The following is a 55,133-nucleotide window of genomic DNA, read 5'->3' on the forward strand; positions in this document are numbered from 1 at the left end:
CGGGAGGGGCGTGCCAAGGATCAGCCTCGCGGATGGATCGAATCCTCTGTTCTTGCCGCTCCCCTCCCGCCTGCGGGACGGGATGGGGGAGGGCAGGCCGCAGCCGACGCACCCGCCGAACCGCCTCAACCCACGAAAAAGGGCGGCCACCGAAGTGACCGCCCCCTTCCTGTCCCGTGAAGGACCCCGTCAGCGAATTACGCGACGGTCTTCATCTTCTCGGCGGCGACCGCGAAGCGGTTGCTCAGCGGCTGGGCGACTTCGCCGGCCAGCTTCATCAGATGCTCGGTCGAGCGCGAGGTCTCGGCGACCATCGAGTCGAAGGCCGAGCGGGCGAAGTCCGACTGGAGCTTCAGGAATTCGGTCGGCGACTTGACCGACGACAGCGTCTGCAGCGTCTGGGTCGCGGTCTCGAACGAGCGCTTGGCATAGTCCGCCGCACCCTGGCCCAGCGTCTCGGCGCCCTTGGCGGCGATCTTCGACGATTCGACGACGGCTTCCAGATTGCCCTTGTTGAAGGCGATCATGTCTTCGAACAGCTTGGCGCTCTTCTCCATGGTGGCCTGGGTGCGGGCCTGGGCGTCGCCGAAAAAGGCCTGGGTCTTGGCGGCGGTATCCTGGGCGGCGTTCTCGATGGTGCTCGTGGCTTCCATGATGATATCCTTGGGCTTTGAGTCCGCCGAAACCGCGGCGGTCGGGGAAGAAATTTTCGGGGCCTCGGCCACCGGCGCTGGGGCCGGAGCGGGCTCGGGCGCCTCGATCGGTTCGGCTTGCGGCGCGGGCGTTGCGGCCACCGGTTTCGGTACGGGCGGCTTCGGTGCGGCGGCCTTTACGGGCTTGGGCACCGCCGGGGCGGGCTGCGCGACCTTCGCCACCACCTGCGCGGCGGGCTTTTCGGCCACCGGCTCGACCTTGGTCGGCTGGCTCAGCGGCAGGCCCGGGCTGGCGGAAGCGGGTGCTTCGACAGCCAGCGGCTTGGCGGCCAGAGTGGGATCGGAGGGGAGGCCGGGCAGCGTCTTGGCGGCGACCGGCTTGGTCGCGCGACGCGGTTTGGCCGCCGGCTTGCCAGCGGTAACGGTCGGCTTGGTCTTATCCAACGGCGCTCTCCCGATTTGTTGCGCTGCACAATAGCGATTCGGGGCCTTCAAATCAAGTCCATTGTGCAGTGCAGCATATCAGCCATCAGCGTTGTCGGACATAGCGTCCCGGGGCGTCGTCCAGGGCGGGCAATACGCCTTGGCCGGGTATGCGCGCGCCCGTGACGGCGACCGTGGCGGCATCGCGTTCGCGCAGCCAGTTCGCCCAGTCGGGCCACCAGCTGCCCTTCGTCTCCTTCGCGCCCGCGACGAAGTCGGCCAGCGTCGCGGCGGGCGTGTCGTTGGTCCAATATTGATATTTGCCCGCAGCAGGCGGATTCACCACGCCCGCGATATGGCCCGATCCCGCCAGCACGAAGCGGAGCGGTCCGGCAAAGGCCTCGGTGATCTTCCACACGCTTTCGGGCGGGGCGATATGATCCTCGCGCCCCGCCTGGACATAGGCGGGAGTGGCGACCTTCGTCAGGTCGAGCGGCACGCCCGCCACCGCCATCGCGCCCGGCGTCATCAACCGATTGTCGCGGTACAGGTCGGTCAGATAGCTGAGGTGCCATTTGGCGGGCAGGTTGGTGACGTCGCTATTCCAGTGGAGCAGGTCGAACGGCACATAATCGCGCCCCAACAGATAGTTGTTGGTGACGTAGTTCCAGATCAGGTCGCGCCCGCGCAACAGGTTGAAGGTCATCGCCAGATAGCGCCCGTCGAGATATCCCTCGGGCGACAGCGCGGCGATCATCTTGAGCTGTTCGTCATCGACGAAGTGGAGCAGCTCGCCCGCCTTCGAGAAATCGACCTGCGCGGTGAAGAAGGTGGCGCTGGCGACCTTGGCGGCGTCTCCCTTGGCGGACAACAGGGCGAGCGTGGCGGCCAGCGTCGTCCCCGCGACGCAGTAACCGACGGTGTGGACCGACTCGACCGACAGCAGATCACGCACCGTGTCGACCGCATCGACCTGCGCGGTGACATAATCGTCCCAGATCACGTCCTTCATCGTCGCGTCGGCGGACTTCCACGACACCATGAAGACGCTGAATCCCTGATCGACCAGCCATTTGATCAGGCTCTTCTCGGGCGCGAGGTCGAGGATGTAGAAGCGGTTGATCCAGGGCGGAAAGATGACGATCGGCACCGCTGCCACCCGTTCGGTGGTGGGGGTGTAGTGGATCAGCTCGTAAAGGTCGGTCCGCTTCACCACCTTGCCGGGCGTCGCGGCGAGGTTGCGCCCGACCTCGAACGCACGCGAATCGCTGTGCGTCAGCTGCCCGCGCCCCAGATCGGCGAGCATGTTCTGAAGGCCCTTGAGCAGATTCTCGCCGCGCGTCTCGACGATCTTGTCGAGCACCTCCGGGTTGGTCGCGGGAAAGTTGGTCGGGCTCATCGCATCGACAAAGGCCTGCGCGGCGAAGCGGATCTGCTCCTTCTGCTTGGGGTCCACCCCCTCCAGCGCATCGACGCCGCGCAGCATATGGTCGGAGATGACCTGATAGCTCTGCCGGATCCAGTCGAAGAGCGGTGATTGCCATTGCTCGGCCTTGAACCGGCGATCGGGCCTGGGGGGCGCGCTCGGCTCGGCGGCGGGGTCGACGAAGCGCTGCCACAGCTTCATCGAATCGGACCAGAAATCGCGGACCCGCTCCATCGTGGCGGGATCGTTGAAGCCCGGCACCACCGGCACCCCTTCGGGCGGGGGCGACAGCGCGGCCTCCATCATCATCTGCTGCGCCCGGCCCATCACCCAGGTCCAGTGTTGCAACTCCTCCAGCGTGGGCAGGGTCGGGGCGGTCGCGGGGCGGGCCGTCATAACATCCTCTCGTGCTTTTCAGGCCATGTTAGCGTCAGGATATTGCGCCGTCATGTCGGGTCGCGTTGGCAAACGAAAGACGCTAAGGTCCGGGTCCCATATCGTTACACAGAGGGACCCATGTCCGAAGAGTTCTACCGCATCAAGCGCCTGCCGCCCTATGTCATCGCCGAAGTCAACGCGATGCGGGCAGCGGCGCGCGCGGGCGGCGAGGACATCATCGATCTGGGCATGGGCAATCCCGACCTGCCTCCGCCGCCCCACGTCCTCGAAAAGCTGATCGAGGTGATCCAGAAGCCCGACGCGCACGGCTATTCCCAGTCCAAGGGGATTCCGGGCCTGCGCCGCGCTCAGGCGAACTATTATGGCCGCCGCTTCGGTGTCGATCTCGATCCCGAGACCGAGGTGGTCGTGACCATGGGGTCGAAGGAAGGGCTGGCGTCGCTGGCGACCGCGATCACTGCGCCCGGCGACGTGATCCTGGCGCCGAACCCCTCCTATCCGATCCACACCTTCGGCTTCATCATCGCGGGCGCGACCATCCGCGCGGTGCCGACCACGCCGGACGAGGCCTATTTCGAGAGCCTGGAGCGGGCGATGCACTTCACCGTGCCGCGTCCCTCGGTGCTGGTGGTCAACTATCCGTCCAACCCGACCGCCGAGACGGTGGACCTGGCGTTCTACGAGCGACTCGTGGCGTTCGCGAAGAAGCATGAGCTGTGGGTGCTGAGCGACCTGGCTTATTCCGAGCTTTATTATGACGGCAACCCGACGCCCTCGATCCTCCAGGTCAAGGGCGGCAAGGACGTCGCGGTCGAGTTCACCTCGCTGTCCAAGACCTATTCGATGGCGGGCTGGCGGATCGGCTTCGCGGTGGGCAACCGGAAGCTGATCGCGGCGATGACGCGGGTGAAGTCCTATCTCGACTACGGCGCCTTCACCCCGATCCAGGCGGCGGCCTGTGCGGCTCTCAACGGGCCGCAGGACATCGTCGAGAAGAACCGCCAACTCTATCACAAGCGCCGCGACGTGCTGGTCGAGAGCTTCGGCCGGGCGGGGTGGGATATTCCCAGCCCCAAGGCCTCGATGTTCGCCTGGGCTCCGCTGCCCCCCGCTCTGGCGCATCTGGGGAGCCTGGAGTTTTCCAAGCAGTTGCTGACCGAGGCCAAGGTCGCGGTCGCGCCGGGCGTCGGTTACGGCGAGAATGGCGAGGGCTTCGTCCGCATCGCGCTGGTCGAGAACGAACAGCGGCTTCGCCAGGCGGCGCGCAACATCAAGCGTTACCTCCAGTCGATGGGCGTCAACACGCCGGGCTCGGCCAAGGCGGTATAAGCCACGCGGCGGCGGCAGGGCGAGGCTCCGCCGCCGTCACCGGCCCGGTCACGCCGCATGGGCGGCCGGGCGGCCCGCATGGCGAACGCGCTTGATCGCGTACATCGCCGCGTCGGCCTGTTCGATCAACGCGCCGAGATCGCCATGGACGCGCCCGTGCGACAGGCCGATGCTGAGTGACGGATGGCCGGGCCCCGTGGTCAGGGCGACCATCGCCTGATCGAAACGATGCGCCAGCCGGGTCGCGATCGAGCGCGCCGTCGCCTCATCCTGATCGGGCAGGATGCAGAGGAATTCGTCGCCCCCGATCCGCACCAAAGTCCCGCCCGTTCCCATTTCGCGCTGCGCCAGATCGGCCAGCATCCGCAGCGCCGCGTCGCCCGCCGCATGACCCTGTCCATCGTTCAGCGCCTTGAACCGGTCGATATCGATCAGCAGCAGCGTCACCATGCCGCGAAGCTCCGACTCGATCCGTCCCATCCCGAACCGGTTGAGCGCCCCGGTCAGGTGATCCCGCCCGGCCTGCTCGCCCAGCGAGCGCTGTACCCGCTCCGCATCGATCAGCAGCAGCGCGAAATGGCTGAGCGAAACCAGGATGATCGCGATTCCGACGCTCCAGTCGGCGGTCCACTGCGCGGTCGCTCCCCAGCTCGGGTCGCTCCACGACACCAGCAGCAAAGCGGTTCGCGCCAGGAACAGCGGCACCGATCCGGCGAACAACAGGCCCATGACCCAGGCGGTGCGCAGTCTTTCGGTGCGTGCGATGCCGATCAGCAGCCAGGCGGCGGCGAAATTGAACACCGTGCGCGTGCCGCCCAGGACGACCAGCGGCAATCGCAGGTCGCGATCGCCGAGCAGCAACAGCAACACGCTGAACGTCAACATGCCCGCCAAGAGAACCATCAGAGCCGATGGCAAACGCCGTCGCGCAAAGATCGACAGGCTGGTCACGCACAGGCACAGGCCGACCAGCAGGAAGAGATCGGTGATCCGCTCGGGCATGGAAAGCCGGGTGCCGTCGAAGCACAGGCCGGCGGCATTGGTCACGCCGATCAGGATCTTGCCCGATCCCCACCAATAGGGCCAGCGCCCCGGATCACGGCTGACCATGCCCGGAAAGAAATGGATCAGTCCGGACAGGATGCTGCCCAGTGCCGCCACCACCTGAAGGCTGGCGATATCCAAAATGATCATTCCGGCCCCCGCTCGTGTCCAAGCCCCCCGGCCGACACGCGCTCGCCCTAATAGACGATAGGTTACCCTTTTGTTTCGCTAGAGGTATGATTTTTTACCGCGACCGCGACGGTTTCGTCATCCGTCCGGCATGGGCGACCGTCAGAAGGATTGATCCCGGCCGCTCCTAACCGCTACGGCGGGGGCAATCCCGCAAACCGGCCCGGTTCACCCCCATTGGGGCGGATCACGCGGCCGACGGAGTGAAGAGTGAGCAACGAACTAGACCATATGCGCGAGCATCTGCTGACCGCCATCGCCGCCGCGCCCGCGCTGGACGCGCTGGAGACGGTGCGCGTCGATGCGCTGGGCAAGCAGGGCCGCATCACCCAGCTATTGAAGACGCTGGGCAAGATGAGCCCCGAGGAACGCCAGGTCGAGGGGCCGCGCATCCATGGTCTGCGCGAGGCGGTGACCGAGGCGCTGGCCACCCGCAAGGCTGCACTGGAACAGGCGGCGCTCGACGCCCGGCTCGCCTCCGAGCGGCTGGACATGACCCTGCCGGTCGAGACCAGTGGCTTCGGCACCGTCCACCCCGTCAGCCAGGTGATGGACGAGCTGGCCGAGATCTTCGCCGATCTGGGCTTCGCGGTCGCGACAGGGCCGGAGGTCGAGACCGACTGGCACAACTTCACCGCGCTCAACATCCCGGAGACGCATCCGGCGCGGGCGATGCACGACACCTTCTATCTGGCGGGGGTCGAGCCGGGCGGCGAGCGTACCGTGCGCCGCGTGCTGCGTACCCACACCTCGCCGGTGCAGATCCGCACGATGCTGGACCAGAAGCCGCCGATCCGCATCATCGCGCCGGGCCGCACCTATCGCTCCGACTCGGATGCGACCCACACGCCGATGTTCCATCAGGTCGAGGGGCTGGTGATCGACAAGGGCATCACGCTCGGCCATCTGAAATGGACGCTGGAGACCTTTCTGAAGGCGTTCTTCGAGCGCGACGACATCGTGCTGCGCCTGCGCCCCAGCTATTTCCCCTTCACCGAACCCTCGGCGGAGGTCGATGTCGGTTACACTATCGAGAAGGGCAAGCGCGTCATCGGCGGCTCGGGTGGCGGCTGGATGGAGGTTCTCGGCTCCGGCATGGTCCACCCCAAGGTCATCGAGGCCTGCGGGCTCGACCCCAATGAGTGGCAGGGCTTTGCCTTCGGCTGCGGCATCGACCGCCTCGCCATGCTGAAATATGGGATGGACGATCTGCGCGCCTTTTTCGACGGCGATATCCGCTGGTTGAAGCATTACGGGTTCGCGAGCCTCGACGTACCCACCTTGTCGGGAGGAGTCGGCGCATGAAGTTCACCCTGGGCTGGCTGAAGAGCCATCTGGACACCGACGCTTCGCTCGACGCCATTGTCGAGGGGCTGACCCGCATCGGCCTGGAGGTCGAGGGCGTGCACAATCCGGGCGAGGCGCTGTCCTCGTTCCGCGTCGCGCGCATCCTGTCGGCGGAGCGGCATCCGCAGGCCGACAAGCTCCAGGTCCTCAGCGTCGATGCCGGTGACGGCCCGATGCAGGTCGTGTGCGGCGCACCCAATGCCCGCGCCGGGCTGGTCGGCGTGTTCGGCGCGCCGGGGGCCTATGTCCCCGGCCTCGACGTGACGTTGAAGGTCGCCGCCATTCGCGGCGTCGAGTCGAACGGCATGATGTGCTCGGCGCGCGAGTTGCAGATCGGCGAGGGCCATGACGGCATCATCGAACTGCCCGAGGATGCGGTCGTCGGCACCTCTTTCCCGGACTATGCCGGGCTCAACGATCCGGTCATCGACGTGTCGATCACGCCGAACCGGCAGGACTGCATGGGCGTCCACGGCATCGCGCGCGATCTGGCCGCCGCTGGCCTGGGGACGCTGATCGCGCCGACCGTGCCGCAGGTGGCGGGCGAGGGGCCCGGCCCCGATGTGCGGATCGAGGATGCGGAGGGTTGTCCGGCCTTCTACGCGCAAGCCGTGTCGGGTCTGACCAATGGCGAGGCACCGGAATGGATGCGCCGGCGGCTGACCGCGATCGGGCAGAAGCCGATTTCGGCGCTGGTCGACATCACCAATTACATGACGGTCGATCTCGGCCGACCCTTGCACGTCTATGACAAGGCCAAGCTGTCGGGCGGCCTGGTCGCTCGCAAGGCGCGCGAAGGCGAGACGGTCGAGGCGCTCAACGGCAAGACCTATACCCTGTCGGAGGGCATGACCGTCATCGCCGACGAGGCGGGCGTGCAAGATATCGGCGGCATCATGGGCGGCGAGCATTCGGGCGTGTCGGAGACGACCACCGACGTCATCATCGAATGCGCCTATTTCGCGCCCGAAGCGATTGCGCGGACCGGCCAGAAGCTTGGACTGACCTCCGACGCGCGCACCCGGTTCGAGCGCGGGGTGGACCCGGCCTTCCTCGACGACGGCCTCGCCATCGCGACCTTCCTGGTCCTCGAATATTGCGGCGGCACGGCCAGCGGCGTGACCCGCGCGGGCCAGCCGCCGGTGGTGGCGAAGACCATCGCCTATGATCCCAACCTTGCCGAGACGCTGGGCGGCCTCGCCATCGCACCCGAGCGACAGAAGGCGATCCTCGAGTCGCTCGGCTTCACCGTCACCGCCGACTGGCAGGTGACGGCCCCCAGCTGGCGGCGCGACATCGACGGCCCCGCCGATCTGGTCGAGGAAGTGATCCGTATCGAGGGGATCGACCATGTCCCCCCGGTCGCGCTGCCCCGCGCCCCCGGCGTCGCGCGTCCCACCGCCACGCCGCAGCAGAAGCTGGAGCGTCGCGCCCGCCGCGCCGCCGCCGCGCGCGGTCTGGACGAAGCGGTGACGTGGAGCTTCATCAGCGAGGCACAGGCCGCGCCCTTCGGTGGCGGGGCCTTCACCCTGGCCAACCCGATCAGCGAGGATCTGAAGGTCATGCGGCCCTCGCTCCTCCCCGGCCTGCTCGCCGCGACCGAGCGCAACATCAAGCGTGGCGCGACCTCGGTCCGCCTGTTCGAGATCGGCCGTCGCTATCTGGAAGAGGCCGAGCGGCCGACCCTGGGCGTGGTGCTGGCGGGCGACAAGCTCCAACGCAACTGGCGCTCGGGCAAGGCGCAAGGCTTTGACGCATACGACGCCAAGGCCGAGGCGATCGCACTGCTCGCGCAAGCGGGAGCACCTGTGGATAACTTGCAGGTGATGGGCGAGGCGGGCGACGCCTGGCATCCCGGCCAGTCGGGGACGCTGCGGCTGGGGCCGAAGACGGTGCTGGCGGCGTTCGGCATGGTCCACCCCTCGGTCCTCAAGGCATTTGACTTGGATGGCGCGGTGGCGGCGGTCGAACTGTATCTCGACGCCATCCCGCCCAAGCGGGCGACGGGCTTCATGCGCCCGGCCTATACGCCGCCCGCGCTGCAATCGGTGCGCCGCGACTTCGCCTTCCTGGTGCCCGACAGCTTGGCGGCCGACCAACTGATCCGTGCGGTGCGCGGTGCCGACAAGGCCGCGATCACCGCCGCGCGCGTGTTCGACGTGTTCGCCGGGCAGGGCGTGCCCGACGGGCACAAGTCGGTCGCGGTCGAAATCCTGCTGCAACCGGCGCAGAAGAGCTTCACCGACGAGGAACTCAAGGCCATCGCCGACAGAATCGTCGCGGCGGCCGCCAAGCAGGGAGCGCAACTTCGTGGCTAACGAAGAGAATTGGGTCCACATCGCCAACGACCATCTGTCGGCGGCGATCAACCCGTTCGGCGCGGAGCTGTCCTCGTTGAAGGACGCAGCTGGCCGGGAGTTGATGACGAACGCGGACCCGGCCTTCTGGACCGGCCGCGCGCCCTTGCTCTTCCCGGTGATCGGCGTGACCCGCGACGGCATCCGCCTGAACGGCCAGCATTATCCGATGGCCAAGCACGGCTTTGCCCGCCACTCGACCTTCGAGCTGGTGACGCACGAAGCCACCCGCGCCGTCTTTTCGCTGGGCGATAGCGAGAAGACCCGGACCTCCTATCCCTTCGCCTTCCGGCTGGAGGCGGAGTTCCGGCTGGAAGAGGCGACGCTGGTGATGGAAATCCGCGTCCTCAACCGGGGCGAGGTGCCGATGCCTGCCAGCTTCGGCTTCCACCCTGCCTTTGCCTGGCCGCTGCCTTACGGCGAGCGCCGCGCCGACCATCGCATCGTCTTCGAGAAGGACGAGCCCACCCGGCTGCGCAAGATCACGCCCGATGGCCTGATCGCCGAGGCGCGCCGCGACAGCCCGCTCGACGGGCGGGTGCTCCATCTGGCGGACGATTTGTTCACCGAGGACGCGCTGGTCTGGGACCCGGTCGAGAGTCAGGCGCTGACTTATGGTGCCGAGGGTGCACCGCAATTGCGCATCGCCTTCCCCGACACGCCCAAGCTCGGCATCTGGACCAAGCCCGGCGCGGCCTATGTCTGTGTCGAGCCCTGGCACGGCATCGCCGATCCGGAAGGCTTTGACGGCGAGTTTGTCGACAAGCCCGGCGTGTTCGTCGTGCCGGTCGGGGGCGAGAAGGTGATGCAGATGACGGTGACGTTGGCGGGGTAACCTTCTAAAAGCCCCTCCCCTTCAGGGGAGGGGTTGGGGTGGGGCCTATCCATCAGCGTCCCGTTTGCGGTGATGCCCCACCCCCGGCCCCTCCCCTGAAGGGAAGGGGAGCGGTCTGGCCCGAATGGCGCGTGCAAAGCGGGGCCTGTCTTGTGCCACAATTTGCTGTAACAGGCTACGCATCTCGGGCGCCCGGACGCCCCATTTCCCTATTCGACAGAGCCGCCCATGACTTCCCCCCGCCGTACCTTCGCGATCATCTCGCACCCTGACGCCGGCAAGACGACGCTGACCGAAAAGCTGTTGTACTTCGGCGGCGCGATTCACCTGGCGGGCGAGGTCAAGGCGCGGGGCCAGAACCGGCGCGCCCGGTCGGACTGGATGAAGATCGAGCAGCAGCGCGGCATCTCGGTCACCTCCTCGGTGATGACCTTCGAAAAGGACGGCGTGACCTTCAACCTGCTCGACACGCCGGGCCACGAGGATTTCTCGGAAGATACCTATCGCACCCTGACCGCGGTCGACTCGGCCGTCATGGTCATCGACGCGGCGCGTGGTATCGAGGCGCAGACGCGCAAGCTGTTCGAAGTGTGCCGCCTGCGCTCGGTGCCGATCATCACCTTCGTCAACAAGGTGGATCGCGAGGGGCGGCCACCCTTCGAGTTGCTCGACGAGATCGCCGACATATTGGCGCTCGACGTCGCTCCGATGAGCTGGCCGGTCGGCATGGGCGGGCTGTTCGAGGGGATTCTCGACCTGACTACCGGCAAGGTCAGCCGTCCCGAAGGCGACAGCCGCGCCTTTCTGGGCAAGGTCGACGCCGATCCGACGCTGCCCGCCGAGATCGCCGAAGAGGTCGAACTGGCCCAGGCGGGGTACGCCGCGTTCGATGGCGAGGCCTATCGCAACGGCGATTTGACGCCGGTCTATTTCGGCTCCGCGCTGAAGGATTTCGGGGTCGCCGAGCTGATCGACGCGCTCAGCCGCCATGCGCCGCCGCCCCGGCCCCAGCCCGCCGAGCCCGCGCCGGTGTCGCCGGAGAACAAGGAAGTCACCGGCTTCGTCTTCAAGGTGCAGGCGAATATGGACCCGCAGCATCGCGACCGGATCGCGTTCATGCGGCTGTGCTCGGGCACCTTCAAGCGCGGCATGAAGCTGACCCCCACGGGCCATGGCAAGCCGATCGCGGTCCACTCGCCGATCCTGTTCTTCGCGCAGAATCGCGAAGTCGCGGACGAGGCGTTTCCGGGCGACATCATCGGCATCCCCAATCACGGCACGCTCCGGGTCGGCGATACGCTGTCGGAGCGGGCGGATGTCCGCTTCACCGGCCTGCCCAATTTCGCGCCCGAAATCCTGCGCCGCGTCGCGCTGAAGGACCCGACCAAGACCAAGCAGCTTCGGAAAGCCTTGGACGACATGGCCGAGGAGGGGGTGACCCAGGTCTTCTATCCGGAGATCGGGTCGAACTGGATCATCGGCGTTGTCGGGCAACTCCAGCTCGACGTGCTGCTGTCGCGGCTGGATGCCGAGTATAAGGTTGCGGCGGGGCTGGAGCCCGCGCCGTTCGACACCGCGCGCTGGATCGCGGCGGACGATCCCGCCGACCTGAAGGCGTTCATGGACCTGAACCGCTCGGCCATGGCCAAGGACCGCGACGACAACCCCGTCTTCCTCGCCAAGAGCGCCTGGGAAGTCGGCTATGTCGCCGATCGCTATCCCAAGGTCCGCTTCCTCGCCACGCGCGAGCGATAAGGCGGAACCCGAGGGCCGTTTCGGGGCTTCAACGGTCATGACCGAACAGGGACTGACCATGGACCGCCCCGCGATCGAAGCCATTTTTGATGCCAATGAGAAGCTGATTCGCCGGCGCGCGCTGAAGGCCGGGGCGAAGGCGCTGACCATCGGCACCGAAAGCCTGGCCGAAACGATCGACCAGATCGCCGATGCTTACGGCCTGACCGGCGCGCAGCGGCGCCAGCTGGAGCCCGGTGCGGCCATCGAGGCGCAGGAGATCGCGGCCAAGCTGAAGGGCTTTGTCGGCCCGGCCGCGATCCTGGGCGATCTGCGTGGCGGATCGGGCCTGTTGTCGCAGGCGCGCGCGGCGGGAAAGCTGGCCAAGACCGCACGGCGGATCGGCAAGGGCGGGCTGGCCGCCGGTCGGATCGCCGCGCGCGGTGGCCGGGCGGCACGCGGGGTGCCCTGGGCGGCGCTGGGCGTCGCGGCCTGGGGCGTCGGCAATGGCGGTTGGTTCTGGTGGCGCGCCCATGCCTATAACCGGGCTTGCCGGGATCTGCTGCTGGGCGCGCAGGGCGGGGTGATTCAGCACCCTTGAGGCGGGATTGCAGCCTAGCTTTCGACTGAACGGGGTTTGAGGCCCGGACCCGCTCCACACAGCCGTTCCGCCTGAGCGAAGTCGAAGGCCACGCGCCGCCCTATCGCCGTTCCGCCCGATCGTCCCAGGCCAGCGCCTCGACCAGCGAATCGCGGATGTTGCGCAACATGGTCGCAGGATCGTCTTTCGCCCGCGCCTCGTTGTCCAACAGTTGTTGGACGCCGCGTATGGTATAGGCCTGCTGGTTGAGCAGGTGATCGATGCGGCGAATCAGGGTCAGGTCTTCGGCGCGGTAATAGCGCCGGTTGCCCGCCCGCTGCACCGGACGAAGCTGCGGGAAACGGCTTTCCCAATAGCGTAGCACATGCTGCGCCACGCCGGTTTCCCGCGCAACCTCGCCGATGGTGCGCAGGGCACCATCGGACTTGCCGCCTTCGATGGGACGCTCTGGCCTATCCCGCCGCGACAATACGATCGCGCATCATCTGGCTCGCGCGGAAGGTCAAGACACGGCGGGGTGCGATGGGCACCTCGATCCCGGTCTTGGGATTGCGGCCGATCCGCTCCCCCTTGTCGCGCAGCACGAAGGTGCCAAAGCCGGAAATCTTGACGTTCTCACCCCGCGCCAGGGCCTCGCACATCTCGACGAGGATCTGCTCGACCACGTCCGCCGAATCGGAGCGGGACAGGCCCACCTCATGATGCAGCGATTCCGCCAAGTCGGCGCGTGTCAGAGTTCCAGCTTTGGTCATGTCCATCCCCCAATGGTTTGCAAAGAGCCGATTAACACATCGACTATTGGGACCGAAAGGGATTTATCTTGGTTAATGAAAATCGATTGCCTAGAAGCGGATTACTGCCGCTCCCCAAGTGAAGCCGCCACCCATTGCCTCCAAAACGATCAGATCATTTTCCCGGATGCGCCCGTCCCGAACCGCCGTGTCCAGCGCCAAAGGAACTGAAGCCGCCGAGGTATTGGCATGGCGATCGACCGTCACGATGACTTTCTCGGCGGGAAGACTCAGCTTGCGCGCGGTGGCATCCAGGATACGGGCATTGGCCTGATGCGGCACGACCCAGTCGACATCGGCGGCGGACAGCCCGGCCAGTTGCAGCGCTTCTTCCATCACCTGCGCCAGATTGACGACGGCATGGCGAAACACTTCGCGACCCTTCATGCGGAGCTTGCCGACCGTGCCGGTGGTCGAAGGGCCGCCATCGACATAGAGCAGGCCGTTGTGGCGCCCATCGGCATGGAGCTTGGTCGTCAGGATTCCGCGTCCGCCTTCATCGGCGCTCTCGCGGGCCTCTAGCACCATCGCCCCCGCTCCGTCGCCGAACAGGACGCAGGTGGTGCGATCCTCCCAGTCGAGGATCCGGCTGAAGGTCTCGGCACCGATGACCAGCGCGCGCCGCTGCACACCCGAGCGCAGCATCGCGTCGGCGACCTGCACGGCATAGAGAAAGCCCGAGCAGACCGCCGCGACATCGAACGCCACGCAGTCGTCGATGCCCAGCATCGTCTGGACCTTGGTCGCGGTGGCAGGAAAGGTCTGGTCCGGGGTGGCGGTCGCCAGCACGATCAGGTCGATATCCTGCGCCGACAGGCCCGCCGCCGCGATCGCGGCCTTGGCGGCGTCGGCGGCCAGCGTGGCGGTCGTTTCCTCGGGGCCCGCAATGTGGCGGAAACGGATGCCGGTGCGCTCGACGATCCACTCGTCGGACGTATCCACCTCCTGCGCCAGTTCCTCGTTCGACACCCGCCGGGTTGGAAGCGCCGAACCCGTACCCGTGACGATCGAACGAATCATGCGGCATCCTCGAAATTCAGGAGATCCTCGGCAATACGCCGGGTCAGGTCGGCACGCACCATCTTGGCCGCGTTGCCGATCGCGGTGGCGACGCCCAGTTCGGTCGCGCCGCCATGGCTCTTCACCACCACGCCCTTCAGGCCCAGGAAAACCGCGCCATTATGGTTGTTGGGGTCGAGGTGATCGCGCAGCAATTCCGTGGCGGGGCGCGAGATCAGGAAGCCGATCTTCGACCGGGTCGAGGAGCGGAAGGCGCGCTTCAACAGGTCGCCGACGAATCGCGCGGTGCCCTCGGCGGTCTTGAGCGCGATATTGCCCGCAAAGCCGTCGCACACGATGACGTCGACTTCGCCGCGCGCGAGCTGATTGCCCTCGATGAACCCGGTGAAGTTCAGCGGCAGATGGCTCTGCCCGCGCAGCACGGCGGCGGCGTCGCGAATCTCGTCGGTGCCCTTCTGGTCCTCGGACCCGATGTTGAGCAGCGCGACGCGCGGATTGTCGAGTTCGAGCAGGATGCGGGCATAGGCCGCGCCCATCACCGCGAATTGCACGAGGTTGCGCGCATCGCACTCGGTGTTGGCACCCAGGTCGAGCATGACGACGTCATTGTCGCCCAGCGTGGGAAGCGGCGCGGCGAGCGCGGGCCGGTCGATGCCGGGCAGGGTGCGCAGGGACAGTTTGGCCATCGCCATCAGTGCGCCGGTATTGCCCGACGATACGGCGGCGGCGGCGCGTCCCCGCTTCACCAAGTCGATGGCGATGCCCATCGATGTCGTGCGGGCGCGCCGGATTGCCTGGCTCGGCTTCTCGCTGGAGCCGACCACTTCGGGCGCGTGCACGATTTCGGACGCGGCGGACAGATTGGGATGGGTCTTCAACCCCTCCGCAATCTGTGCCTCGTCCCCGACCAGCAGGAAGCGCATGCCCTCGAAACGGCGTCGCGCTCTGGCGACACCGGCCAGCATCACGGCCAGCCCGTCGTCGCCGCCCATCGCATCGACGGCGATCCAGGCGTTATCGGCCATGCGTTCCTCTAACGGTCATTCCGTTGACGGATGGAGGGATCAGCCCTCGACCGACACGACCTCACGGCCGTTATAATGGCCGCAAGCGGTGCACAGATTGTGCGGACGCTTCAGCTCGCCGCAGTTCGGGCATTCTTGGAATGCCGCGACGGTCAGCGAGTCGTGGCCACGGCGCATGCCGCGCTTGGAGGGCGAAGTCTTTCTCTTGGGGACGGCCATTGCGGCACCTTATCAATTCGAACAATGGGTGGAATACGCCACGGTCAGCACCCATTGCGCGCCCGGATCGAAGGACCCGGCCGCGTGAGCACCCAGCCGGACGCATCGCGAAGCCCCGCGCCTATAGCGAGTTTTGCCGATGTTGCAAGCTTTGCCACGGAATGGCAGGCGGTGTTCAGGTTCAATATACGGAGAATGCGGCACTTATGGTCTTGCCCGTCACGCTCAGCATCGCGGCGGCGGCCGCCCTGGTCAATCTGTGGCTCGCCCTGCGAATCGTCGTCGGGCGGGTGCGGGGCAAGGTCCTGCTGGGCGATGGCGGTGATTCGCGACTGGCCAGCGGAATGCGCGCGCAGGCCAATTTCGTCGAGTATGCGCCCTTCGTCCTGATCCTGATGGCGCTGATCGAGCTGGCGGGGGGATCGTCCTTCTGGCTGTGGGTGCTGGGCGGCGCATTCATCATCGCGCGGATCGGCCATGGCTGGGGCATGATGCGGCCCGCGCCCAATATCGGGCGCGCTGGGGGTGCGATGGGAACCTGGGCGATCCTGGCGCTGTTGGCGGGCTGGGCGATCGGGATCGTCTATACCAGCCATGTCGCGCCCATTAGCGCCACCACCGTCATAAGGATCGACCAGCGATGATTCGTTTTCCCCTCATCGGCATGGCCGCCATCGCGCTGACCGCCGCCGCCCCCGATCCCATCTCGCCGCAGCGCCTGTCGGACGATGTGAAGACCCTCGCCTCCGACAGCTTCGCGGGACGCGCCCCCGGCACGCCCGGCGAGGCGAAGACGGTCGACTGGCTGGTCGCCCAGTTCAAGGCGATGGGGCTGCAACCCGGCGGCCCGGACGGGCAGTGGACCCAAGCCGTGCCACTGATTCGGACCCAGGTCGGGCAGGGAGCGATTCGTGCGGGCATCATGAAGATGACGCAGGGCGACCAGATCTATGTCTCGACCGTGCGGCCCGTGGACCATGTCGTGATCGAGCATGCCCCGATGGTGTTTGTCGGCTACGGCGTCCATGCGCCCGAGCGCGGCTGGGACGATTTCAAGGGCGTCGACCTGAAGGGCAAGATTGCCGTCTTCCTGGTCAACGATCCCGATTTCGAGGCGGTGGCGGGCGACGATGCCAAGGGCAGGTTCGGCGACCGCCGCATGACCTATTATGGCCGCTGGACCTATAAGTATGAGGAAGCCGCGCGGCGCGGCGCGATCGGCGCGCTGATCGTTCATGACACGCCCGGCGCGGGCTATGGCTGGGCGACGGTGACGGCGCCGGCGGGCGAGAATTACGATATCGTCCGTGCCGACCCGCGTTCGCGCGTCCTTCTGCAAGGCTGGCTGTCGGGCGATGCGGCGGCGACGCTGTTCACCGCCGCCGGGCTGGACCTGGCCCAGCAGCGCAAGGCCGCGCGCCGTGCCGATTTTCGCCCCGTGGCGTTGAAGGGGCAAATCTTCTCCGCCGATCTGCCCGTGACGACCGTGCGTGCCGAGAGCCGCAACGTGCTGGCGAAACTCCCCGGCAAGACGCACCCCGACGAGGTGGTGATGTTCGGCGCGCATTGGGACGCCTATGGCCGGGGCAAGCCGGATGCGGAAGGACGGACGATCCGCCCCGGCGCCAATGACGATGCGCTGGGCGTGGCGGGCGTGCTGGAGTTGGCCCGGGCGTTCAAGGCCGCTCCGCCGACCGACCGCAGCCTGGTCTTCGCGCTCTGGACCGGCGAAGAGCGCGGGCTGCTGGGGTCGGAGACCTATGCGGTGAAGCCGGTCTATCCGCTCGGCAAGACGGTCGCCAACCTGACGCTTGACATTCTCCAGACGGCCGGGCCGTCGAAGGACGTGATGCTGGTCGGCGATGGCCAGAACGATCTGGAGGACCGGCTCAAGGCCGCCGCCGCCGCGCAAGGGCGGGTGGTGACGCCCGAGGCTTTGCCCGAGCGCGGGCTGTTCTACCGCGCGGACCATTTCTCGGTCGCGCGGCGGGGCGTGCCGACCTTGCTGCTGATGGCGATCAGCGGGGCGCCCGATCTGGTCGCGGGCGGGCGGGCCGCAGGGCAGAAATGGCTCGACGCCTATATGCGCTGCTATCACCAGACCTGCGACGCCTGGGACGCGAATTGGGATTTGCGCGGGGCGGCGGCGGATGTCGGGTTGTTCTACCGGATCGGGCGGGACCTGGCCGATGGGCGCGATTGGCCGGAATGGCGTGAGGGGTCGGAGTTCAAGGCGATTCGGGGGGAGAGCGCTGCGGAACGGCGGTGATTCCCTTAGCCTTCGACCTCGGCGCTTTGCGCCGAGTTTATCCTGAGCGGCTGGCTTGCCAGCCAGCCGAAGGGCTCAGGCTGAACGGGGTTTGGGGAACCCCTATCCCACCAGCCGTTCAGGCTGAGCGAAGTCGAAGCCCACGCGAAACCCTCACCCCAATCCCAGCACCCGATCCGCCACGAACGCGTTGCTCTGTCGCTCATGCCCAAAGGTGCTGGGCTGGCCGTGCCCCGGAATGAACGCCGTCTCGTTCCCCAGCGGCCAGAGCTTCTCGACGATCGAGCGGATCAGCGTGTCATGATCCCCGCCCGCCATGTCCGACCGTCCGATCGATCCCTGGAACAGCACGTCGCCGACCAGCGCGAACTTAGACGGCGCGTGGTGGAAGATGACATGCCCGCGCGTATGCCCCGGCGTCTCGTACACATCCAGGGTCAGGTCGCCGATCGTCACCGTGTCGCCTTCGGATAGCCAGCGGGTCGGCTCCAGCACCTGAGCGGGGATGCCATAGGCCTGGCCGTCCTCGTCCAGCCGCGCGAGCCAGAAGCGATCCTCCTCCTGCGGCCCCTCGACCGGGATGCCGAGCGAATCGGACAGCGCCTTCGCCCCGCCCGCATGGTCGATATGGCCATGGGTGAGCAGGATTTTCTCCACCGTCACCCCGGTCTTGGCGAGGGCGTCGTGGATGCGGGGCAGGTCGCCGCCGGGATCGACCACCGCGGCCTTCATCGTCGCGGTGCACCAGACGATCGAGCAATTCTGCTGGAGCGGGGTGACGGGCACGATCGCGGCGCGGAGCGGGGGCGTGGTCTGGGAAGCATCGGTCATGGCGTCCGGGATAGAGACTGGGACAGTCGCGGCCAATCGATACTTGCATGTGCGGGGAAGGGCCGTGCATGGATCGGACGCCATGCTGCGCCTCGATGCCCCTTTCGTGCTGCTCGACGACGCCCGTGACGGAGGAGCGGCGGCGCGGCTCTATACCGCGCCGGTCGAGATCGTCGTCGCGCATGCGCCGCAGGAGGTCGCGCCCGCACTGGAAAAGCTGCGACAGGCGCGCGCGCGGGGCCTCCATGCCGCCGGGATGATCGCCTATGAGGCCGGGGCGGCGCTGGAACCCGGTGTGTCCGCGCCTGCGATCGACGGGCCGCTTCTGTGGTTCGGCCTGTTCGAGGGCTGGCGCAGCCTGTCGGTCGAGGCGGCGCTGCCCGATCCGGCGGGGGCGTGGATCGGCGCGCTGGAGCCCGAATGGGACGAGGCGCGCCATGCGGCGCAATTCGCCGAGGTGCAGCGGCTGATCGCGGCGGGCGATCTTTACCAGGTCAATCTGTCCTTTCGCGCGACCGCGCCGGTCGTCGGCGATCCGCTGGCGCTCTATGCGGGGCTGCGTGCCCGGTCGCGTGCGGGCTGGGGCGCCGTGGTGGCGACCGGGGAGGCGACGATCCTGTCGCTGTCGCCCGAGATGTTCTTCGCGCTGGAGGATGGTCGCCTCACTGCGCGGCCGATGAAGGGCACCGCGCGGCGCGAGGCCGATCCCGCCGCCGATGCGCGCGCGGCGGCGACCCTGCGCGACGACCCGAAGCAGCGCGCCGAGAATCTGATGATCGTCGACCTGATGCGCAACGACCTGTCGCGCGTCGCCCGGGCGGGCAGCGTCGCGGTGCCCGAGCTTTTTGCGGTCGAACCCTATCCGACGGTGCACCAGATGGTGTCGACCGTCACCGCCGACCTGGCCGAGGGGCGCGATGCGGTGGACGTCCTCGCCGCGCTGTTCCCCTGCGGATCGATCACCGGCGCGCCCAAGATCCGCGCCATGCAGGCGATCGCCGGGATCGAGGACTCGCCGCGCGGCCTCTATACCGGTGCGATCGGGCGGCTGGATGCGGATGGCGACGCGATGTTCAACGTCGCGATCCGCACGCTGACCTGGCCCGAAGGCGGCGCCCGAGTGACGCTGGGGATCGGTTCCGGCGTGGTCGCCGACTCGGTCGCGGCGGCGGAGTGGGACGAGTGCCTGGCCAAGGCGGCCTTCCTGTCCGGCGGGCAGCCCGCGTTCGACCTGATCGAAACCATGGCCTTCGATCCGGTCGAGGGTATCCAGCATCTGGAGGCGCATCTCGCCCGGATGAAGGCGAGCGCGGCGGCGCTGGGCTTCACCTTCAACCGGCATGACGCGCGCAACGAGTTGCAGGCGGCAACCTTCCGCCTACGCGACGTCCGCCGCATCCGCCTGCTCCTCGCCCCCGGCGGCGCCTTGGTGGTCGAGGTGGGCCCCGCCCCGGTGCCGTTCGAGGGGGTGGTGCCGGTGCGGGTCGTGCCACTGCCCGTCTCTTCCCAAGACCTGCGCCTGCGCCACAAGACCAGCGCGCGGGGCTTTTACGATGCCGCGCGCCGGGCGGCGGGCACGCCCGAAATCCTGTTCGAGACGCCCGATGGTAGCCTGACCGAGGGCAGCTATACCTCGCTGTTCGTGCGGCGCGGCGACCGGCTGGTGACGCCGCCCTTGAGCGAAGGGCTCCTCCCCGGCGTGCTGCGCGGCCATTTGATCGAGACGGGGCAGGCGGTGGAGGGGCGGTTGACCCGCGCCGACCTTCGAGACGGATTCTTGCTTGGCAATGCGCTTCGCGGATTGTTTCGTGCGGAGATGGTTGCGGATTGATGCGAGGAAGGGCTAAGGCGCCCCCGCAAATCCCTGACGCAAAGGTTTCGTTTCATGCAGCCCTCCGCCGCGCTCGGTCGTATCAGCCCGTCCCCCACGCTCGCCATCACCAGCCGCGTGATGGAGCTGAAGCGGGCCGGTGTCGACGTGATCGGCCTGGGCGCGGGGGAGCCGGACTTCGACACGCCCGAATTCGTCAAAGAGGCGGCGATCCAGGCGATCCGTGACGGCAAGACCAAATACACCAATGTCGACGGCACGCCCGAGCTGAAGGCGGCGATCGCGGAAAAGTTCGCGCGCGACAACGGCCTGACCTACAAGGCCGATCAGATCAGCGTGAATGTCGGCGGCAAGCACACCCTGTTCAACGCGATGGTCGCGACGATCGATGCGGGCGACGAGGTGGTGATTCCCGCGCCCTATTGGGTCAGCTATCCCGATGTCGTCCAGTTCGCGGGCGGCGTGCCGGTGATCGTGAAGGCGGGCCCGGAACAGGGGTACAAGCTGACCCCCGAGGCGCTCGACGCGGCGATCACGCCCAAGACCAAGTGGGTAATCCTCAACTCGCCGTCCAACCCGACGGGGGCGGGCTATACCGCCGACGAGTTGAAGGCGCTGGGCGAGGTGATCCTCAAGCACCCGCATGTCTGGGTCTTCGCCGACGATATGTACGAGCATATCGTCTATGACGGCTTCCGCTTCGCGACCATCGCGCAGGTCTGCCCCGAGCTGTACGAGCGCACGCTGACGGTGAACGGCTGTTCCAAGGCCTATGCCATGACCGGCTGGCGCATCGGCTATGCGGGCGGTGCGCCCTGGCTGATCAAGGCGATCGCCAAGCTCCAGTCGCAGTCGACCTCCAACCCCTGTTCGATCGCGCAGGCGGCAGCGACGGCGGCGCTGACCGGCGACCAGAGCTTTTTGGCCGAGCGCAACCTGGCCTTCCAGGCACGGCGCGACATGGTGGTGTCGATGCTGAACGCAATCGAGGGCATGACCTGCCCGACGCCGGAGGGCGCCTTCTATGTCTATCCGTCCTTTGCGCCGCTGATCGGCAAGACCACGCCCTCGGGCCGGTTGATCGACAGCGACGAGGCGTTCGTCGGCTATCTGCTCGACGATGCGAAGGTCGCGGCGGTGCAGGGGGCGGCGTTCGGCCTCTCGCCCGCGATGCGAATCAGCTATGCGACCTCGGATTCGCTGCTTCGCGAGGCCTGCACCCGCATCCAGACGGCCTGCGCCGCGTTGAAATAAGGGTCGCTCTATTGCGCTGCGAAAGCCGGTCGGTCCGCGCAACTCGCGGGATCGGCCAGCTTTTTCCATGGGGCGGCGTGCGCCGCAGCAATATGGCTTAACTGTGGCATGAACGACACGTCCACGTGCCGTTAATGCTGTGTTTCTATAAACGCCATTGTCGGAACGGCATCGATCGACCACATCGCGCCCGGAAGATCGCCGCCCATCCGGGGGTGACCCATCAAGACAGGTGAAGACGAATGCGTGCCCTCCTCAAGTCCAGCTTCGTATGGCAGTTCGCCGGCGGATTTGCGCTTGGCGCCTTGGGTCTCGTGATGCTTCATCCGGGTGAGGCGCCCAGCCGCTACACCAGCGCGCCGGTCGAGGCGGTTCGCTAAGGGGGCTCCCGGCGGGGGTGATTCCCATGGCCTTCGACTTCGCTCAGGCGGAACGGAGGTTTGGAATACTCCTCTACAACAGCCGTTCGGGCTGAGCGAAGTCGAAGCCCACGCTTCAACGCCCGCCCCTAGTTGAACCCGAAAACCCACCCCATATCATGGCGATGCGCACTCCCCTCTGCATCGCCCTTGCCGCGACCGCCTTCGGAGCGGTAGCGCTGTCCTCTCTCCCCGCACAAGCGGAACGCGCCGTTCCGCTGCCCAAGGCCGCACTGGACGTCCCCGTCGCCGGTCGCAGCCAGACGGCGGTGCTGGCGGGCGGTTGCTTCTGGGGCATGGAAGCGGTGTTCGAGCGGGTGAAGGGCGTGCGCGCGGTGACGGCGGGCTATGCCGGTGGCCGTCGCGAGGATGCCAATTACGGCGCCGTCTCGACCGAGCGGACGGGCCATGCCGAAGCCGTGAGGATCACCTACGACCCCGCGCAAGTCTCCTACGCCACGCTGCTGCGCGTCTATTTCGCGATCGCGCATGACCCGACCCAGGTCGGTGGCCAGGGCCCCGATCGCGGACCAAGCTATCGCTCCGCCGTCTTCGCCCAGTCGCCCGAACAGGTACGGGTCGCCCGCGCCTATATCGCGCAACTGACCAGGGCCCATGCCTTTGGCAAGCCGATCACCACCCGGATCGAGCAGGGCGGCTTCTTCCCCGCCGAGGCGGATCATCAGAATTTCTACGATCGCAACCCGATGCATCCCTACATCATGCGCTGGGACAAACCCAAGGTGGCGGGCTTCCGCGCCGGTTTTCCCGATCTGGCGCGGGCGGGATAGGGCATCGCCGCCATTCCTCCCCTGTAAGGGGAGGGGGGCCAGCGAAGCTGGTGGAGGGGTGTCCCCCGATTGCGAGTGCTCGCAAACCTCTCCGACCGCGACACCCTCCGTCAGGCCTGCGGCCTGCCACCCCCCTTGCGGGGGAGGAATAGGGGGAGACCCCCTTCAGGCGGCGACGGGGAAGCGGAGCATCCGGTCGCGCACCGGGACCAGCGCCTCTGCCGATCGCCCGACCGCCTGGATCAGCGCGGGATGATCCACATCCAGCCCGCCGGTCAGCGCCCCGAAGGCGGGCAGGATCAGCTTGTTCGTCGTCCCCACGAAGCAACGCCGCGCGACCAGCTTGCCGCGCACCCGTAAGCGAAGCTTGGGGTGGAAATGCCCCGACAATTCGGGCCTCGTCTCGGCCGGATCGGCCTCGTGCCGCAGGACCAGTCCATCGACCAACGCTTCGTCCACCACCGCGCCGCCGCATCGGTCGCGCAGCACAGGGTCGTGATTGCCGGTGATCCAGGTCCACTCGGTCGACCCGGTCAGCGCCAGCAGCATCGCCCGCGCCTCCGGCAGCAGGCGGTCGCATCCGTCCGCATCGTGAAAGCTGTCGCCCAGACACCAGACCTGCCGCGCGCCGGTCCGCGCCACGATGTCGGTCAACTCGCTCAACGTGGCGAGCGAGTCGTACGGGGGCAGCATCTGTCCGCCGCCGGCATACCAGCTCGCCTTCTCCAGATGCAGGTCCGCGACCAGTAGCGCGGCCCGCGCGGGCCAGAACAGCGCGCCATCGGCCAGCGCCTGAAACGCCTGCCCGCCGAACGAAAAGGGAACCATTTGCCGTCCATGCGCTTGACGCTCGGCAATATCAAGCGTTTGCACAGGGCATGGGAAAGCCCTTGCTTCCCGGACGGAGAAGCGTAAAGCGCGCCGTCCTTTTGGCTCAGGGGGTTCCGGCGGACATGACGGGGACGGCAACCGACATTATGGACGACCAGAGCGCGACCACGGGCGCGGCGGAAACCGCGCACCGTCACCCCGCGCTGGCGGCGCTGACCATCGGCGCGATCGGCGTGGTGTTCGGCGATATCGGCACCAGCCCGCTCTACGCCTTTCGCGAGGCCCTCTCCCAATCGGCGGGCGACGGCATCGACCCCGGCGAGATCCTGGGCGTGCTCAGCCTGGCGCTCTGGTCGCTGATCCTGGTCGTCACGATCAAATATGTCGTCTTCCTGATGCGCGCCGACAATCAGGGCGAGGGCGGGGTGCTGGCACTGGCCGCGCTGGCCCGGCGTTCGGTCGGCATCCGCTCGCGGCTGGCGCTGGTGCTGGGCGCGGCGGGGGCGTCGCTCTTCTATGGCGATGCGATCATCACGCCCGCGCTGTCGGTCCTGTCGGCGATGGAGGGGCTGCACACCATCCCCGCCGCCGCCACGATCTTCAACGAAGACGTGATCCGGATGTGTACCATCGTCATTCTGGTGGCGTTGTTCTTCATCCAGTCGCGCGGGACGGCGTCGGTGTCGAAGCTGTTCGGGCCGATCTGCATCCTGTGGTTCTTCGTCATCGGCGGGCTGGGCCTGTGGCATATCGCCGACGAACCCTCGATTGCGCGGGTGATCTGGCCGGGTTACGGCGTCAGCTTCCTGGCGAGCCATGGTGTGGTGGGGCTATTCGTGCTGGGGGCGGTCTTCCTGACGGTGACGGGCGCGGAGGCGCTGACCGCCGATATGGGGCATTTCGGGCGGCTGCCGATCCGGATCGGCTGGTTCTCGCTGGTCCTGCCGGCGCTGGCGCTCAACTATCTGGGGCAGGGGGCGTTCGCGCTGTCGGCGCTGGAGCGGGCGACCGCGAACGGACAGCCCTTCACCAATCAGGACTGGTTCTTCCTGATGGCGCCCGAGTCGCTCCGCCCCGCGCTGATCGTGCTGGCGGGACTTGCCACCGTCATCGCGGCGCAGGCGGTGATCACCGGCGCCTTCTCGCTGACCCAGCAGGCGATCCAGCTCGGCCTGCTGCCGCGCCTGCGCGTCCGCCAGACCTCGGCCGATTTCCAGGGGCAGATCTATCTGCCCGCGATCAACTGGCTGCTGCTGTTCGGGGTGCTGGTGCTGGTCATCCAGTTCAAGACCTCTTCGGCGATGGCCGCCGCCTATGGCATCGCGGTGACGGGGACGATGGTGGTGACGACCTGCCTCGCCTATCTGGTCGTGCGGCATCGCTGGGGCTGGTCGCGTCCGCTGGCGCTGGCGGCGATCCTGCCTTTCCTGGCGCTCGACCTCGTCTTTTTCGGGGCGAACATCCTGCGGGTGATCGAGGGCGGCTGGGTGCCGTTGCTGGTCGGCGCGGGGGTGGGGACGATCATCCACACCTGGGTGCGCGGGCGCGGGATCGTCGCGGCGTTCGAGAAGCGCCAAGCGATTCCGCTCGCCGACCTAGCCGCCGCGCTGGCCAAGCGCCCGCCCGAACGGGTGCCCGGAACGGCGGTGTTCCTGACCGCCAATCCGGCGTCCGCTCCCGGCGCGCTGCTCCACAATCTGAAGCACAACAAGATCCTGCACGAACAGAATCTGGTCGTGACGATCCGCACCGCCGACCGCCCCGTCGTGCCGGTCGAGAAGCGCGCGCATGTCGAGCGGCTGGACGACAATTTCGCGACCGTGACGCTGACCTATGGCTTCATGGAGACGCCGGACATCCCGCGCGACCTGCCCCGCGATCTGGGGGTGGAGACGCGCATGTCGGGCCTGGACCCGATGAAGACGAGCTATTTCATCGGCCGCAACACGCTGAAGCCCGAGGCGGAAAAGGGCATGCCGCCCTGGCAGGACCGGCTGTTCATGTTCCTGCAGCGCAACGCCAGCGACCCGACCGACTTCCTGCGGATTCCGCCGGGCAAGGTGCTGGAATTGGGCGAGCAGGTGACGGTGTAACCAGTTCCTCCCCAAGCTCGCTTGGGGAGGGGGGCGTCCGCAGGATGGTGGAGGGGCAATGCCCGGCGATCCGCGCTCTTCCGGTCTCCGGTGATGGGGCAGGCCGTATCGCCTTGCCCCTCCACCACCGGACTGCGTCCGGCGGTCCCCCTCCCCATCGGAGATGGGAAGGAATAGGGGCTACAACGTCACCTTGGGCGGCTTGGCCGCTTCCACGGCGACCAGCACCATCTTTTCCCAGATCACGGGATCGCCCGCCTCGGCCATTGCCTGATCGGGCTCGCGTAGCGTCCGCAGCACCGCCAGCGCGTCGCTCATATGCTCGCGCCAGTGATCGTCGACCAGCTTGGCGGCGGACTCCGAATCGCCCCCCGCATTGGCGCTCAAGCGCTGGCCGCACAGCACGCGCGCGATGCGTTCGGCGGCGGGGGTGTGGGCAATATCCATGGCAACCTCTCCTGATGCGCTGGGATCGTTACGCGATCAACGCGGGAGAGGGGGCAATGGTGCCAGCCTTGTTAAAGCCCCTCTCCCGGCAGGGGGAGGGGTTGGGGAGGGGCAAGAGCCACGGACGTTGGTCTCTGCGAGACATCTTGCCCTCCCCCATCCCCTCCCGCTTGCGGGAGGGGCGTGCTCGCGGAGAGGCGTGGCTCAGCCCTGGGCGCCGCGCCCGGCACCGCCGCCGCCGGCACCACCGCCGGGGCGACCCTGGCCGCCGCGACCACGGGCACCGCCGCCGCTCCGGCGACGCGGCTGACGGCCTTGGGGAGCCCGCGCGTCGGTCGCGCGCGGATGATGGGTCGCACGCGGACGCGCCGGATCGCGCGGACGGTCGACGCGCGGCGCGGGATCGGCGCCGATCGCCTTCACCCGCTGCGACTTGATCGTCTCGGCGCGCTTCACGAAATCGGCGGGCAGCGGCACGACATTGATCTTCTGGCGGGTCAGCTTCTCGATATCCTTCAGATACGGACGCTCATCCTCGGCACAGAAGGCGATGGCCATGCCCGAACGACCGGCGCGCGCGGTGCGGCCGATGCGGTGGACGTACTGCTCGGCGACATTGGGCAACTCGAAGTTGAAGACGTGGCTGACGCCCGGAATGTCGATGCCGCGCGCGGCGATGTCGGTCGCCACCAGCACGCGGGTCTGGCCCGAGCGGAACTCGCCCAGCGCCCGCTCGCGCTGGCCCTGGCTCTTGTTGCCATGGATCGCGTTGGCGGCGATGCCGTTGCCCGCCAGCAGCTTCACGACGCGGTCGGCGCCATGCTTGGTGCGGGTGAAGACCAGCGCCAGCTCGATCGCGGGATCGGCGAGCAGGATGGTCAGCAGCGCCTGCTTTTCCTGTTGCGTGACAAAGGTCACCGACTGGTCGACGCGCTCGGCGGTGGTCGACACCGGGGTGACGGTCACGGTCGCGGGATTGTCGAGGAACTTGTCGGCCAGGTCGCGGATCGCCGCGGGCATGGTGGCCGAGAAGAACAGGGTCTGACGCTTGCGCGGGATCATCTTCACGATGCGGCGCAGCGCGTGGATGAAGCCCAGGTCGAGCATCTGGTCGGCCTCGTCCAGCACCAGGATCTCGATCATCGACAGGTTCAGGAAGCCCTGCTCGACCAGGTCGATCAGGCGGCCGGGCGTCGCGACCAGGATGTCGACGCCGCGCGACAGATCCTGGCGGTTCTTGTTCAGGCTGGTGCCGCCGAAGACGGTGGCGACCGCCAGCTTGGAGAATTTGGCATAGCCCTTGGCATTTTCGGCGATCTGGCTGGCCAGTTCGCGAGTCGGGGCGAGGACGAGCATCCGGCAATGGGTCGGCAGGACGCGCTTGTTCGCCTCGACCAGCCGCTGGATCGACGGCAGGACGAAGGCTGCGGTCTTGCCGGTGCCGGTTTGCGCGATGCCGAGCAGGTCGCGGCCTTCCAGCAGCGTCGGGATCGAATCGCGCTGGATCGGGGTGGGTTCGGAATAGCCCTTAGCTTCGAGCGCGCGGACGAGCGGCTCGGCGAGGCCGAGTTCGGAAAAGGACATGGAATTGCTTTCGATCATGGCGCACGAGTCACGGAAGGGCCGCGAGGAGCGGCGCCGGGGTTGATGACACCCCGCGTGACAAGGGAAGCCTGAAGACAGGGTCGGGGCGGAGCCGGGACTGGAAAGTCCGTTCACGCTGCGAGTGGACGCCTCGACGGATGGGCATGTGCGCTGCTTATTGCCAAAAGTCAAGTTTCGGGCAGGATCGCCCATGCGATGGCGTGACAATCGCGGACGGATGGTTACATCCGATACCAAATAGGCAAGAGGAGTCCTGCATGAAACTCGCCAGTCTCAAAGAAGGTCGCGACGGCAAGCTGGTCGTCGTGTCGAGCGATCTCGCCTGGTATGCCGATGCGGGGCATATCGCGCCGACCTTGCAGGCCGCGCTCGACGATTGGGAGGCGGTCGCGCCCGCGCTGGCCAATCTGGCGACCGATCTCGACCATGCGGCGATTCCGCGCGAGCGCTTCCACGAGCATGACGCCGCCTCGCCGCTGCCGCGCGCTTACCAATGGGCGGACGGATCGGCCTATGTGAATCATGTCGCCTTGGTCCGCCAGGCGCGCGGGGCGGAGCTGCCCGAGAGCTTCTGGCACGATCCGCTGATCTATCAGGGCGGGTCGGACGGATTCCTGGGCCCACGCGACGCGATTCCGCTGGCGGACGAGAGCTGGGGCTGCGACCTGGAGGGCGAGGTCGTCGTTGTCACCGGCGACGTACCGATGGGCGCGAGCCGGGAAGAGGCGCTCGCGGCGATCCGGCTGGTCGGACTGACCAACGACGTGTCACTGCGCGGGCTGATTCCGGGCGAGCTGGCCAAGGGGTTCGGGTTCTTCCAGTCCAAGCCCGCTTCGGCGTTCTCGCCGGTGTTCGTCACACCCGAATCGCTTGGGGGCTGGTGGCAGGACGGCAAGCTGCATCGCGTCCTGAAGGTCGACCTGAACGGCAAGCCCTTCGGTCGCGCCGATGCGGGGGTGGACATGACCTTCGACTTCGGGGCGCTGATCGCCCATGCGGCGAAGACCCGCGCACTGGGGGCAGGGACGATCATCGGGTCGGGGACCGTGTCGAACCGCGATTCGGACGGCGGCCCCGGCAAGCCGGTCGCCGAGGGCGGCGTCGGCTATAGCTGTATCGCCGAAGTGCGGATGATCGAGACGATCCGCGGCGGCGCGGCCGTGACGCCGTTCCTGAAAAAGGGCGATACGGTCCGTATCTGGATGGAGGATGACCGCCACCACCCGATCTTCGGCGCGATCGAGCAGACGGTGGGGTAACCTTATTCCTCCCCAAGCTCGCTTGGGGAGGGGGACCATCGCGGCAGCGATGGTGGAGGGGCGGGGCCCCGCGGGTTGCCCGCGTCCGGCGTTCGGTAACGGGGCGGCTGCACGGCATCGCCCCTCCACCACCGGGCTGACGCCCGGCGGTCCCCCTCCCCATCGGAGATGGGGAGGATTTGGGAGGTCAATCCACCAAGGCGTCGATGGCTTCGGCCAGGTCGATGTCGCGCGCCGACAGGCCGCCCGCGTCATGGGTGGTCAGCACGATGTCGACCCGGTTCCACACATTGGACCATTCGGGATGATGGTCCGCCTTTTCCGCCAGCAGCGCCACGCGGGTCATGAAGCCGAACGCCTCGTTGAAATCGGCGAAGACGAAACGGCGGCTGATTGCGTCGCGCGCCTCGTCCCAATCCCATTCAGGCAGGCCGTCCAGCGCTTCGTCCCGGTCCAGCTCGCTCAGCCGCTCCACCATGCCTGTCCCCTTGCTTCTCTTGTTCTTTCGCCTGCCCCAGGGGTAAGACGGCGCGCATGAGCGGGCAAGACGGGATCGGCGCGGCACCGGGAGCCGATGTGATCGAGGCGATTGCCCGCGCCGCGATCGCGCGCCTGCCGGACGAGTTCCGGGCCCATCTCGGCGATGTGGTGCTGATCGTCGAGGAATTTGCCGATGACGAGACGCTGGCGGCGCTCGGGCTCGAACATCCGCTCGACCTGACCGGCCTCTATCATGGCCGTCCGGTGGGCGAGAAGAGTTCGATGGATCCGGGTGCTCTGCCCGACCGCATCCACCTTTATCGCCGCGCGATCCTGGACGAATGGATCGAGACGGGGGTGCGGCTCGACGATCTGGTCGTGCATGTGACGATCCATGAGATCGGCCATCATTTCGGCCTGTCCGACGCGGATATGCACGCGCTGGAAGACGCGGTCGCGTGATCCTGGCCCTGTCCGATGTCGCCTGCGCGCGGGGCGGGCGGCTGCTCTTTGCCCGGCTGTCGCTTACCCTGGCCGAGGGCGAGGCGGTGATCGTTACCGGTCCGAACGGCATCGGCAAGTCCAGCCTGCTGCGCCTCGCCGCCGGGCTGATCCCGCCGTTCGAGGGGACGGTCGAGCGGCCCGGCCGCGTTGCGCTGATGACCGAGGATATCGCCCTCGACACCGAGCGGCGGCTGCGCGACGCGCTGCGCTTTTGGGCGCGGCTCGATCCCTCGGCCGATGGGCGCGGGCGGGTGGCGGCGGCGCTGGAGGCGGTCGGTCTTGCCCCCCTGGCCGAGGTGCCGGTGCGGCTGTTGTCGACCGGTCAGCGCCGCCGCGCCGCGCTGGCGCGGGTGGTGGCGTCACGGGCTCCGCTCTGGCTGCTCGATGAGCCCGCCGCCGGGCTGGATCTCGAAGGCATCGCGATGCTGGAGCGCGTGATCGCCGCGCATCGCGCCGATGGCGGTGCGGTGCTGCTGACCACGCATCAGCCGCTGGATGTGGCCCAGGCGCAGTGGCTCGCGCTGGGCGAGCTGGTTCCGGCATGAGCTTCGCCCCCACCCTGATCGCGCGCGATGTGCGGCGCGGCTATGCCGGGGGCGGGGCTGGGCTGGTCTGCGGCTTTTTCCTCTTGGCCGTGGTGCTGTTCCCCTTTGCCATCGGGCCCGACCGGGCGGTGCTGGCGCGGGTGGGGACGGGTGCGATCTGGGTCGCGGCCTTGCTCGCCGCGCTGTTGCCGGTCGAGCGGCTGGTCGCCCCCGATGTCGAGTCGGGCTGGTTCGACCAGATTCGGGTGCACGGCCTGTCGCTGCCGCTGGTCATGGCCTTGCGCATCGTCGCGCACTGGATTGCCTTTGCGCCGCCGCTGATGCTGGCGGCGTTGGTCGCGGGCGGGTTGTTCGGGCTGGACGGCGCGGCGGTCGGGCGGGTCGAGGCGGGGTTACTGCTCGGCACACCGGGGCTGGCCGCGCTGGCGGTGGCGACCGGCGCGCTGACCGCTGGACTGCGGGGAGCCGGTGGGCTGGCGGGGTTGCTGCTGTTGCCGCTGGCGCTGCCGCTGCTGATCTTCGGGGCGGGGAGCGAGGACATGGGTGCGCTCAAGCTGCTGGCGTCCGTATCGCTGTTGCTGGTCGCGGGCGCGCCCTGGATCGCGGCAGCGGCGATTCGGTCGGTGCGGGACTGAGACGATGGCCGACGTGCTGCGGATCGCGCGGGCCTTCGACGCGGCGGCCGCCTATGACGCGCATGCGGTGGTCCAGCGACAGGTCGCCGATTGGCTGGCCGAGCGGGTGATCGCCGTCGCGCCGCCCGTCCCGCGCGTTCTGGAGATCGGGTGCGGCACGGGCTTCCTGACCGGTGCAACCTTGCCGTATCTGATCGAGCCCGACTGGCTAATGACCGATATCGCGCCCGCCATGCTGGCGCGGGGGCTGGCGGCGAATCCCGGCGTACGGGGGCGGGTGATGGACGGGGAGCATCCCGACCTGCCCGGCGAAGCGCCCTTCGACCTGATCGTCAGCAGTCTGGCGGTGCAATGGTTCGCCGACCTGAGTGGCGGCTTGCGGCGGTTGGCGGGGCTGCTCGCGCCGGGCGGGCGGATGCTGGTGACGACGCTGGTCGAGGGGACGTTCGCGGCTTGGCATGATGCGCACCGGGCGGAGGGCTATGTCGCGGGAAGCCCAGTCTATCCTTCGGTCGAGACACTGGGGTGGCCGGTCGAGACGCGGGCGTTCGTGCAGCGGCACGACTCGGCGGCCGAGTTCATGCGCGCGCTGCGGGCGATCGGGGCGGGGACGCCGCGTGAGGGGCACCGGCCGATCCCGCCGGGCGCGATGCGGCGTATCGCCAAGCGGTTTGAGGCGGCCGGGGCGGTGGCCAACTATGAGGTGGCGTTGATCGAGGTCGGCGCTCCTCACCTCCGTTCGTGCTGAGCCCTTCGGCTGGCTGGCAAGCCAGCCGCTCAGGATAAACTTCGGCGCATCGCGCCGAAGTCGAAGCACATGCCCCGCCGCGATGACTGGGCGTGGCCTTCGACCTCGCTCAGGCTGAACGGATGTTTTGGAGGTAGGAGTGCCTTACCGGCTCCACCGTGCCCAGATGGCCGTCGGCAGGGTGAGGCCCCGCGCTTCCTCGCGCACGCCCAGTTCGCCGCACTCCACCTTGCCGGGCAGGTCGGCCATGACCTGGCGCATCATCTCGCCGATCGCCATCGCCGACATGCGCACCGCGTACACGGTCAGGAACAGGAAGCGCGAATCGGCGTCCAGCAACTGGCGGCAATTGGCGATCAGGCCGGGCAGGTCTTCCTCCAGCCGCCAGACCTCGCCTTCCGGCCCGCGTCCGTATTTGGGCGGGTCGAGCAATATGCCGTCATAGCGCCGCCCGCGCCGCACCTCGCGCGCGACGAACTTGGCGGCGTCGTCGATGATCCAGCGCACCGGTGCATCACCCAAGCCCGATAGCACCGCATTGCCACGCGCCGCCTCGACCGACTTCTTGGAGGCATCGACATGGACCATCTTCGCGCCCGCACTCGCCATCGCGAGTGTGCCGACGCCGGTATAGCCGAACAGGTTCATACACTCCGGCTCGGCCAGGCCATCGACCTGTTCGCGCATCCAGCTCCACACCGGCGCCATGTCGGGGAAGAAGCCCAGATGGCGGAAGGGGGTGTTCTGCGCGGTGAAGCGCACCTCGTTCCATTTCAGCGGCCAGCCGTCGCGCGGGACCGGCTCGTTGAAGTTCCAGCGGCCGCCGCCATCCTCGTCCGAGCCCGGCACGAACTCCGCCGCCGCGCGCCAGTCGGTGGTCGCAGGGGCCCACATGGCCTGGGGCTCGGGGCGGATGAAGCGGAACCGGCCATAGCGTTCCAGCTTGCGGCCATGGCCGGAGTCGACCAGCCCGTAATCCGCCCAGGGCTCGCCGATCATCGTTTCGAGTTTCATGCGCCCGCGTTAGCGCAAACCATGCCCGTCGATAAAGGCCGTCACCGCGTCGAAGGTGGCGGGCAGGGTGGTGTAGCGCTCCTCGCGCTCGAACAGGTCGCCGACGCGGCGGGGGAGCGGGGGCCGCACGCCGGTCGCGCGCTCGACCGCGTCGGTGAACTTGGCGGGGTGGGCGGTGGCCAGCGTCACGACGGGTGCGCTCGTCTCGGCAGCGCGGGCGGCCGACAGCGCGATGGCGGTGTGCGGGTCGAGCACCTGGCCCGCCTCGTCGTTCGCCCAGCGCATCGCGCGGCTCATGTCATCGGCATCGACGCGGGCGCTGGTGAAGAGCGGCGCGATGGCCTGGCTCTGCGCATTGGTCAGCCGCATCGCGCCCGACGCCTCGAACCCCTTCATCTGGGCGGCCAGCGCCGCACCGTCGCGGCCGTTCGCGTCGAACAGGAGGCGTTCGAAATTGGAGCTGACCTGGATGTCCATCGAGGGGGTCGCGGTCGCCTGTACCTCGCCCTTGGAATAGTCGCCCGAGGATAGCGCGCGGTGGAGGATGTCGTTGACGTTGGTCGCGACGATCAGCCGCTCGATGGCCAAGCCCATGCGCGCCGCGACGTACCCTGCGAACACGTCCCCGAAGTTGCCGGTCGGCACCGAGAAGGCGATGGCCTTGCCCGGCGCGCCCAGCCGGACGGCGGCGTAGAAATAATAGACGACCTGCGCCATCAACCGCGCCCAGTTGATCGAGTTGACCGCCGACAAGGTGTGGCGATCGGCAAAGGCGCGGTCGTTGAACATCGCCTTCACCAGGGCCTGGGCGTCGTCGAAATTGCCCTCGATCGCGATGTTGTGGACATTGGGGGCGAGCACCGTGGTCATCTGGCGGCGCTGGATCTCGGTGACGCGGCCCGCCGGGTGGAGCATGAAGATGTCGATATTGGCGCGCCCCGCCACCGCATCGATCGCCGCCGAGCCGGTGTCGCCGCTGGTCGCGCCGACGATGGTCAGGCGGGTCTCGGTGCCGCGCAGAAAACGCTCGAACAACAGGCCCAGCATCTGGAGCGCGACGTCCTTGAACGCCAGCGTCGGGCCGTGGAAGAGTTCGAGCAGCCACTGGTCATGGTCGAGCTGGACCAGCGGCGTGACGGCGGCGTGCGAGAAGCGGCCATAGGCGGCGTCGCACAGGTCTTGCAGTTCTTGCGGAGTCAGGCTGTCGCCGACGAACGGCGCCATGATCCGCGCGGCGGTCTGCGCATAGGACAGGCCCGCCAGCCCCTCGATTTCCTCGCGGGTCAGGGTCGGCCAGGTTTCGGGCACGTAAAGCCCGCCATCGCTGGCGAGACCGGCCAGGGTCGCGCCCCGGAAATCGAGGACGGGTGCGGAGCCACGGGTACTGAGATAGCGCATGATGCGTCGCGGCTTAACGGCGTGTGTCCGTCACCACAACCGTTCGATTGCGCCGGACGAGCGCCAAACCATAGATAATTGCGGCGATGGCGGCGAACAGGAACCATTGGATGGCGTAAGCCAGGTGGTTGTTGGGCACGCCATCGACATCGGGACTGGGGTTGGGTTCCAGTCCGGCGGCGGGCGTGTCGGCGACGAGCAGCATCGCCTGGGGACGGTGGTCGAAGGCCGACTCGATCAGCGAGCGGCTGTCGGGCGCGTGCGAAACATAGCCGCTGACCCGCCCGCCGCGCCAGTCGACCTCCTTGCGCGGGTCATGGGTGGTGCCGAGCTGCACCTGCAACGATCCTTGCGGCACCGAACAGGTCGCGATCAGCCGGAACCCCGCCGCGCCCGCGCCCGCCCGGCGGATTGCGATGGGCGGGCGGCAATCGGCGATCGTGCGGCGGAAGAGCAGGCTATCGTCGGGGAAAAGCGGAAAGGCGATGACCGGCCGCGCCGGATTGGCGGCAAGCTGCGCCAGATAGGCTTCCTTCTTGGGCAACCGGTCGAGCCATTGCCATAGCCCCAGCGCGACCATCGCCGCAACGGCCAGGCCGACGATCAGCGTCGGGAGGACGGGAATACGCCTCACGCCTCGTCCTCCTCGGGGCGGACCACTGCCCCCTCACGCGCTTCGTTCCGATATTCGGCGGCCATCAGCGCGCCCTTGGCGAGCCGCAGCGTATAGACCACGCCGACAGCGGTCAGCGGCAGCCAGATCAGCATGTGCAGCCAGAGCGGCGGATGCAGCGTCAGCTCGACCGTGATCGCCGCGATGGTGATGACCGTGCCCAGGATCAGGGTCAGGAAGGCAGCGGGCCCGTCCCCCACATTGAACCGGGTGAAGTCCAGCCCGCACGCGCTACAGCGATCGGCGAATGTCACGACCTTGCTCGACAGCAAAGGTCCCGCAAACAAATGGGGCTGGCCGCAACGCGGACACAGCCCCTGAAACGCCGCCTGTGCGATGGTGGGAGGGGTCGGCTCAGCCACTATGAACCGGCGCGCCCCAGCCACCCCAGACATAGACGGTGACGAACAGGAACAGCCAAACCACGTCGACGAAATGCCAGTACCAGGCCGCCGCCTCGAACCCGAAATGCTGGCGGGGCGTGAAGTCGCCGCGATAGGCGCGGATCAGGCAGACGATCAGGAAGATGGTGCCGACGATGACGTGGAAACCATGGAAACCGGTCGCCATGAAGAAGGCCGCGCCATAGTTGATCCCCTTAAACGGGAAGGGCGCGTGGATATATTCATAGGCCTGGATCGAACTGAAGATCAGCCCCAGCACGATGGTCAGCCACAGCCCCTTCAGCACTCCGTCCCGGTCGCCGACGCCCAGCGCACCCCACAGGCCGCGCTTCACGCCGCCCCGCTGGTTGTGGATCAGGGCGTGGTGCGCCCAGGTCACGGTGGTGCCGCTGGTCAGCAGGATCAGCGTGTTGAGCAAAGGCAGCTTGAAGGCGTCGACCACCTCAATGCCCTTGGGCGGCCAGGTCGCGGCGATGGCGGTGGCGCCCTCGGCGGCGCGCTCGACCTGGCCGTCGACGAAGCTCATCGCGGTAGGGAACAGCGAGAAGTCGAAAAAGGCCCAGAACCAGCCGACGAAGAACATCACTTCGGAGGCGATGAACAGGATCATGCCATAGCGGAAATGAAGCTGGACGACGGGGGTATGGTCGCCATGATGCGCCTCGCGCACCACATCGGCCCACCAGCTGCCCATGCAGAACAGCACGGCCGCCAGCCCCGCCAGGAACGCCCAGCCCCCGCCCTGCACGCTGTGCATCCACATGATCGCGCCCGAGGCCATCAGCAGCGCCGACATCGAACTGGCCAGCGGCCAGGGGCTCGGCGGCAGGATGTGATAGTCGTGGTTCTTCGCGCCAGCCATGATCCCGTCCCTATGATTTTGCTATTTTGGGGGCAGGCTAACCCGCTTTTCCCGCCGAATCCACCGGGTAAAATGTGTAGGACAGGGTGATGGTCTCGATGTCGCGCGCGTCCGGGTCGTTCAGGATCTTGGGATCGACGAAGAAGATGACCGGCATCCGCACCGTCTCGCCGGGTTTCAGCGTCTGCTGCGTGAAGCAGAAACACTGGATCTTGGTGAAATAACGCCCCGCCTGGTCGGGGGTGACGTTGAACGTCGCGGTGCCGGTGACGGGGACCTTGGCGTTGTTGGTGGCGGTGAAGAACACCATGTCGCGCGCGCCGATATCGACGGTTTCGTGCGGGTTCTCGGGCTTGAAGGTCCAGGCGAGGCGCGAGGAGACGTTGGCGTCGAAATCGACCCTGATCTGGCGATGGACGCTGCCCGGTGCCTTCGACCCACGCTGCGTCGTGCCCTGATAGCCGGTCACCTGGCAGAACATGCGATAGAGCGGCACGCTGGCAAAGGCGAGGCCGGTCATGAACACCACGCCGAACAGCGCGAACACCACGGTCCGAGCCTGTCGCGTGAGCCGCATCAGTGCATTCCCGACCGGATCTTGGACAGGGTGATGAAGAAGATCAGCACCACCAGGAAACCGAGCAGCAGCGCCATCGCGGTGGCACGAGCGCGCTGCTTGGCGCGAATCCGGTTCGAATCGTCAGGCGTCATGCCCAACGATCCACCACCAGCGCGCCGAAGAGAAGGAAAAGATACAGGATCGAATATTTGAACAGCCGCTTTTCGGGCTTCATCGCATCGTCGGCCTGCGTATGCCGGAAGGCGACGATGGCGGCATAAGCGGCGAATAGCGCGGTCCCCGCACTGGCGATCACGCCATAGATCGCACCGGTCAGCCCCAGCGGCCAGGGCGCGACCGCGGCGATGGCCATCGGGATGGTGTAGAGCCCGATCTGCGCGCGCGTCACCCGCTCGCCCGCGACGACCGGCAGCATCGGCACGCCCGCATTGGCGTAATCGGTCTTCACGAAGAGGGCCAGCGCCCAGAAATGCGGCGGCGTCCACAGAAAGACGAGGCTGAAGAGGAGGAAGGGGAGGAGCGCGATCTGCCCGGTCGCCGCCGCCCAGCCGATCAGCGGTGGAAACGCCCCCGCCGCCCCGCCGATGACGATGTTCTGCGGCGTCCGGCGCTTCAGCCAGACGGTATAGACCAGGACATAGAAGAGGATCGAGACGGTCAGGATCGCGGCGGCGACGTAATTGACCGCCAAGCCCATCAGAATGACCGAGAAACAGGCGAGCCCGACGCCGAAATGCAGCGCCGATTCGCGGTTCATCCTCCCGGCGGGCAGCGGCCGCTTCGCGGTGCGCTTCATCAGCGCATCCAGGTCCGCCTCATACCATTGGTTCAGCGCCCCCGCCGCGCCCGCCCCCAGCGCGATGCACAGGATCGCGGTGAAGCCGATCACCGGATCGATGCCGACCGGCGCGGCCAGCATCCCGCACAGCCCGGTGAACACCACCAGCGTCATCACCCGCGGCTTGGTCAAGGCGAGGAAATCGCGCCAGTCGGCGGGGACGAAGACGGAGGAGGGAATGCTGGACATGGGAGGCCCGCATATAGGCGCTGTGAGGTGGGCGGGCAATCGAAGCGGCAGTTGCTAGGACACTCCGCCCACCAAAAGCGCACCCCCTCCCGCACGCGGGAGGGGGACGGGGGGAGGGCAGGGAGTCTCACAGAGACCATCGTCCGTGGCTTTTCCCTCCCCCATCCCCTCCCGTTTACGGGAGGGGCGTGAGACTCATCAGGCTCAGCCTTGCTTCAACGTCGCCATGTCGATCACGAAGCGATATTTCACATCGCTCTTCTGCATCCGGTCATAGGCGGTGTTGACCTCGTCCATCGCGATCATCTCGATATCCGCGGTCAGGCCGTGCTGGTGACAGAAATCGAGCATCTCTTGCGTCTCGGCGATGCCGCCGATCAGCGAGCCCGCCAGCGACCGGCGGCGGAAGACGAGATTGCCGACCGAGGGCGACGGGTGCGGCGAATCGGGGACGCCGACCAGCGTCATCGTGCCGTCGCGCTTCAACAGCACCAGGAACGCGTCAAGATCGTGCGGCGCGGCGACGGTGTTCAGGATGAAGTCGAAGCTGTTGGCGTGCGCGGCCATCTGGTCGGCATCCTTCGACACGATCAGTTCCTTGGCGCCCAGCCGCTTGGCATCCTCGGCCTTGTTCGGCGAGGTCGAGAAGACATAGACCTCCGCCCCCATCGCCGCAGCGATCTTCACGCCCATATGACCCAGCCCGCCAAGACCGACGATGCCGACCTTCTGGCCCGGCCCGACCTTCCAGTGACGCAGCGGCGAATAGGTGGTGATCCCCGCGCACAGCAGCGGCGCGACGGCGGCCAGATCGGCCTCTTCATGGTTGATCTTCAGGACGAAGCCTTCCTTGACCACGATATGGTCGGAATAGCCGCCGAAGGTATGGCCGCCCATCACGGGATCGGGGCCGTTATAGGTGCCGACGAAGCCGGTGGTCTCGCAATATTGCTCTTCGCCGTCATGGCAGGAGGCGCAATGGCCGCAACTGTCGACCATGCAGCCGACGCCGACCACGTCGCCGACCTGGTACTTGGTCACCGCGTCGCCGACGGCGGTGACGCGCCCGACGATCTCATGACCCGGAACGCACGGATAGAGCGTGCCCGCCCATTCGCCGCGCGCCGTGTGCAGGTCGGAATGACAGACGCCGCAATAAAGGATGTCGATCGCCACATCGTCTGCTTGCGGATCGCGACGCTCCAGCGAGAAGGGGGCGAGCGCGGCGTCGGCCGACTGGGCCGCATAGGCCTTGGCGGGAGTGGGCATGGAAGCTCCTCTGGAATCGATAGGGGCGACCGAAGGATCGCCGCGCTCATATGGGACCCGGGGACTCGCATGCCAGGGCGATGGGCCTGCTAGTTTTTCCGATCGGCGCTGATCGGGAAAATGTGAAACTTCAACATGTTATATTATCACTGGCCCCGCCATGCCCGGAGCCGGGGCCGAACTTACCCCATAAATCCCTGATTCCAGGTCGAGCTGTCGTAATTGCCGATATTGGGCAGCACGGTGCGCAGACCCCCCGAATCGATGCCGAACCAGCTTGCCAGCGTCGCGGCATATTGGTCGACCGACATGGTCGGGATCAGGCGGCCCTGGCCGACATCGTCATTGTTGTTGACGCCGACCGTCGGCGCCTTGCCATAGAGCCGCTGCCCGCGCACCGCGCCGCCGACGACGAAGTGCATGCCGCCCCAGCCATGGTCCGACCCGTCGTCATTGGATTGAAGCGTACGCCCGAAATCGGATGCGGTGAAGCTGGTCACCTGATTGGCGACGCCCATCGCCTCGGTGGTGTCGTAAAAGGCCTTCATTGCCGACGACATGCGGGCGAGCAGCCCCGGATGCTGCGTGACCAGATTGTCGTGCAGGTCGAAGCCGCCGAGCGACACGAAGAACACCTGCCGCTTCAGCCCCAGGGTCTGGCTGACCGAAATCATCCGCGCGACCATCTTCAACTGGTCGGCGAGCGGGTTGTTGCTGGGGAAAAGCGGGAAGCTGGTCGCGGGTGCGCCCGCCAGCGCGCTGCTCAACTGCGCCTGGATATCGAGCGCCCGCTTGCTGATCCGCGCATGCTCGCTGGCGATGGCGAGGCTGGAGTCGGAGGTCATCAGCGTGCGCAGCGTGTCTAGCGCGGTGGACGAACCGTACAGCGTCCGGCTGCTGTTCAGCAGTGCGACCGGGCCGCCGGTGCCGACCGAATATTGGATCGCGCTTCGCCCGGTCAGGTAAACCGCATTGCCGGTGGCGTTGATGCAGGTCAGCGCGGCATTGCCGTTGCCGTTCTGGAACACGTCACCGATCCGCCCGCCCCAACCGCTGCCCGCGCCTTCGGGGCTCGACGCCTGGAAGAAGCTCTGCTGGTCGTTATGGCTGAACAGCTTCGGGGGCAGGCGGACGCTGCGCTTCTGATATTGCGATTTGGTCGTCGGCTCGACCAGCGTGCCGACGTTCAGCGCGACCGCCATCTTGCCCGCCGCGAAGAGCTGGCTCATCTCGGACATGCTGGGCGACAGGGCATAGGCGCGGCCGTCGGGCAGCGCGACCGAGGGGTTCAGCAGGGTGCCCGCCAGCACGTCGCGCTGATAGCCGATATTGGCCCGCGCCGCGCGATAGGCGGCGAAGCTGCCCTCGTCATAGGGGACCAGCGTGTTGGCATAGTCGTTGCCGCCATAGAGGAACACGCACACCAGCGCCTTGTAGTCCGAGGCGGTCGCCGCCGCCGCCTCGCCGATCGCGGCCAGGCTGGAGACGAAGGGGGTGGCGGTCCCGGCGAGGCCGAGCAGGGCGCTGCGCTTGAGGAAGGCGCGCCGTGATTGATCATGGAGGGACTGGTCGTGCATCATGCTCATCACCGCAGGGTCAGATAGTCGGGCGAGGCCATGGTCAGCAGGATCGCGATGCCGACCCGGTTGATCGGGCCGTTGGTCGCGCTGGCCGACACGCTGTCGACCGCGGACCGGATGGTGGCCTGGGTCGCGGCGGACAATTGCCCGGCGGCGAGGATCAGATTGACCTCGTCGACCAGCGCGGCGCTGTCGGCCGCCTTGGTCAGGATCGCGGCGTAATCGGCCTTCACATCGCCGATGCCGTTGGCGATCAGCCCGTACATGAAGTTCACATAGCCGACGACGCTCTGTTCGCTGGTGATCTGGAACTCGGGCGCGACCAGGCCGCTGCTCGCCATGCCGGTGCCCGGCGGGACATAGCCGGGGCGATAGAAGTTGAAGACCGACGGGCTGTGCCCCTTGGCCTGGCCCAACCGGTTCGACGGGTTGGAGGTGTCGCCGATCGCCCAGCCATTGGAGGGCGAATTGACACCGAAGGCGCGTGCCCAGCCGGTCAGCCGCAGGACCGGCTCGCGCAGCTTGCCCGCCGTGGCGGCGGTGGACAGGGTCCGCGCCTCGCTGTCGAGCAGGATGGCGCGGATCACCGCCTTCATGTCCCCGCGCACGCCCTGGCCATTGTCGACGAACTTGGTCGCGACGCGGGTGACATAGGCGGGCGACGGGTTGCTGGTGACCAGCCGCTGGATCAACTGTTTCGAGATGAAGGGGGGCACGTTGGGATGCGCGAAGATCGCATCCAGCGCCGCGCCGATCCCCGCCATGCCGCCGCCGCTGACCGTGGTGCCCAGAAAGCTCGACGCGCCGGTTTCGTTGAGGGTGGCGTTCATCACCAGCGGCTGGCGCAGCCGGGTCGGCGTGTTGCTGTCGGTACTGGTCGGAACCAGTCCGGTGAACACGCGCGCCAGCCCGGACACATCGGCCTGGCCATAGGTGTCGATCGGCTGTCCGCCGTTCAGCTTGGGTGTGCCGTCCATGTTCAGCTGGCTGAGCCCCAGCGTGAACAACTGCATCAGCTCACGCGCGTAATTCTCGTCCGGCTGGGTGCCGGTGGTCGGGTTGGCCTTGCGATTATACTGATAGGTCAGGAACTGGCCCATCGCGAAATTGGTCGTCACCGCGCCCAGCAGGTCGCGATAATTGCCGAAGGCGTTGTCCAGCAGGATGTCGACATAGGCGGCCATGGCGAAGGCGCGCCAGGTGCTGCTCGCCTGGTCGATGCCGACCACCAGAATGTCGAGCAACGCCATGCCTACGCGCTGGCGAAGCTGGTCGGGCTCGACGATCATCTGGCGCCACATCGACGGATCGAAGCCGCTGATCGCGTTCGCCTTGGCGGTGTCATAGCCATTGGCGATCAGCCAGTCCCAATGGCTGGTCGCGCGGGGCAGGGCGAACTGGTCGGTCAGCCAGCCGTCATAGCTGCGCGAGACGACCGTATCGATGCTGGCGCGGGTCGCGCCCATCGTGGCCTGCGCCAGGAAGCGGCTGGCCTCGACGGCGGTCGGCGCGGCGTTGACCACGACGATGGGGGTCGTGGCGGTGGGGGTGGAGGCGGTGCCCTCGGCGCCGCCCGTGGCGGTGGCCGTACTCCCGCCGCCGCCGCCGCCGCCACAGGCGGCCAGCGCCAGCAGCGGCAGCGTCGCCACGCCGGCCTTGCCCGCCGCATGGCCCGAAGGCCGTTCGACGATGGGCAGTTCCGTGCCGTCCTCGACGGTCGCCGCCATCGGCTCCGTCACAAAGTCCCGCCCCGTCATCACATCAATGTCCGATAGCGTCGCCTAGCTGGCAACCGAGGGACAGGATGAGCCTATCTGGTTAATGGAAGGTGCAAGGCTCCTCGGTTCGTCGCATCAGGGCAACGATTTGGCCGAAACGGACCTATCGTGACGCTAGCGTAATGAAAAAGGCCCCCGGACAATGGGTCCGGGGGCCTTGATCGACGAGAAGGAAATGCCGGTCAGTCGATGCGCGGCAGCGTCTCGAACTGGTGATAGGGCGGCGGGCTGGACAACGTCCATTCGAGCGTCGTCGCCCCTTCGCCCCAGGGATTGTCCCCGGCGGGCTTTCCGGCGACCAGCGACCAGATCAGGTTGATGAAGAAGATCACCATGCCCGCCGCCATGATCTCATAGCCATGGGTCGCAACCGCGTTCCAGGTCGCATAGGCGTCCGGATAGTCGGGATAGCGACGCGGCATGCCCTGCAACCCCAGGAAATGCATCGGGAAGAACAGCAGGTTCACGCCGATGAAGAACACCCAGAAATGCAACTGGCCGAGCAGCTCGCTATACATCTTCCCCGACATTTTGGGGAACCAGTAATAGAAGCCGGCGAACAGCGCGAACACCGCGCCCAGCGACAGGACGTAATGGAAGTGCGCGACGACATAATAGGTGTCGTGCATGTAATCGTCGATGCCACCATTCGCCAGCACCACGCCGGTCACGCCGCCGACCGTGAACATGAAGATGAAACCGATCGCCCAGACCATCGGCGTCTTGAACGACAGCGAGCCGCCCCACATGGTCGCGATCCACGAGAAGATCTTGATGCCGGTGGGCACCGCGATGATCATCGTCGCGGCGGTGAAATACATCTTGGTGTTCACGCTCAGGCCGGTGGCGAACATATGGTGCGCCCACACGACGAAGCCGACCACGCCGATCGCGACCATGGCATAGGCCATGCCGAGATAGCCGAAGACGGGCTTGCGGCTGAACGTCGCGATGATCTGGCTGACGATGCCGAAGCCCGGCAGGATCATGATATAGACTTCGGGGTGGCCGAAGAACCAGAAGAGATGCTGGTACAGGATCGGGTCGCCACCCCCGGCGGGATCGAAGAAGGTCGTGCCGAAATTACGGTCGGTCAGCAACATGGTGATCGCGGCGGCCAGCACCGGCAGCGACAGGAGCAGCAGGAAGGCGGTGACCAGCACCGACCAGACGAACAGCGGCATCTTGTGCAGCGTCATGCCCGGTGCGCGCATGTTGAAGATGGTGGTGATGAAGTTGATCGCGCCCAGGATCGACGACGCCCCCGCCAGGTGAAGCGACAGGATCGCCATGTCCACCGATGGCCCCGGCTCGCCGAAGGTGGATAGCGGGGCATAGGCGGTCCAGCCGACGCCCGCGCCCGACCCGAAGAAGGGCGAGGCGAGCAACAGGGTGAAGGCCGGGATCAGCAGCCAGAAGGACACGTTGTTCATGCGCGGGAAGGCCATGTCCGGCGCGCCGATCATGATCGGCACGAACCAGTTGCCGAACCCGCCGATCATCGCGGGCATGACCATGAAGAACACCATGATCAGCCCGTGCGCGGTGATCAGCACGTTCCACAGGTGCAGCGACTGGTCGAGGCTCTGCGCCCCGCCGTGCAGCATCCCCGCCCAGATACCCAGATACTGGATGCCCGGCTCGCGCAACTCGGCGCGCATCAGGCCGGAGATCGCGCCGCCGATGATCCCCGCGACGATGGCGAAGATCAGATAGAGGGTGCCGATATCCTTGTGGTTGGTCGACAGGAACCAGCGCGCGAAGAAGCCGGGCTTGTGATCGGCGTCATGGTGCGCGTGGTGATGGTCCTCATGACCGACAAAGGCCGATCCGGGGTGAAGTGCGGTGTCGGTCATGGCTTATTGTCCAGCGTTGCCGGGGCCCGCCGGATTGCCGGTGGCGCCCTGCGCGGAAGAGGGGGACTGAGCGGGTGTCGAGGCGTTGTCCGCCGGGCCGGTCACCGCCTCTGCGGCATTGGCCTGCGCGGCTTCGGAGGCCGAGCCCGCGGCCCCCGGCTGCGGGATGACGGAGGAGGAGGGGGCCTTGGAACCCGGCATCTGGCCGCCCTTGGCCGCAACCCAGGCGGCGAACTGCGCCGGGCTCACCGCCTGCACCGCGATGGGCATGAAGGCATGGCGCGCGCCGCACAACTCGGAGCATTGCCCGAAATACAGGCCCGGCTTGTCGATGGTGAAGCTCGTCTCGTTCAACCGGCCGGGCACCGCGTCCAGCTTCATCCAGAAGGCCGGGATCGCCCAGCTATGGATGACGTCGTTGGAGGTGGTGATCAGGCGGATCGGCACGCCGACGGGCAGGACGATGCGATTGTCGACCGCCAGCAGGCGCGGACCATCGGCATCGGTGCGCGCGCGCTCACCCGGCGCCACCTGATCCTTTTCCTTCAGCATGTTGGCGGTGATCTCGATCCCGCCATGGTCGGGATATTGATAGGTCCAATACCATTGGTTGCCGATCGCCTTCAGCGTGACGGCCCCGGCGGGGGCGGGCTTGAACTGCGCCTGGAGCAGCCCGATCGAGGGGATGGCGATCAGGACCAGGACGACGACGGGGCCCAGCGTCCACAGCACCTCGACCAGCGTGTTGTGGCTGGTCTTGGACGGCACCGGATTGGCGGCGCGGCGATAGCGGAACACGACCCAGGCGAGCAGCAGCAGCACGAGGATGCAGATGATCGTGATGACCGGCATCAGCACGCCATTGTGCATCCAGTGCGCGAACTCGCCGTTGCGCGTCACCTGCGGCTGAAGCCCGATGCGGCCGTCGATCGGCAGGCCGATATTGGGGTCGATGGTCGTCGCGGGTGCACCGTCCTGCGCCAGTAGCGGGCTGGTCGGTGCGGCGGTGGCGGGCGCGGCGGCGCTGGTCGGGGCGGTGTTCGAGACGCCCTGTCCCTCGGCGGCGGCCTGCGGTGCGGGGGCTGCGGCGGGGGGAGCCTGGGGCGTCGCCAGCGCAGTCCCCGACAGCGCGGCGCAACCCAGCCCGGCGGCGATCGCCAGCGCCTTCATCCGTTTCGGCATCCTCATCCTCCGGGGTCCGGACATGCGCTTGACCTCGCTCATCCCGCTTTCGTCTCCCATCCTCCCTCGCCTGTCCGTCGGTGGTTCGACGGGCTGAGACGGGGCGTCCTGTCATTTTTGTTGAGGCGACTATAGCACGGGACCGCGCCCCCTCAACCCTTGAGCGTCGCATGGCCGATTGCATGGGGCGAAGGGCGATCCTATGAGGCCGGGTCATCTGACCGATGCCGGAGTTGCCCCATGACCGATGAAGACGTCCTCGCCGAGTTCCGCGCCGCCGAGGCGCTGCTCGAAGGGCATTTCATCCTCTCCTCCGGCCTGCGCAGCCCGCGTTACCTGCAATGCGCGCGCGTCCTGATGGACCCGGCCCGCGCCGCCCGGCTGTGCGAGGCGGTGGCCGCGAAGATCCCGGCGGAGATCCGGGAGCAGATCAGCGCCGTCGTCGCCCCCGCCATGGGTGGCGTTATCGTCGGCCACGAAATGGCGCGCGCGCTGGGCGTGCCCGGCATGTTCCTGGAGCGGCCCGAGGGAACCTTCCACCTGCGTCGCGGCTTCCGGCTGGATGCGGGGCAGAAGGTGCTGATGATGGAGGATGTGGTCACCACCGGCCTGTCCAGCCGCGAGGCGATCGCCGCCATCGCCCGCGAAGGCGGCGAGACGATCGCGGCGGCCTCGCTGGTCGATCGCTCGAACGGCAAGGCCGATCTGGGCGTGCCCTTCTTCCCGCTGATCCGGCTCGACGTGCCGAGCTACAGCCCCGACGACCTGCCTCCCGAACTGGCGGCGATCCCTGCGATCAAGCCGGGGAGCCGGGCGGCGGCATGACCGAGCATCTGCGCCTGGGCGTCAATATCGACCATGTCGCAACCGTGCGGAATGCGCGCGGGGCGGGCTATCCCGATCCGGTGAAGGCCGCGCTGGTCGCCGCCGAGGCTGGGGCGGACGGCATCACCGCGCATCTGCGCGAGGATCGGCGGCACATCACCGACGACGATATCGCGCGGCTGTCGGCGGAACTGACCGTGCCGCTCAACCTGGAGATGGCGGCGACGGAGGAGATGCTGGCCATCGCGCTGAAGCACCGCCCCCACGCCGCCTGCATCGTCCCCGAAAAGCGCGAGGAGCGCACGACCGAGGGCGGGCTCGACGCCGCCGGGCAGCGCGAGTGGCTCGGCCCCATGGTCGCGAAGCTGGGCGAGGCGGGCATCCGCGTCTCGCTGTTCATCGAACCCGATCCGCACCAGATCGAGGCGGCGTTGAACCTGCGTGTGCCGGTCGTCGAACTGCACACCGGCCGCTATGCCGAACTGGATGGCGAGGCGCGTACCGAGGAACTGCGCCGCCTGTCGGATGCGGCGGCGCTGGCGGCGAAGAACGGGATCGAGGTTCATGCGGGCCATGGCCTGACCTATGACAATGTCGCCCCCATCGCCGCGATCCCGCAGGTGCGCGAGTTGAACATCGGCCATTTCCTGATCGCCGATGCGGTGTTCGTCGGCCTGCCCGAAGTCGTGCGCAAGATGCGCGCCGCGATGGATATGGCGCGGTGAATCCTCCCCGGCACGGGGAGGGGGACCAGCCGCAGGCTGGTGGAGGGGGCGTGCCCCAAATGACTCGCGTGGTGGAGAGCCCCCTCCACCATCGCTTCGCGACGGTCCCCCTCCCCGTTCCGGGGAGGATCTTGTGATCATCGGTCTCGGCTCCGACCTCTGTAATATCGAGCGGATTCAGGCCGCGCTCGACCGGCACGGGGCTCGGTTCGAGGCGCGCTGCTTCACCGAGGTCGAGCAGGCCAAGGCCGCCAAGCGCCCCTTCACCCGCGCGGGCACCTATGCCAAGCGTTTCGCCGCCAAGGAGGCCTTTTCCAAGGCGGTCGGCACCGGCTTCTCCCACGGGGTGTTCATGCGCGACATCGGCGTCGTCAACAAACCCGGCGGCGCGCCGACGCTGATGCTGACCGGCGGCGCGCGCGAACGACTTGACGCGATGACCCCGGCGGGCCACGTCGCCTATATTCACTTGACCATGACCGACGATCACCCCTGGGCCCAGGCCTTTGTCGTGATCGAGGCGAGACCGGAAGTTTCCGCATGAAGGACGCGGTGTTGGACACGAACCAGGGCACGCCCGCGGACGAGGCGGTCGCCAAGCCGTCGGAATCCGCGCCGCCCGCCAGGAAAAAGGGCACCGACTGGTGGTCCGAGGTCAAGGGGCTGTTCTGGCTGCTGCTGATCGTGCTGGGCTTTCACAGCTTCATCGCCAAGCCCTTCTACATCCCGTCCGAATCGATGCTGCCCGGCCTTCGCGTCGGCGACCGGCTGGTGGTGAGCAAGTTCGCCTATGGCTGGTCCTATATCTCGCCGACCATCCCCAACCCGATCGCGATCTTCCAATCGGTCGTGCTGCGCCAGCCCGAACAGAGCTGGAGCGCGCAGCTTCCCTTCATCCATGGCCGGTTGTTCGGCTCGCTGCCGACGCGCGGCGATGTGGTGATCGTGACGCCGCCGGGCACGCATAACGATTATATCAAGCGGGTGATCGGCCTGCCCGGCGACCGGCTGGAGGTGCGCGACGGCACCGTCATCCTGAACGGCAAGCCGGTCGAGCGCGGGCCGCTGCATTATGTCGACATTCCGGTCGACACCAACAGCCCGTGCAAGGCCTCCGACTATGGCGAGGAAGCCAAGGTGCGGCTGCCGAGCGGGGAGTGGGTCTGCCATCTGCCGATCGTGACCGAGACCCTGCCCAACCACCGCCGCTACGACACGGTCGAGCTGGGTTGGAGCCCGGGCGACAATTACGGGCCGATCACCATCCCCGCCGACCATGTCTTCCTGATGGGCGACAATCGCGACCGTTCGGCGGACAGCCGCTTCTCGCTGGCCGAATTGGGGCTGGGCGGGCCGGTTCCCTATGAGAATATCGGCGGTCGTGCCGAATTCGTGACCTTCAGCCTGGATGGCGATGCGACGCTGAACCCGCTGACCTGGTGGGGTTCGCTCCGTTCGGGCCGGGCGGGCACCTCGCTCCATCCGACGACGGTGAAGCCGGGATCATGAGCGATCCCGCCCCGCTGACCGATGCCCCCGCGCCGATCGAGTTCCGCGAGGGCTTCGTCCGGCGGGAACTGACGCGCGCGGCGATCTGGCTGGGCCTGATCGCCGCGATGGCGGTGACGGTGTTGCTGGTCCAGCCGTTGCTGGTGATCTTCGCCGGACTGGTCTTCGCGACGTTGCTCGATGGCGGCGTCCGGCTGCTGGGCCGGGTGTTGCCGATCGGGCGCGGCTGGCGGCTGCTGATCGTCGTGCTGGCGGTGACGGCGTTCCTGCTCGGCACCTTCTACCTGACCGGGGTCGAGGTGACCCAGCAGGTGACCCAGCTTCGCTCCACCTTGGAGACTCAGGCGGGGCGCGTGGCGAGTTGGCTGTCGTCGCAGGGGTTGATGCCCGGCACGTCGGACATCAACGGCATGCTCAAACAGTCGCTGGGGTCGATCGGTCGGCTGACCTCCTGGGTCGGCACGGCGGTGGGCGCGGTGACGTCGCTGTTCATGATGCTGATCATCGGCCTGTTCCTGGCGATGGACCCGGAAGGCTATGCGCGCGGTCTGCAATGGGTGGTGCCGCGTGCCGCCCGGCCCGAATTCGCGATCACACAAGCACGGGTGATGAGCACGCTGCGCAAACTGCTCGCCGGACGGCTGCTCGGCATGGCGTTCGAGGGGGTGCTGACCGGCATCGCGCTGATGATCGGCGGCGTGCCCATGGCGCTGCTGCTCGGCATCATCGCGGGGATATTGGCGTTCATCCCCAATATCGGCGCGATCATCACCGGCGTGCTGATGGTCGCGGTCGGTTTTTCGGCGGGCACCGATGCGGGTTTCTGGGCGATCGGCACATACTTGGTCGTGCAGACCTTCGACGGTTATGTCGTGGTGCCGATGGTCGCAAAGCGCACCGTCGACCTGCCCCCGGCGCTGACCCTGTCGACCCAGATCATGGCGAGCGCGCTCTTCGGCATTCTCGGTCTGGCGCTGGCCGACCCGATGACCGCGATGATCAAGTCCGCGCTACAGCGCCGGTCGGAGCGCGAGGCGGCGCGCGACGGCGACAGCGCGCGTGCCGAATCCGACATCGCCTGACGCCAGCTCGTCGCGTCGCTGCCGGGCGGTGACGATCGAGTCGAATAGCGCCAGATAGCGCTCCGCCGAATCCTGTCCCGGTTGCGGCACGGGATCGGGACGGGGCGCGACCGGGTTCAGCCAGTGCCGCAACCCCGCGACCAGCGCGCCCAGATCCTCGCGCGGAACGATGGTACCCAGCGAGGGATCGGTGACGATCTCGTGCACCGCCGGACTCGAATCGGTGGTGACGACCGGCGTGCCCACCGCCAGCGCCTCGCGCAGCACGCCGGGTACGCCTTCATAATCGGACGGCAGCGCCAGCACCGGCGCGGCGGCCATGGCGGCGGTCGGGTTGGCGACATGGCCGGGCAGCGAGACGCGATGTTCCAGCCCCAGCACCGCGATCTGCGCGGTCAGCGCGGGCCGCAGGCTGCCCTCGCCCAATATGGTCAACCCGACATCCTCGGGCAGATGGGTCAGCGCGGTGATCAGCCGGTCCCAGCGCTTCTGCGGCTCCAGCCGTCCGACCCCCAGGATCCGCCGACCGGGCGGCAGGATCGTGTCGGGGCCGCTGGCGGGGAGGGCGGAGGGCGGGTTCGGGATGACCGCGACCGACAGCCCGGTCGCCTCTCGCGCCGCCCGCGCGGTGGCGGGGGTCATCGCCACCAGCGAGTCGAGGAACAGCCGGTGCCGGGCCAGCCATTGCCGCTGGCCCCAGGCGACGATCGGATGATGATCGCCCCGGTCGACCGCGTTGGACATCTTGCCGACGATCGGCGGGCACGCGCCCGCCAGCCGCAGCCGCGCCCAGGCCGCCATGCTGGTATAATGATTGCCGGGACAGAAGATGATGTCGGGCCGCGTCCGGTCGATCATCGCGGGCAGGGTGGTGCACAGCCCGGTATAGCGTTGGTGCCCCAGAGTCACTATCTCCACCCCCGACGGCACGCCGTGCTGGAACTGGCCGCTTTCCTCGCCCAGCACCAGGGTCACCCGCCGGCCCTGCCGCGTCCAGCCCTGGAGCATGCGGGCCAGTGCGGCCTCCACGCCGCCACGCATGGCCAGCGCATAGGTCAGGATGTGATCGGCTGGCATGAGCTCCGTTAACGGATGAGGAGGGGATCGGGTGCCGGAGGTACGCGCAGCTTGTCGCGGAAATATGTCAATTCCAGCCCTAAGGTGGACACAATCGCCCCCCAAAGGTGAATTCTTATTCAGGTGCGAGAAAGCAGTGTTGAGGTTAGCGGGCGCCACCGGCGAACGCCGCCGAGGAATCTCCCTAACGTGCAGAATGAACGAGATGATCCCATGACCCCGCAACAGGCCGTGCCTGTCGGACCCCCGGCCGCAACCGGTGCCCCCGTGGCGCGCGACATCGCCGCGCTGGAGCCGTTGAAGACCGTGAAGCGGCGCTGGCCCGCCATCATCGGCGCGGTCCTGACCATCGCGATGGTGGTCGGATTGGGGCAGGAACTACTCGGGCGCGGGCTGGTCGGGCTCAGCCATTCGGTGCCGACCAACCCGCTCTTCTATGTCGTGTTCGTCGGGCTCTACATGGCATTGCCGATCGGCGACTATATCATCTTCCGCCGTCTCTGGGGCATTCCGATCAGCGGCCTGGCCGCGCTGATCCGCAAGCGGATCGCCAACGAGGTCGCCTTCAGCTATTCGGGCGAGGCCTATTTCTACGCCTGGGCACGGGCCCATGCGAAGATGGTCGCGGCGCCGTTCGGCGCGGTGAAGGATGTCGGCATCCTGTCGGCGATCGCGGGCAATGCGATCACCCTGTTGATGATCGGCCTGGCCCTGCCGGTCGGTCGCGAACTGCTGACGCCCGAGCAGTTGCGGCTGGTCTGGGGATCGATCGCGATCGTCATGGCGACCTCGCTGCCCTTCCTGATCTTTTCGCGACGGGTCTTCTCGCTCGACCGCAAGACGCTGTGGTGGATCTTCACGGTTCACTGCGTGCGGCTGATCGCCAATTCGCTGCTGGTCGCGCTGGCCTGGCATTACGGGATGCCGAGCGTGTCGCTGGGCATGTGGCTGTTCCTGTCGGCGGCGCGGCTGCTCGTGTCGCGCCTGCCGCTCGTGCCCAACAAGGACCTTCTTTTCGCCAATTTCGCGATCCTGTTGATCGGGCAGGATCAGGAATTGAGCGAGTTGATCGCCTTCACCGCGGCGCTGACCCTGTTGGTCCATGTCGTGCTGATCGCGGGCTTTGGTCTGACGGCATTGGTGCGGAAGGTACGCGCATGATTCGCGTGATGAAGATGGTGGCGGCGATCGGGCTGGCGGCGATGCCGCAGGTGGCGAGCGCGCAGATCCTGGGCAGCGACGCGGCGGCCTGCACCAATGGCGGCCCCGCCATCCTGGCGCGGATCGAGGGGCTGAAGGATCGCAAGGGCAATCTGAAGCTGGAACTCTATCCCGCGAACGACGAGGATTTCCTGGCGGATGACGGCGTGCTGGAGCGGGCGGGCAAGACCTTTCGCCGGGTGTCGGTGCCGACCCCGGCGGGCGGCGGCGCGATCGCCATGTGCATCCGCGTGCCGCGCCCCGGCCGCTATGCGCTGCTCTTCACCCATGACCGCGACGGCAAGAACAAGTTCAACTTCTGGAGCGACGGGGCGGGCTTCCCCGCCAATACCAAGCTGGGCCGCCGCAAGCCGCCGCTCGCCTCCGCGCTGATCGACGTGCCGAACGGCGTGGCGACGACCACCATCCGGGCGCAATATCTGCGCGGGCTGGGCGGTTTCGGCCCGGTAGAGTAAGGGGAAGACGATGCGTATCGTCGACGTCAACGAATTCTACTCGCCCACCGGCGGAGGCGTGCGGACCTATATCGACCGCAAGATGGCGATCCTGGCCGAGATGGGCCATGAACTGATCGTCCTCGCCCCCGGCACCGAGGATGTGGTCGAGGAGCGTCCGGGCGGCGGCAAGATCATCTATATCAAGGCGCCGCGCCTGATCCTGGACACCAATTACGGCATGTTCTGGGACGGCGCGCCCGTGTGCCGCCTGCTCGACGAACTGGACCCCGATATCGTCGAGGTGTCTTCGCCCGCCAAGCCCGCCTGGTTCGTCGCCAGTTGGCAGGGGCGCGCGAAGAAGGTCTTCTTCATGCACAACGACAATGTCGGCACCTATCCGGTCCGCTGGCTGGATGGGCTGGTCGCGCAGGAGCGGGTGGAAGACTGGTTCAGCTGGTACAGCCGCTACATGAACCGATTCCTCGATCATTACGATCTGGTGCTGTCCAACGGCCCGGCGCTGGTCAAGCGACTCGGCAAGCGCGGCGTGCGGGTGGACGAGGGGATTCCGCTGGGGATCGAACGGCATTTCTTCTCGCCCGATCACCGGGACGAGAAACTGCGCGCCGCTTTGCTTGCGCAATGCGCGCTGCCCGAGGACGCGCATCTGCTGCTCGGGCTGGGGCGGCATCATCCCGAAAAGCGCTGGCCGATGGTCATCGACGCGGTCGAGCGGGTGGCGTCGAGCCGTCCGGTCGGCCTGATCCTGATCGGTGGCGGTGTCGCCAGCCGCACGCTGGAGAAGCGCATCGCGGGCAGCCCCCATATCCGCCTGTTCCGCCCGGTCTATGACCGCCCGCGCCTGGCCCGGATCATGGCGAGCTGCGACGCGCTGGTCCATGGCTGCGAGACCGAGACGTTCGGGCTGGTCGCGTCGGAGGCGCTGGCCTCCGGCCTGCCGCTGGTGGTGCCCGATTATGGCGGGTGTGCCGAGGTGGTGAGCCCGCTCTTCGCCGAGACCTTCCGCGCGCGCGACGGCGCCGCCTGCGCCGAGGCGATCGAGCGGCTTCTGTCGCGCGACCAGCGCGTGCTGCGCAACGCTGCGCGGGTGGCGGCGGGCAAGGTGTTCAGCGACCGCGACCATGCCGAAGCGCTGATCGCGCGCTATCAGCAATTGCTGGACGAGGGCGAGCAGCGGCGGGCGGTCGCCTAGGCGGACCTTTTCGAGGGCCTACGAGTATGTCACCATGACAAAAATGTCATGGGAGGCGGTTCGTGAGTCGCATCTGGGCAGTCGCTGCGGGCATCGCGCTGACTCTATCCGGCGGGGCGCAGGCCGGGGACCGGCCTCCGGTCGAAAGCTGGGGCAAGCCCGGTGTCGGTTTCGACCAGTATCGCGCCGATGCGGTCGAATGCGCGAAGATCGGCTATTTCCGCGACGTCTCGCAGGATGAACCGGCCAAACGCTTCATCCGGGGGTTCGAAACGGCGGACAACGGCCTCAACCAGCCCGGCACCCCCAATATCGGTGCATGGATCGATTCGGTGCAGCGGGTAAGGCCCGAACGCCAAAAGCGCGACCTTCATCGCATTCAGGTCGGCGATGTCGAACAATGCCTGACCGGCAAGGGCTATCGCAAATTCGCCCTGAGCCGATCCGAGGAGAAAAGGCTGGCCGCTTATCCCAGGGGATCGGAGGCACGGCATCGCTACCTCCATATCCTGGCGGCGCGCTGATCAGGCGGCGAGCAGGTCGGCGTAGCGCGAAGGCGTGTGGGTCTTCGCCAGCCGCGAATAGGTCTTGTCGATGCTGTCGAGCAGTGCGGGCACGCCATTATCGCCGGGATGCACCGCGACCCGCGCGACCGGCGTGGGGCGCAGGCCATGGCGCAGCACGGCGGCGGCGGCGAGCGAACTGAGCTGTCGCCCGCGCGAACGGCTCGCCCAGGTGACGACGGGGCCGCGCGCGATGACCTTGCCATCGGTCGGCGTCCAGACCCGGAAATGATCCTCCGCCAGCCCGAATCCGGCATCGCCCAGCGCCAATCGCGCTTCGTCCGAATAGAGCCAGGCGGGTGCGATGAAGCCGGTGGCGCGGCGACCGATGATGTCCTCGATCAGCGCGGTGCCGCGCTGCATCCGGCGCAGGGCTTCCGCACGATCCAGGCCGACGAACTCGCCTTCGCCCGCGGTCATGTGCCTGGCCTTCAACGCGGTTTTCGAGTCGGTGTGGACCATGTCGTCCTTGTGCGACCAGCCATGGACGAACATCTCGATCCCCATGTCCGCCCAGTTCCGCAGCCGCGTGGCAAAGGGCGTACCCGGCGCGATGGGCGCGCTGTTCCAATGGTCGGGGATGACCAGCATGGCCAGGCGCGGGCCGCCCAGATGCCCCGACAGCCGGTCGAACAGCGCATCGACCGCCCCCTCGAACCGGGGGGACACGTCGTGGATCGAGGCGAGAAGGCGTTTCATCGCGCCGATTTATAGACGCTGATCGTTTCATTGCCCATCGGCAGTTTCGCGGCGAGCCGGTAGCCGTTCGCCATTGCGGCCATCACACGGGCATGGGCGGCGGGCCGTTCGCCATTATAGGGCGGGCGCATCACCACCACGGCGGGATGCTGGGCCAGGATGCGGGCGATCTCAGCATCCTGGTCGACGCCGGTGGCGCCCGCCTCCCGCGCGCGGCTGAGATGC

The 55,133-nt window shown here is 67.3% G+C and carries 56 protein-coding genes (1 of these 56 running past the window's edge); 27 read left to right on the plus strand and 29 right to left on the minus strand.

All coding sequences use genetic code 11. The features are described from left to right. Window positions 1–197 precede the first annotated feature (197 nt). Together OXQ33_RS11625 and phaC are read right to left on the minus strand one after the other, a co-directional pair. Window positions 198–1,097 carry a phasin family protein gene (locus OXQ33_RS11625; RefSeq protein WP_267434855.1) on the minus strand — a complete coding sequence of 300 codons (900 nt, stop codon included), beginning with the start codon at window positions 1,095–1,097 and terminating at the stop codon, window positions 198–200. An 85-nt stretch (window positions 1,098–1,182) separates the two neighbouring features. Further along, window positions 1,183–2,898, minus strand: a complete 1,716-nt coding sequence (gene phaC / locus OXQ33_RS11630; protein WP_267434856.1) for a class I poly(R)-hydroxyalkanoic acid synthase — start codon at window positions 2,896–2,898, stop codon at window positions 1,183–1,185. 120 nt (window positions 2,899–3,018) lie between these two features. Between phaC and OXQ33_RS11635 the strand changes: the two genes are divergently transcribed. Beyond that, complete coding sequence (locus OXQ33_RS11635) at window positions 3,019–4,230, plus strand: LL-diaminopimelate aminotransferase (RefSeq protein ID WP_267434857.1); 1,212 nt, start codon at window positions 3,019–3,021, stop codon at window positions 4,228–4,230. Between the two features lie 48 nt (window positions 4,231–4,278). Here OXQ33_RS11635 and OXQ33_RS11640 read toward each other — a convergent pair whose 3' ends face one another. Continuing rightward, window positions 4,279–5,424, minus strand: a complete 1,146-nt coding sequence (locus OXQ33_RS11640; protein WP_267434858.1) for a GGDEF domain-containing protein — start codon at window positions 5,422–5,424, stop codon at window positions 4,279–4,281. A gap of 270 nt (window positions 5,425–5,694) precedes the next feature. Between OXQ33_RS11640 and pheS the strand changes: the two genes are divergently transcribed. From pheS to OXQ33_RS11665, 5 genes are all read left to right on the plus strand, one after another. Further along, complete coding sequence (gene pheS / locus OXQ33_RS11645) at window positions 5,695–6,768, plus strand: phenylalanine--tRNA ligase subunit alpha (protein WP_267434916.1); 1,074 nt, start codon at window positions 5,695–5,697, stop codon at window positions 6,766–6,768. After that, window positions 6,765–9,128 (plus strand): phenylalanine--tRNA ligase subunit beta, encoded by a 2,364-nt coding sequence (pheT, locus tag OXQ33_RS11650; RefSeq protein ID WP_267434859.1) that lies wholly within the window; start codon window positions 6,765–6,767, stop codon window positions 9,126–9,128. Before pheS ends, pheT begins: the two co-directional genes overlap by 4 nt. Next, window positions 9,121–10,002, plus strand: a complete 882-nt coding sequence (locus tag OXQ33_RS11655; RefSeq protein ID WP_267434860.1) for an aldose 1-epimerase family protein — start codon at window positions 9,121–9,123, stop codon at window positions 10,000–10,002. The genes pheT and OXQ33_RS11655 overlap by 8 nt, the downstream gene beginning before the upstream one ends. Window positions 10,003–10,230: 228 nt before the next feature. Then, window positions 10,231–11,757 carry a peptide chain release factor 3 gene (locus OXQ33_RS11660; RefSeq protein WP_267434861.1) on the plus strand — a complete coding sequence of 509 codons (1,527 nt, stop codon included), beginning with the start codon at window positions 10,231–10,233 and terminating at the stop codon, window positions 11,755–11,757. A gap of 37 nt (window positions 11,758–11,794) precedes the next feature. After that, window positions 11,795–12,337, plus strand: coding sequence for a hypothetical protein (locus OXQ33_RS11665; protein ID WP_267434862.1), 543 nt, complete (start codon window positions 11,795–11,797; stop codon window positions 12,335–12,337). A 100-nt stretch (window positions 12,338–12,437) separates the two neighbouring features. Here the strand turns inward: OXQ33_RS11665 and OXQ33_RS11670 are convergent, their stop codons facing one another. The 5 genes from OXQ33_RS11670 to rpmF form a co-directional block, all read right to left on the minus strand. Beyond that, window positions 12,438–12,806, minus strand: a complete 369-nt coding sequence (locus OXQ33_RS11670; protein ID WP_267434863.1) for a MerR family transcriptional regulator — start codon at window positions 12,804–12,806, stop codon at window positions 12,438–12,440. After that, window positions 12,790–13,089 carry an integration host factor subunit alpha gene (locus OXQ33_RS11675; RefSeq protein WP_267434864.1) on the minus strand — a complete coding sequence of 100 codons (300 nt, stop codon included), beginning with the start codon at window positions 13,087–13,089 and terminating at the stop codon, window positions 12,790–12,792. The genes OXQ33_RS11670 and OXQ33_RS11675 overlap by 17 nt, the downstream gene beginning before the upstream one ends. A 90-nt stretch (window positions 13,090–13,179) precedes the next feature. Beyond that, window positions 13,180–14,148 carry a beta-ketoacyl-ACP synthase III gene (locus OXQ33_RS11680; protein ID WP_267434865.1) on the minus strand — a complete coding sequence of 323 codons (969 nt, stop codon included), beginning with the start codon at window positions 14,146–14,148 and terminating at the stop codon, window positions 13,180–13,182. Continuing rightward, complete coding sequence (plsX, locus tag OXQ33_RS11685) at window positions 14,145–15,173, minus strand: phosphate acyltransferase PlsX (RefSeq protein WP_267434866.1); 1,029 nt, start codon at window positions 15,171–15,173, stop codon at window positions 14,145–14,147. The genes OXQ33_RS11680 and plsX overlap by 4 nt, the downstream gene beginning before the upstream one ends. A 39-nt stretch (window positions 15,174–15,212) precedes the next feature. Further along, window positions 15,213–15,392 carry a 50S ribosomal protein L32 gene (gene rpmF, locus OXQ33_RS11690; protein ID WP_042488281.1) on the minus strand — a complete coding sequence of 60 codons (180 nt, stop codon included), beginning with the start codon at window positions 15,390–15,392 and terminating at the stop codon, window positions 15,213–15,215. Between the two features lie 206 nt (window positions 15,393–15,598). Between rpmF and OXQ33_RS11695 the strand changes: the two genes are divergently transcribed. Both OXQ33_RS11695 and OXQ33_RS11700 read left to right on the plus strand, forming a co-directional pair. Next, entirely contained in the window at window positions 15,599–16,036 is a 438-nt protein-coding gene (locus tag OXQ33_RS11695; protein ID WP_267434917.1) for an MAPEG family protein, read from the plus strand. After that, entirely contained in the window at window positions 16,033–17,661 is a 1,629-nt protein-coding gene (locus OXQ33_RS11700) for a M28 family metallopeptidase (RefSeq protein WP_267434867.1), read from the plus strand. The genes OXQ33_RS11695 and OXQ33_RS11700 overlap by 4 nt, the downstream gene beginning before the upstream one ends. Before the next feature lie 153 nt (window positions 17,662–17,814). Here OXQ33_RS11700 and OXQ33_RS11705 read toward each other — a convergent pair whose 3' ends face one another. After that, complete coding sequence (locus OXQ33_RS11705) at window positions 17,815–18,492, minus strand: MBL fold metallo-hydrolase (RefSeq protein ID WP_267434868.1); 678 nt, start codon at window positions 18,490–18,492, stop codon at window positions 17,815–17,817. Between the two features lie 82 nt (window positions 18,493–18,574). Here OXQ33_RS11705 and pabB point away from each other — a divergent pair, with 82 nt between their 5' ends. From pabB to msrA, 4 genes are all read left to right on the plus strand, one after another. After that, the gene (gene pabB, locus OXQ33_RS11710) at window positions 18,575–20,323 is read left to right on the plus strand and encodes an aminodeoxychorismate synthase component I (RefSeq protein ID WP_267434869.1); all 1,749 of its coding nucleotides are present in this window, start codon (window positions 18,575–18,577) and stop codon (window positions 20,321–20,323) included. 54 nt (window positions 20,324–20,377) lie between these two features. After that, window positions 20,378–21,577: a pyridoxal phosphate-dependent aminotransferase gene (locus OXQ33_RS11715; protein WP_267434870.1), complete on the plus strand. Its 1,200-nt coding sequence runs from the start codon at window positions 20,378–20,380 to the stop codon at window positions 21,575–21,577. A 242-nt stretch (window positions 21,578–21,819) separates the two neighbouring features. Further along, window positions 21,820–21,957: a hypothetical protein gene (locus tag OXQ33_RS11720; protein ID WP_267434871.1), complete on the plus strand. Its 138-nt coding sequence runs from the start codon at window positions 21,820–21,822 to the stop codon at window positions 21,955–21,957. Window positions 21,958–22,115: 158 nt separating this feature from the next. Beyond that, complete coding sequence (gene msrA, locus OXQ33_RS11725; RefSeq protein WP_267434872.1) at window positions 22,116–22,787, plus strand: peptide-methionine (S)-S-oxide reductase MsrA; 672 nt, start codon at window positions 22,116–22,118, stop codon at window positions 22,785–22,787. Window positions 22,788–22,952: 165 nt separating this feature from the next. Here msrA and pdeM read toward each other — a convergent pair whose 3' ends face one another. Then, complete coding sequence (gene pdeM / locus OXQ33_RS11730; RefSeq protein ID WP_267434873.1) at window positions 22,953–23,615, minus strand: ligase-associated DNA damage response endonuclease PdeM; 663 nt, start codon at window positions 23,613–23,615, stop codon at window positions 22,953–22,955. A 149-nt stretch (window positions 23,616–23,764) separates the two neighbouring features. Here pdeM and OXQ33_RS11735 point away from each other — a divergent pair, with 149 nt between their 5' ends. Beyond that, entirely contained in the window at window positions 23,765–25,711 is a 1,947-nt protein-coding gene (locus tag OXQ33_RS11735; RefSeq protein ID WP_267434918.1) for a potassium transporter Kup, read from the plus strand. Window positions 25,712–25,891: 180 nt separating this feature from the next. On the opposite strand, the gene OXQ33_RS11740 is transcribed toward OXQ33_RS11735, so the two are convergent. Both OXQ33_RS11740 and OXQ33_RS11745 read right to left on the minus strand, forming a co-directional pair. Then, window positions 25,892–26,158, minus strand: coding sequence for a hypothetical protein (locus tag OXQ33_RS11740; RefSeq protein ID WP_267434874.1), 267 nt, complete (start codon window positions 26,156–26,158; stop codon window positions 25,892–25,894). Window positions 26,159–26,362: 204 nt separating this feature from the next. Continuing rightward, window positions 26,363–27,742 (minus strand): DEAD/DEAH box helicase, encoded by a 1,380-nt coding sequence (locus tag OXQ33_RS11745; protein WP_267434875.1) that lies wholly within the window; start codon window positions 27,740–27,742, stop codon window positions 26,363–26,365. A gap of 278 nt (window positions 27,743–28,020) precedes the next feature. Here OXQ33_RS11745 and OXQ33_RS11750 point away from each other — a divergent pair, with 278 nt between their 5' ends. Further along, complete coding sequence (locus tag OXQ33_RS11750) at window positions 28,021–29,022, plus strand: fumarylacetoacetate hydrolase family protein (RefSeq protein ID WP_267434876.1); 1,002 nt, start codon at window positions 28,021–28,023, stop codon at window positions 29,020–29,022. Window positions 29,023–29,209: 187 nt separating this feature from the next. Here OXQ33_RS11750 and OXQ33_RS11755 read toward each other — a convergent pair whose 3' ends face one another. Continuing rightward, window positions 29,210–29,587 carry a 4a-hydroxytetrahydrobiopterin dehydratase gene (locus tag OXQ33_RS11755; protein ID WP_267434877.1) on the minus strand — a complete coding sequence of 126 codons (378 nt, stop codon included), beginning with the start codon at window positions 29,585–29,587 and terminating at the stop codon, window positions 29,210–29,212. Between OXQ33_RS11755 and OXQ33_RS11760 the strand changes: the two genes are divergently transcribed. From OXQ33_RS11760 to OXQ33_RS11775, 4 genes are read left to right on the plus strand one after another with little or no spacing between them, the layout of a single operon-like run. Next, the gene (locus tag OXQ33_RS11760; RefSeq protein ID WP_267434878.1) at window positions 29,557–29,964 is read left to right on the plus strand and encodes a metallopeptidase family protein; all 408 of its coding nucleotides are present in this window, start codon (window positions 29,557–29,559) and stop codon (window positions 29,962–29,964) included. The two genes, OXQ33_RS11755 and OXQ33_RS11760, sit on opposite strands and share 31 nt — an antisense overlap. Further along, a complete protein-coding gene (ccmA, locus tag OXQ33_RS11765; protein ID WP_267434879.1) occupies window positions 29,961–30,551 on the plus strand; it encodes a heme ABC exporter ATP-binding protein CcmA in 591 nt (196 codons plus the stop codon). The genes OXQ33_RS11760 and ccmA overlap by 4 nt, the downstream gene beginning before the upstream one ends. Then, complete coding sequence (locus OXQ33_RS11770) at window positions 30,548–31,186, plus strand: heme exporter protein CcmB (protein WP_267434880.1); 639 nt, start codon at window positions 30,548–30,550, stop codon at window positions 31,184–31,186. The genes ccmA and OXQ33_RS11770 overlap by 4 nt, the downstream gene beginning before the upstream one ends. A 4-nt stretch (window positions 31,187–31,190) precedes the next feature. Next, complete coding sequence (locus OXQ33_RS11775) at window positions 31,191–31,934, plus strand: methyltransferase (RefSeq protein WP_267434881.1); 744 nt, start codon at window positions 31,191–31,193, stop codon at window positions 31,932–31,934. Window positions 31,935–32,078: 144 nt separating this feature from the next. Here the strand turns inward: OXQ33_RS11775 and OXQ33_RS11780 are convergent, their stop codons facing one another. The 13 genes from OXQ33_RS11780 to coxB form a co-directional block, all read right to left on the minus strand. Continuing rightward, window positions 32,079–32,948: a class I SAM-dependent methyltransferase gene (locus OXQ33_RS11780; protein ID WP_267434882.1), complete on the minus strand. Its 870-nt coding sequence runs from the start codon at window positions 32,946–32,948 to the stop codon at window positions 32,079–32,081. A gap of 9 nt (window positions 32,949–32,957) precedes the next feature. Beyond that, complete coding sequence (gene thrC / locus OXQ33_RS11785) at window positions 32,958–34,346, minus strand: threonine synthase (protein WP_267434883.1); 1,389 nt, start codon at window positions 34,344–34,346, stop codon at window positions 32,958–32,960. Window positions 34,347–34,359: 13 nt separating this feature from the next. Further along, window positions 34,360–34,980: an SURF1 family cytochrome oxidase biogenesis protein gene (locus OXQ33_RS11790; RefSeq protein ID WP_267434884.1), complete on the minus strand. Its 621-nt coding sequence runs from the start codon at window positions 34,978–34,980 to the stop codon at window positions 34,360–34,362. Next, window positions 34,977–35,381, minus strand: a complete 405-nt coding sequence (locus OXQ33_RS11795; RefSeq protein ID WP_267434885.1) for a DUF983 domain-containing protein — start codon at window positions 35,379–35,381, stop codon at window positions 34,977–34,979. Before OXQ33_RS11795 ends, OXQ33_RS11790 begins: the two co-directional genes overlap by 4 nt. Continuing rightward, window positions 35,374–36,285 carry a cytochrome c oxidase subunit 3 gene (locus OXQ33_RS11800; RefSeq protein ID WP_267434886.1) on the minus strand — a complete coding sequence of 304 codons (912 nt, stop codon included), beginning with the start codon at window positions 36,283–36,285 and terminating at the stop codon, window positions 35,374–35,376. The genes OXQ33_RS11795 and OXQ33_RS11800 overlap by 8 nt, the downstream gene beginning before the upstream one ends. A 37-nt stretch (window positions 36,286–36,322) precedes the next feature. Next, a complete protein-coding gene (locus tag OXQ33_RS11805; protein ID WP_267434887.1) occupies window positions 36,323–36,862 on the minus strand; it encodes a cytochrome c oxidase assembly protein in 540 nt (179 codons plus the stop codon). Beyond that, window positions 36,862–36,996: a hypothetical protein gene (locus OXQ33_RS11810; RefSeq protein ID WP_257575300.1), complete on the minus strand. Its 135-nt coding sequence runs from the start codon at window positions 36,994–36,996 to the stop codon at window positions 36,862–36,864. Before OXQ33_RS11810 ends, OXQ33_RS11805 begins: the two co-directional genes overlap by 1 nt. Beyond that, window positions 36,993–37,892 (minus strand): heme o synthase, encoded by a 900-nt coding sequence (locus tag OXQ33_RS11815; protein ID WP_267434888.1) that lies wholly within the window; start codon window positions 37,890–37,892, stop codon window positions 36,993–36,995. Before OXQ33_RS11815 ends, OXQ33_RS11810 begins: the two co-directional genes overlap by 4 nt. 204 nt (window positions 37,893–38,096) lie before the next feature. Then, a complete protein-coding gene (locus tag OXQ33_RS11820) occupies window positions 38,097–39,161 on the minus strand; it encodes an NAD(P)-dependent alcohol dehydrogenase (protein ID WP_267434889.1) in 1,065 nt (354 codons plus the stop codon). Window positions 39,162–39,343: 182 nt separating this feature from the next. Beyond that, window positions 39,344–40,747: a DUF1501 domain-containing protein gene (locus OXQ33_RS11825; RefSeq protein ID WP_267434890.1), complete on the minus strand. Its 1,404-nt coding sequence runs from the start codon at window positions 40,745–40,747 to the stop codon at window positions 39,344–39,346. Further along, a complete protein-coding gene (locus OXQ33_RS11830; RefSeq protein WP_267434891.1) occupies window positions 40,747–42,498 on the minus strand; it encodes a DUF1800 domain-containing protein in 1,752 nt (583 codons plus the stop codon). Before OXQ33_RS11830 ends, OXQ33_RS11825 begins: the two co-directional genes overlap by 1 nt. A 203-nt stretch (window positions 42,499–42,701) precedes the next feature. Then, complete coding sequence (ctaD, locus tag OXQ33_RS11835) at window positions 42,702–44,375, minus strand: cytochrome c oxidase subunit I (RefSeq protein WP_267434892.1); 1,674 nt, start codon at window positions 44,373–44,375, stop codon at window positions 42,702–42,704. A 3-nt stretch (window positions 44,376–44,378) separates the two neighbouring features. Then, on the minus strand, window positions 44,379–45,563 hold the full coding sequence (gene coxB / locus OXQ33_RS11840) for a cytochrome c oxidase subunit II (RefSeq protein ID WP_267434893.1): 1,185 nt from the start codon (window positions 45,561–45,563) through the stop codon (window positions 44,379–44,381). A 234-nt stretch (window positions 45,564–45,797) separates the two neighbouring features. Here coxB and pyrE point away from each other — a divergent pair, with 234 nt between their 5' ends. The 5 genes from pyrE to OXQ33_RS11865 all read left to right on the plus strand — a co-directional run bounded on the left by pyrE (window position 45,798) and on the right by OXQ33_RS11865 (window position 49,698). Next, entirely contained in the window at window positions 45,798–46,382 is a 585-nt protein-coding gene (gene pyrE / locus OXQ33_RS11845; RefSeq protein ID WP_267434894.1) for an orotate phosphoribosyltransferase, read from the plus strand. Next, window positions 46,379–47,107, plus strand: a complete 729-nt coding sequence (locus tag OXQ33_RS11850) for a pyridoxine 5'-phosphate synthase (RefSeq protein ID WP_267434895.1) — start codon at window positions 46,379–46,381, stop codon at window positions 47,105–47,107. Before pyrE ends, OXQ33_RS11850 begins: the two co-directional genes overlap by 4 nt. Window positions 47,108–47,240: 133 nt before the next feature. Further along, a complete protein-coding gene (gene acpS, locus OXQ33_RS11855) occupies window positions 47,241–47,651 on the plus strand; it encodes a holo-ACP synthase (RefSeq protein WP_267434896.1) in 411 nt (136 codons plus the stop codon). Beyond that, window positions 47,648–48,616 carry a signal peptidase I gene (gene lepB / locus OXQ33_RS11860; protein WP_267434897.1) on the plus strand — a complete coding sequence of 323 codons (969 nt, stop codon included), beginning with the start codon at window positions 47,648–47,650 and terminating at the stop codon, window positions 48,614–48,616. Before acpS ends, lepB begins: the two co-directional genes overlap by 4 nt. Next, complete coding sequence (locus OXQ33_RS11865) at window positions 48,613–49,698, plus strand: AI-2E family transporter (RefSeq protein ID WP_267434898.1); 1,086 nt, start codon at window positions 48,613–48,615, stop codon at window positions 49,696–49,698. The genes lepB and OXQ33_RS11865 overlap by 4 nt, the downstream gene beginning before the upstream one ends. On the opposite strand, the gene OXQ33_RS11870 is transcribed toward OXQ33_RS11865, so the two are convergent. Continuing rightward, window positions 49,627–50,775 (minus strand): glycosyltransferase, encoded by a 1,149-nt coding sequence (locus OXQ33_RS11870; protein ID WP_267434899.1) that lies wholly within the window; start codon window positions 50,773–50,775, stop codon window positions 49,627–49,629. The two genes, OXQ33_RS11865 and OXQ33_RS11870, sit on opposite strands and share 72 nt — an antisense overlap. 213 nt (window positions 50,776–50,988) lie before the next feature. Here OXQ33_RS11870 and OXQ33_RS11875 point away from each other — a divergent pair, with 213 nt between their 5' ends. The 4 genes from OXQ33_RS11875 to OXQ33_RS11890 all read left to right on the plus strand — a co-directional run bounded on the left by OXQ33_RS11875 (window position 50,989) and on the right by OXQ33_RS11890 (window position 54,170). Then, a complete protein-coding gene (locus OXQ33_RS11875; RefSeq protein ID WP_267434900.1) occupies window positions 50,989–51,936 on the plus strand; it encodes a hypothetical protein in 948 nt (315 codons plus the stop codon). Continuing rightward, window positions 51,933–52,451 (plus strand): DUF2141 domain-containing protein, encoded by a 519-nt coding sequence (locus OXQ33_RS11880; RefSeq protein WP_267434901.1) that lies wholly within the window; start codon window positions 51,933–51,935, stop codon window positions 52,449–52,451. The genes OXQ33_RS11875 and OXQ33_RS11880 overlap by 4 nt, the downstream gene beginning before the upstream one ends. A 10-nt stretch (window positions 52,452–52,461) precedes the next feature. Further along, on the plus strand, window positions 52,462–53,646 hold the full coding sequence (locus OXQ33_RS11885; RefSeq protein WP_267434902.1) for a glycosyltransferase: 1,185 nt from the start codon (window positions 52,462–52,464) through the stop codon (window positions 53,644–53,646). Window positions 53,647–53,708: 62 nt separating this feature from the next. Next, the gene (locus OXQ33_RS11890; protein WP_267434903.1) at window positions 53,709–54,170 is read left to right on the plus strand and encodes a hypothetical protein; all 462 of its coding nucleotides are present in this window, start codon (window positions 53,709–53,711) and stop codon (window positions 54,168–54,170) included. Here OXQ33_RS11890 and OXQ33_RS11895 read toward each other — a convergent pair whose 3' ends face one another. Together OXQ33_RS11895 and OXQ33_RS11900 are read right to left on the minus strand one after the other, a co-directional pair. After that, complete coding sequence (locus OXQ33_RS11895; protein WP_267434904.1) at window positions 54,171–54,908, minus strand: polysaccharide deacetylase family protein; 738 nt, start codon at window positions 54,906–54,908, stop codon at window positions 54,171–54,173. Beyond that, on the minus strand, window positions 54,905–55,133 hold the 3' end of the coding sequence (locus OXQ33_RS11900) for a hypothetical protein (protein WP_267434905.1). Its footprint extends 1,211 nt past the window's final position; 229 of the gene's 1,440 nt are visible here — the last part of the coding sequence; the start codon falls outside the window, past its right edge — the gene reads right to left on this strand; the stop codon is at window positions 54,905–54,907. Before OXQ33_RS11900 ends, OXQ33_RS11895 begins: the two co-directional genes overlap by 4 nt.

Origin of the sequence: Sphingomonas sp. GM_Shp_1 (genome assembly GCF_026540895.1) — a bacterium.
Classification (GTDB): domain Bacteria; phylum Pseudomonadota; class Alphaproteobacteria; order Sphingomonadales; family Sphingomonadaceae; genus Sphingomonas.

What these genes read in the sequence shown, in the direction of transcription:
- thrC (WP_267434883.1), bottom strand. Translation starts at nt 34,346, where the DNA reads ATGCGCTATCTCAGTACCCGTGGCTCCGCACCCGTCCTCGATTTCCGG.
- OXQ33_RS11825 (WP_267434890.1), bottom strand. Translation starts at nt 40,747, where the DNA reads ATGAGCATGATGCACGACCAGTCCCTCCATGATCAATCACGGCGCGCC.
- OXQ33_RS11815 (WP_267434888.1), bottom strand. Translation starts at nt 37,892, where the DNA reads ATGTCCAGCATTCCCTCCTCCGTCTTCGTCCCCGCCGACTGGCGCGAT.
- OXQ33_RS11635 (WP_267434857.1), top strand. Translation starts at nt 3,019, where the DNA reads ATGTCCGAAGAGTTCTACCGCATCAAGCGCCTGCCGCCCTATGTCATC.
- pdeM (WP_267434873.1), bottom strand. Translation starts at nt 23,615, where the DNA reads ATGGTTCCCTTTTCGTTCGGCGGGCAGGCGTTTCAGGCGCTGGCCGAT.
- OXQ33_RS11770 (WP_267434880.1), top strand. Translation starts at nt 30,548, where the DNA reads ATGAGCTTCGCCCCCACCCTGATCGCGCGCGATGTGCGGCGCGGCTAT.
- OXQ33_RS11820 (WP_267434889.1), bottom strand. Translation starts at nt 39,161, where the DNA reads ATGCCCACTCCCGCCAAGGCCTATGCGGCCCAGTCGGCCGACGCCGCG.
- OXQ33_RS11735 (WP_267434918.1), top strand. Translation starts at nt 23,765, where the DNA reads ATGGACGACCAGAGCGCGACCACGGGCGCGGCGGAAACCGCGCACCGT.
- OXQ33_RS11695 (WP_267434917.1), top strand. Translation starts at nt 15,599, where the DNA reads ATGGTCTTGCCCGTCACGCTCAGCATCGCGGCGGCGGCCGCCCTGGTC.
- ctaD (WP_267434892.1), bottom strand. Translation starts at nt 44,375, where the DNA reads ATGACCGACACCGCACTTCACCCCGGATCGGCCTTTGTCGGTCATGAG.
- OXQ33_RS11740 (WP_267434874.1), bottom strand. Translation starts at nt 26,158, where the DNA reads ATGGATATTGCCCACACCCCCGCCGCCGAACGCATCGCGCGCGTGCTG.
- OXQ33_RS11715 (WP_267434870.1), top strand. Translation starts at nt 20,378, where the DNA reads ATGCAGCCCTCCGCCGCGCTCGGTCGTATCAGCCCGTCCCCCACGCTC.
- pabB (WP_267434869.1), top strand. Translation starts at nt 18,575, where the DNA reads ATGCTGCGCCTCGATGCCCCTTTCGTGCTGCTCGACGACGCCCGTGAC.
- OXQ33_RS11850 (WP_267434895.1), top strand. Translation starts at nt 46,379, where the DNA reads ATGACCGAGCATCTGCGCCTGGGCGTCAATATCGACCATGTCGCAACC.
- OXQ33_RS11775 (WP_267434881.1), top strand. Translation starts at nt 31,191, where the DNA reads ATGGCCGACGTGCTGCGGATCGCGCGGGCCTTCGACGCGGCGGCCGCC.
- pyrE (WP_267434894.1), top strand. Translation starts at nt 45,798, where the DNA reads ATGACCGATGAAGACGTCCTCGCCGAGTTCCGCGCCGCCGAGGCGCTG.
- OXQ33_RS11760 (WP_267434878.1), top strand. Translation starts at nt 29,557, where the DNA reads ATGAGCGGGCAAGACGGGATCGGCGCGGCACCGGGAGCCGATGTGATC.
- OXQ33_RS11895 (WP_267434904.1), bottom strand. Translation starts at nt 54,908, where the DNA reads ATGAAACGCCTTCTCGCCTCGATCCACGACGTGTCCCCCCGGTTCGAG.
- lepB (WP_267434897.1), top strand. Translation starts at nt 47,648, where the DNA reads ATGAAGGACGCGGTGTTGGACACGAACCAGGGCACGCCCGCGGACGAG.
- OXQ33_RS11720 (WP_267434871.1), top strand. Translation starts at nt 21,820, where the DNA reads ATGCGTGCCCTCCTCAAGTCCAGCTTCGTATGGCAGTTCGCCGGCGGA.
- OXQ33_RS11750 (WP_267434876.1), top strand. Translation starts at nt 28,021, where the DNA reads ATGAAACTCGCCAGTCTCAAAGAAGGTCGCGACGGCAAGCTGGTCGTC.
- phaC (WP_267434856.1), bottom strand. Translation starts at nt 2,898, where the DNA reads ATGACGGCCCGCCCCGCGACCGCCCCGACCCTGCCCACGCTGGAGGAG.
- OXQ33_RS11700 (WP_267434867.1), top strand. Translation starts at nt 16,033, where the DNA reads ATGATTCGTTTTCCCCTCATCGGCATGGCCGCCATCGCGCTGACCGCC.
- OXQ33_RS11680 (WP_267434865.1), bottom strand. Translation starts at nt 14,148, where the DNA reads ATGATTCGTTCGATCGTCACGGGTACGGGTTCGGCGCTTCCAACCCGG.
- OXQ33_RS11780 (WP_267434882.1), bottom strand. Translation starts at nt 32,948, where the DNA reads ATGAAACTCGAAACGATGATCGGCGAGCCCTGGGCGGATTACGGGCTG.
- msrA (WP_267434872.1), top strand. Translation starts at nt 22,116, where the DNA reads ATGGCGATGCGCACTCCCCTCTGCATCGCCCTTGCCGCGACCGCCTTC.
- OXQ33_RS11745 (WP_267434875.1), bottom strand. Translation starts at nt 27,742, where the DNA reads ATGTCCTTTTCCGAACTCGGCCTCGCCGAGCCGCTCGTCCGCGCGCTC.
- OXQ33_RS11665 (WP_267434862.1), top strand. Translation starts at nt 11,795, where the DNA reads ATGACCGAACAGGGACTGACCATGGACCGCCCCGCGATCGAAGCCATT.
- OXQ33_RS11805 (WP_267434887.1), bottom strand. Translation starts at nt 36,862, where the DNA reads ATGCGGCTCACGCGACAGGCTCGGACCGTGGTGTTCGCGCTGTTCGGC.
- rpmF (WP_042488281.1), bottom strand. Translation starts at nt 15,392, where the DNA reads ATGGCCGTCCCCAAGAGAAAGACTTCGCCCTCCAAGCGCGGCATGCGC.
- OXQ33_RS11810 (WP_257575300.1), bottom strand. Translation starts at nt 36,996, where the DNA reads ATGACGCCTGACGATTCGAACCGGATTCGCGCCAAGCAGCGCGCTCGT.
- coxB (WP_267434893.1), bottom strand. Translation starts at nt 45,563, where the DNA reads ATGAGGATGCCGAAACGGATGAAGGCGCTGGCGATCGCCGCCGGGCTG.
- OXQ33_RS11705 (WP_267434868.1), bottom strand. Translation starts at nt 18,492, where the DNA reads ATGACCGATGCTTCCCAGACCACGCCCCCGCTCCGCGCCGCGATCGTG.
- OXQ33_RS11800 (WP_267434886.1), bottom strand. Translation starts at nt 36,285, where the DNA reads ATGGCTGGCGCGAAGAACCACGACTATCACATCCTGCCGCCGAGCCCC.
- pheS (WP_267434916.1), top strand. Translation starts at nt 5,695, where the DNA reads ATGCGCGAGCATCTGCTGACCGCCATCGCCGCCGCGCCCGCGCTGGAC.
- OXQ33_RS11640 (WP_267434858.1), bottom strand. Translation starts at nt 5,424, where the DNA reads ATGATCATTTTGGATATCGCCAGCCTTCAGGTGGTGGCGGCACTGGGC.
- pheT (WP_267434859.1), top strand. Translation starts at nt 6,765, where the DNA reads ATGAAGTTCACCCTGGGCTGGCTGAAGAGCCATCTGGACACCGACGCT.
- OXQ33_RS11675 (WP_267434864.1), bottom strand. Translation starts at nt 13,089, where the DNA reads ATGACCAAAGCTGGAACTCTGACACGCGCCGACTTGGCGGAATCGCTG.
- OXQ33_RS11870 (WP_267434899.1), bottom strand. Translation starts at nt 50,775, where the DNA reads ATGCCAGCCGATCACATCCTGACCTATGCGCTGGCCATGCGTGGCGGC.
- OXQ33_RS11880 (WP_267434901.1), top strand. Translation starts at nt 51,933, where the DNA reads ATGATTCGCGTGATGAAGATGGTGGCGGCGATCGGGCTGGCGGCGATG.
- OXQ33_RS11660 (WP_267434861.1), top strand. Translation starts at nt 10,231, where the DNA reads ATGACTTCCCCCCGCCGTACCTTCGCGATCATCTCGCACCCTGACGCC.
- OXQ33_RS11865 (WP_267434898.1), top strand. Translation starts at nt 48,613, where the DNA reads ATGAGCGATCCCGCCCCGCTGACCGATGCCCCCGCGCCGATCGAGTTC.
- plsX (WP_267434866.1), bottom strand. Translation starts at nt 15,173, where the DNA reads ATGGCCGATAACGCCTGGATCGCCGTCGATGCGATGGGCGGCGACGAC.
- OXQ33_RS11885 (WP_267434902.1), top strand. Translation starts at nt 52,462, where the DNA reads ATGCGTATCGTCGACGTCAACGAATTCTACTCGCCCACCGGCGGAGGC.
- OXQ33_RS11830 (WP_267434891.1), bottom strand. Translation starts at nt 42,498, where the DNA reads ATGACGGGGCGGGACTTTGTGACGGAGCCGATGGCGGCGACCGTCGAG.
- OXQ33_RS11875 (WP_267434900.1), top strand. Translation starts at nt 50,989, where the DNA reads ATGACCCCGCAACAGGCCGTGCCTGTCGGACCCCCGGCCGCAACCGGT.